58 protein-coding genes (2 of these 58 cut by a window edge) are annotated in these 55,234 nt (G+C 67.3%); 23 read left to right on the top strand and 35 right to left on the bottom strand.

Going from position 1 to position 55,234, the window contains the following annotated elements; translation table 11 throughout:
* Together GH815_RS01615 and GH815_RS01610 are read left to right on the top strand one after the other, a co-directional pair.
* Positions 1–1,192, top strand: partial view of a type I restriction endonuclease subunit R gene (locus tag GH815_RS01615; RefSeq protein WP_153746970.1) — the final stretch only. 1,802 nt of this gene lie to the left of the window's left edge; only the last 1,192 of its 2,994 coding nucleotides appear in the window; its start codon lies off the left edge, out of view; it ends in the stop codon at positions 1,190–1,192.
* Positions 1,193–1,375: 183 nt separating this feature from the next.
* Complete coding sequence (locus tag GH815_RS01610; RefSeq protein ID WP_153747006.1) at positions 1,376–2,245, top strand: DUF3800 domain-containing protein; 870 nt, start codon at positions 1,376–1,378, stop codon at positions 2,243–2,245.
* A gap of 446 nt (positions 2,246–2,691) precedes the next feature.
* Here GH815_RS01610 and GH815_RS01605 read toward each other — a convergent pair whose 3' ends face one another.
* Entirely contained in the window at positions 2,692–4,956 is a 2,265-nt protein-coding gene (locus GH815_RS01605; RefSeq protein WP_153746969.1) for an adenosylcobalamin-dependent ribonucleoside-diphosphate reductase, read from the bottom strand.
* Between the two features lie 109 nt (positions 4,957–5,065).
* Between GH815_RS01605 and GH815_RS01600 the strand changes: the two genes are divergently transcribed.
* Positions 5,066–5,500 (top strand): DUF1489 family protein, encoded by a 435-nt coding sequence (locus GH815_RS01600; RefSeq protein WP_153746968.1) that lies wholly within the window; start codon positions 5,066–5,068, stop codon positions 5,498–5,500.
* A gap of 10 nt (positions 5,501–5,510) precedes the next feature.
* Here the strand turns inward: GH815_RS01600 and hisG are convergent, their stop codons facing one another.
* Genes hisG through hisS form a run of 3 tightly spaced genes read right to left on the bottom strand, consistent with a single transcriptional unit; the run spans position 5,511 to position 8,953 of the window.
* Complete coding sequence (gene hisG / locus GH815_RS01595; RefSeq protein ID WP_153746967.1) at positions 5,511–6,209, bottom strand: ATP phosphoribosyltransferase; 699 nt, start codon at positions 6,207–6,209, stop codon at positions 5,511–5,513.
* Complete coding sequence (locus GH815_RS01590; protein ID WP_153746966.1) at positions 6,206–7,315, bottom strand: ATP phosphoribosyltransferase regulatory subunit; 1,110 nt, start codon at positions 7,313–7,315, stop codon at positions 6,206–6,208. The genes hisG and GH815_RS01590 overlap by 4 nt, the downstream gene beginning before the upstream one ends.
* A 3-nt stretch (positions 7,316–7,318) precedes the next feature.
* Positions 7,319–8,953 (bottom strand): histidine--tRNA ligase, encoded by a 1,635-nt coding sequence (gene hisS / locus GH815_RS01585; protein WP_153746965.1) that lies wholly within the window; start codon positions 8,951–8,953, stop codon positions 7,319–7,321.
* An 84-nt stretch (positions 8,954–9,037) separates the two neighbouring features.
* On the opposite strand from hisS, the gene GH815_RS01580 reads away from it, so the two are divergent.
* Positions 9,038–9,241 (top strand): SlyX family protein, encoded by a 204-nt coding sequence (locus GH815_RS01580; protein WP_153746964.1) that lies wholly within the window; start codon positions 9,038–9,040, stop codon positions 9,239–9,241.
* 16 nt (positions 9,242–9,257) lie between these two features.
* Here GH815_RS01580 and dnaE read toward each other — a convergent pair whose 3' ends face one another.
* The 6 genes from dnaE to GH815_RS01550 form a co-directional block, all read right to left on the bottom strand.
* Complete coding sequence (dnaE, locus tag GH815_RS01575) at positions 9,258–12,797, bottom strand: DNA polymerase III subunit alpha (protein WP_153746963.1); 3,540 nt, start codon at positions 12,795–12,797, stop codon at positions 9,258–9,260.
* A 174-nt stretch (positions 12,798–12,971) separates the two neighbouring features.
* Positions 12,972–13,334, bottom strand: coding sequence for a VOC family protein (locus GH815_RS01570; protein ID WP_153746962.1), 363 nt, complete (start codon positions 13,332–13,334; stop codon positions 12,972–12,974).
* A 95-nt stretch (positions 13,335–13,429) separates the two neighbouring features.
* Entirely contained in the window at positions 13,430–15,481 is a 2,052-nt protein-coding gene (locus GH815_RS01565; RefSeq protein ID WP_153746961.1) for a hypothetical protein, read from the bottom strand.
* Entirely contained in the window at positions 15,478–18,234 is a 2,757-nt protein-coding gene (locus GH815_RS01560) for a DUF4159 domain-containing protein (protein WP_153746960.1), read from the bottom strand. The genes GH815_RS01565 and GH815_RS01560 overlap by 4 nt, the downstream gene beginning before the upstream one ends.
* Entirely contained in the window at positions 18,234–19,109 is an 876-nt protein-coding gene (locus GH815_RS01555; protein WP_343030606.1) for a DUF58 domain-containing protein, read from the bottom strand. The genes GH815_RS01560 and GH815_RS01555 overlap by 1 nt, the downstream gene beginning before the upstream one ends.
* Positions 19,106–20,113 carry an AAA family ATPase gene (locus tag GH815_RS01550; protein ID WP_153746959.1) on the bottom strand — a complete coding sequence of 336 codons (1,008 nt, stop codon included), beginning with the start codon at positions 20,111–20,113 and terminating at the stop codon, positions 19,106–19,108. The genes GH815_RS01555 and GH815_RS01550 overlap by 4 nt, the downstream gene beginning before the upstream one ends.
* Before the next feature lie 83 nt (positions 20,114–20,196).
* Between GH815_RS01550 and GH815_RS01545 the strand changes: the two genes are divergently transcribed.
* The gene (locus tag GH815_RS01545) at positions 20,197–20,775 is read left to right on the top strand and encodes a DUF1285 domain-containing protein (protein ID WP_153747004.1); all 579 of its coding nucleotides are present in this window, start codon (positions 20,197–20,199) and stop codon (positions 20,773–20,775) included.
* Between the two features lie 39 nt (positions 20,776–20,814).
* Here GH815_RS01545 and polA read toward each other — a convergent pair whose 3' ends face one another.
* From polA to GH815_RS01530, 3 genes are all read right to left on the bottom strand, one after another.
* Positions 20,815–23,610: a DNA polymerase I gene (gene polA / locus GH815_RS01540; RefSeq protein ID WP_153746958.1), complete on the bottom strand. Its 2,796-nt coding sequence runs from the start codon at positions 23,608–23,610 to the stop codon at positions 20,815–20,817.
* A 62-nt stretch (positions 23,611–23,672) separates the two neighbouring features.
* Positions 23,673–24,443 (bottom strand): DsbA family protein, encoded by a 771-nt coding sequence (locus GH815_RS01535; RefSeq protein ID WP_153746957.1) that lies wholly within the window; start codon positions 24,441–24,443, stop codon positions 23,673–23,675.
* Positions 24,440–24,649, bottom strand: coding sequence for a zinc-finger domain-containing protein (locus tag GH815_RS01530; protein ID WP_153746956.1), 210 nt, complete (start codon positions 24,647–24,649; stop codon positions 24,440–24,442). The genes GH815_RS01535 and GH815_RS01530 overlap by 4 nt, the downstream gene beginning before the upstream one ends.
* A 96-nt stretch (positions 24,650–24,745) precedes the next feature.
* Between GH815_RS01530 and GH815_RS01525 the strand changes: the two genes are divergently transcribed.
* Complete coding sequence (locus GH815_RS01525) at positions 24,746–25,690, top strand: ABC transporter ATP-binding protein (protein ID WP_153746955.1); 945 nt, start codon at positions 24,746–24,748, stop codon at positions 25,688–25,690.
* Positions 25,687–26,232, top strand: a complete 546-nt coding sequence (locus tag GH815_RS01520) for an rRNA large subunit pseudouridine synthase E (RefSeq protein ID WP_343030605.1) — start codon at positions 25,687–25,689, stop codon at positions 26,230–26,232. The genes GH815_RS01525 and GH815_RS01520 overlap by 4 nt, the downstream gene beginning before the upstream one ends.
* Before the next feature lie 70 nt (positions 26,233–26,302).
* Here GH815_RS01520 and GH815_RS01515 read toward each other — a convergent pair whose 3' ends face one another.
* From GH815_RS01515 to GH815_RS01495, 5 genes are all read right to left on the bottom strand, one after another.
* Positions 26,303–27,412, bottom strand: coding sequence for an ABC transporter ATP-binding protein (locus tag GH815_RS01515; RefSeq protein ID WP_343030604.1), 1,110 nt, complete (start codon positions 27,410–27,412; stop codon positions 26,303–26,305).
* Positions 27,409–28,212, bottom strand: a complete 804-nt coding sequence (locus GH815_RS01510) for an ABC transporter permease (protein WP_153746954.1) — start codon at positions 28,210–28,212, stop codon at positions 27,409–27,411. The genes GH815_RS01515 and GH815_RS01510 overlap by 4 nt, the downstream gene beginning before the upstream one ends.
* A complete protein-coding gene (locus GH815_RS01505; RefSeq protein ID WP_153746953.1) occupies positions 28,209–29,096 on the bottom strand; it encodes an ABC transporter permease in 888 nt (295 codons plus the stop codon). The genes GH815_RS01510 and GH815_RS01505 overlap by 4 nt, the downstream gene beginning before the upstream one ends.
* Positions 29,097–29,286: 190 nt before the next feature.
* The gene (locus GH815_RS01500; protein ID WP_153746952.1) at positions 29,287–29,667 is read right to left on the bottom strand and encodes an HIT domain-containing protein; all 381 of its coding nucleotides are present in this window, start codon (positions 29,665–29,667) and stop codon (positions 29,287–29,289) included.
* A gap of 9 nt (positions 29,668–29,676) precedes the next feature.
* Complete coding sequence (locus tag GH815_RS01495) at positions 29,677–31,254, bottom strand: DUF5928 domain-containing protein (RefSeq protein ID WP_153746951.1); 1,578 nt, start codon at positions 31,252–31,254, stop codon at positions 29,677–29,679.
* Positions 31,255–31,386: 132 nt separating this feature from the next.
* On the opposite strand from GH815_RS01495, the gene GH815_RS01490 reads away from it, so the two are divergent.
* Positions 31,387–32,205 (top strand): sulfotransferase family protein, encoded by an 819-nt coding sequence (locus GH815_RS01490; RefSeq protein ID WP_153746950.1) that lies wholly within the window; start codon positions 31,387–31,389, stop codon positions 32,203–32,205.
* A gap of 12 nt (positions 32,206–32,217) precedes the next feature.
* On the opposite strand, the gene GH815_RS01485 is transcribed toward GH815_RS01490, so the two are convergent.
* The 3 genes from GH815_RS01485 to nth form a co-directional block, all read right to left on the bottom strand.
* Positions 32,218–33,462, bottom strand: coding sequence for a S8 family peptidase (locus GH815_RS01485; RefSeq protein WP_246176248.1), 1,245 nt, complete (start codon positions 33,460–33,462; stop codon positions 32,218–32,220).
* Positions 33,463–33,602: 140 nt separating this feature from the next.
* A complete protein-coding gene (locus tag GH815_RS01480; RefSeq protein ID WP_153746949.1) occupies positions 33,603–34,598 on the bottom strand; it encodes an adenosine kinase in 996 nt (331 codons plus the stop codon).
* Positions 34,595–35,239 carry an endonuclease III gene (nth, locus tag GH815_RS01475; RefSeq protein WP_153746948.1) on the bottom strand — a complete coding sequence of 215 codons (645 nt, stop codon included), beginning with the start codon at positions 35,237–35,239 and terminating at the stop codon, positions 34,595–34,597. Before nth ends, GH815_RS01480 begins: the two co-directional genes overlap by 4 nt.
* Before the next feature lie 94 nt (positions 35,240–35,333).
* Between nth and GH815_RS01470 the strand changes: the two genes are divergently transcribed.
* The 3 genes from GH815_RS01470 to GH815_RS01460 all read left to right on the top strand — a co-directional run bounded on the left by GH815_RS01470 (position 35,334) and on the right by GH815_RS01460 (position 37,830).
* Positions 35,334–36,182: a methylated-DNA--[protein]-cysteine S-methyltransferase gene (locus tag GH815_RS01470; RefSeq protein ID WP_246176246.1), complete on the top strand. Its 849-nt coding sequence runs from the start codon at positions 35,334–35,336 to the stop codon at positions 36,180–36,182.
* 109 nt (positions 36,183–36,291) lie between these two features.
* Complete coding sequence (locus GH815_RS01465) at positions 36,292–36,954, top strand: OmpA family protein (protein ID WP_153746946.1); 663 nt, start codon at positions 36,292–36,294, stop codon at positions 36,952–36,954.
* Positions 36,955–37,059: 105 nt separating this feature from the next.
* The gene (locus GH815_RS01460; RefSeq protein ID WP_153746945.1) at positions 37,060–37,830 is read left to right on the top strand and encodes a FadR/GntR family transcriptional regulator; all 771 of its coding nucleotides are present in this window, start codon (positions 37,060–37,062) and stop codon (positions 37,828–37,830) included.
* Positions 37,831–37,907: 77 nt separating this feature from the next.
* Here GH815_RS01460 and GH815_RS01455 read toward each other — a convergent pair whose 3' ends face one another.
* The 5 genes from GH815_RS01455 to GH815_RS01435 all read right to left on the bottom strand — a co-directional run bounded on the left by GH815_RS01455 (position 37,908) and on the right by GH815_RS01435 (position 40,449).
* Positions 37,908–38,468: a F0F1 ATP synthase subunit B gene (locus tag GH815_RS01455; protein ID WP_153746944.1), complete on the bottom strand. Its 561-nt coding sequence runs from the start codon at positions 38,466–38,468 to the stop codon at positions 37,908–37,910.
* A gap of 4 nt (positions 38,469–38,472) precedes the next feature.
* Complete coding sequence (locus GH815_RS01450) at positions 38,473–38,991, bottom strand: F0F1 ATP synthase subunit B' (protein ID WP_153746943.1); 519 nt, start codon at positions 38,989–38,991, stop codon at positions 38,473–38,475.
* A gap of 81 nt (positions 38,992–39,072) precedes the next feature.
* Positions 39,073–39,309, bottom strand: a complete 237-nt coding sequence (locus GH815_RS01445) for a F0F1 ATP synthase subunit C (RefSeq protein WP_074220027.1) — start codon at positions 39,307–39,309, stop codon at positions 39,073–39,075.
* Between the two features lie 43 nt (positions 39,310–39,352).
* Entirely contained in the window at positions 39,353–40,105 is a 753-nt protein-coding gene (locus GH815_RS01440; RefSeq protein ID WP_343030603.1) for a F0F1 ATP synthase subunit A, read from the bottom strand.
* 2 nt (positions 40,106–40,107) lie between these two features.
* Positions 40,108–40,449 carry an AtpZ/AtpI family protein gene (locus GH815_RS01435; RefSeq protein WP_343030602.1) on the bottom strand — a complete coding sequence of 114 codons (342 nt, stop codon included), beginning with the start codon at positions 40,447–40,449 and terminating at the stop codon, positions 40,108–40,110.
* A 197-nt stretch (positions 40,450–40,646) separates the two neighbouring features.
* Here GH815_RS01435 and GH815_RS01430 point away from each other — a divergent pair, with 197 nt between their 5' ends.
* Positions 40,647–41,018, top strand: a complete 372-nt coding sequence (locus GH815_RS01430) for an ArsR/SmtB family transcription factor (protein WP_153746941.1) — start codon at positions 40,647–40,649, stop codon at positions 41,016–41,018.
* 9 nt (positions 41,019–41,027) lie between these two features.
* On the opposite strand, the gene GH815_RS01425 is transcribed toward GH815_RS01430, so the two are convergent.
* Positions 41,028–41,921 (bottom strand): DMT family transporter, encoded by an 894-nt coding sequence (locus tag GH815_RS01425; RefSeq protein ID WP_153746940.1) that lies wholly within the window; start codon positions 41,919–41,921, stop codon positions 41,028–41,030.
* A complete protein-coding gene (locus GH815_RS01420; RefSeq protein ID WP_153746939.1) occupies positions 41,912–42,787 on the bottom strand; it encodes a LysR family transcriptional regulator in 876 nt (291 codons plus the stop codon). Before GH815_RS01420 ends, GH815_RS01425 begins: the two co-directional genes overlap by 10 nt.
* 98 nt (positions 42,788–42,885) lie before the next feature.
* On the opposite strand from GH815_RS01420, the gene GH815_RS01415 reads away from it, so the two are divergent.
* The 11 genes from GH815_RS01415 to GH815_RS01365 all read left to right on the top strand — a co-directional run bounded on the left by GH815_RS01415 (position 42,886) and on the right by GH815_RS01365 (position 50,114).
* A complete protein-coding gene (locus GH815_RS01415; protein ID WP_153746938.1) occupies positions 42,886–43,479 on the top strand; it encodes an FMN-dependent NADH-azoreductase in 594 nt (197 codons plus the stop codon).
* A gap of 247 nt (positions 43,480–43,726) precedes the next feature.
* Positions 43,727–45,217, top strand: coding sequence for a signal recognition particle protein (gene ffh / locus GH815_RS01410; RefSeq protein WP_153746937.1), 1,491 nt, complete (start codon positions 43,727–43,729; stop codon positions 45,215–45,217).
* Positions 45,218–45,306: 89 nt separating this feature from the next.
* Positions 45,307–45,630, top strand: coding sequence for a chorismate mutase (locus GH815_RS01405; RefSeq protein WP_153746936.1), 324 nt, complete (start codon positions 45,307–45,309; stop codon positions 45,628–45,630).
* 37 nt (positions 45,631–45,667) lie between these two features.
* On the top strand, positions 45,668–46,021 hold the full coding sequence (gene rpsP / locus GH815_RS01400; RefSeq protein WP_153746935.1) for a 30S ribosomal protein S16: 354 nt from the start codon (positions 45,668–45,670) through the stop codon (positions 46,019–46,021).
* Between the two features lie 3 nt (positions 46,022–46,024).
* Positions 46,025–46,675, top strand: coding sequence for a 5,6-dimethylbenzimidazole synthase (gene bluB / locus GH815_RS01395; RefSeq protein WP_153746934.1), 651 nt, complete (start codon positions 46,025–46,027; stop codon positions 46,673–46,675).
* Entirely contained in the window at positions 46,676–47,185 is a 510-nt protein-coding gene (rimM, locus tag GH815_RS01390; RefSeq protein WP_153746933.1) for a ribosome maturation factor RimM, read from the top strand.
* 29 nt (positions 47,186–47,214) lie between these two features.
* A complete protein-coding gene (locus GH815_RS01385; RefSeq protein ID WP_153746932.1) occupies positions 47,215–47,562 on the top strand; it encodes a hypothetical protein in 348 nt (115 codons plus the stop codon).
* 38 nt (positions 47,563–47,600) lie between these two features.
* Positions 47,601–48,431: a tRNA (guanosine(37)-N1)-methyltransferase TrmD gene (gene trmD / locus GH815_RS01380; protein WP_153746931.1), complete on the top strand. Its 831-nt coding sequence runs from the start codon at positions 47,601–47,603 to the stop codon at positions 48,429–48,431.
* A gap of 52 nt (positions 48,432–48,483) precedes the next feature.
* The gene (rplS, locus tag GH815_RS01375; RefSeq protein ID WP_132695612.1) at positions 48,484–48,861 is read left to right on the top strand and encodes a 50S ribosomal protein L19; all 378 of its coding nucleotides are present in this window, start codon (positions 48,484–48,486) and stop codon (positions 48,859–48,861) included.
* Positions 48,862–48,872: 11 nt separating this feature from the next.
* On the top strand, positions 48,873–49,094 hold the full coding sequence (rpmE, locus tag GH815_RS01370; protein WP_153746930.1) for a 50S ribosomal protein L31: 222 nt from the start codon (positions 48,873–48,875) through the stop codon (positions 49,092–49,094).
* Between the two features lie 210 nt (positions 49,095–49,304).
* Positions 49,305–50,114 carry a division plane positioning ATPase MipZ gene (locus GH815_RS01365; RefSeq protein ID WP_343030600.1) on the top strand — a complete coding sequence of 270 codons (810 nt, stop codon included), beginning with the start codon at positions 49,305–49,307 and terminating at the stop codon, positions 50,112–50,114.
* A 48-nt stretch (positions 50,115–50,162) separates the two neighbouring features.
* On the opposite strand, the gene GH815_RS01360 is transcribed toward GH815_RS01365, so the two are convergent.
* The 7 genes from GH815_RS01360 to GH815_RS01330 all read right to left on the bottom strand — a co-directional run.
* Positions 50,163–50,942 carry a succinate dehydrogenase iron-sulfur subunit gene (locus GH815_RS01360; protein WP_153746929.1) on the bottom strand — a complete coding sequence of 260 codons (780 nt, stop codon included), beginning with the start codon at positions 50,940–50,942 and terminating at the stop codon, positions 50,163–50,165.
* Between the two features lie 10 nt (positions 50,943–50,952).
* Positions 50,953–52,758 carry a succinate dehydrogenase flavoprotein subunit gene (gene sdhA, locus GH815_RS01355; protein WP_153746928.1) on the bottom strand — a complete coding sequence of 602 codons (1,806 nt, stop codon included), beginning with the start codon at positions 52,756–52,758 and terminating at the stop codon, positions 50,953–50,955.
* Positions 52,759–52,774: 16 nt separating this feature from the next.
* A complete protein-coding gene (locus GH815_RS01350) occupies positions 52,775–53,146 on the bottom strand; it encodes a succinate dehydrogenase, hydrophobic membrane anchor protein (protein ID WP_153746927.1) in 372 nt (123 codons plus the stop codon).
* Positions 53,147–53,156: 10 nt separating this feature from the next.
* Positions 53,157–53,540: a succinate dehydrogenase, cytochrome b556 subunit gene (gene sdhC, locus GH815_RS01345; protein ID WP_153746926.1), complete on the bottom strand. Its 384-nt coding sequence runs from the start codon at positions 53,538–53,540 to the stop codon at positions 53,157–53,159.
* 169 nt (positions 53,541–53,709) lie between these two features.
* On the bottom strand, positions 53,710–54,744 hold the full coding sequence (locus GH815_RS01340; RefSeq protein ID WP_153746925.1) for a MaoC family dehydratase: 1,035 nt from the start codon (positions 54,742–54,744) through the stop codon (positions 53,710–53,712).
* Between the two features lie 4 nt (positions 54,745–54,748).
* Complete coding sequence (locus GH815_RS01335) at positions 54,749–54,952, bottom strand: DUF1737 domain-containing protein (RefSeq protein WP_153746924.1); 204 nt, start codon at positions 54,950–54,952, stop codon at positions 54,749–54,751.
* Positions 54,952–55,234, bottom strand: partial view of an NnrU family protein gene (locus GH815_RS01330; RefSeq protein ID WP_153746923.1) — the final stretch only. Its footprint extends 287 nt past the window's final position; only the last 283 of its 570 coding nucleotides appear in the window; its start codon lies off the right edge, out of view; its stop codon occupies positions 54,952–54,954. Before GH815_RS01330 ends, GH815_RS01335 begins: the two co-directional genes overlap by 1 nt.

Below are 55,234 nucleotides of genomic sequence, written 5' to 3'. Positions count from 1 at the left end.
CGCCATCAACCGTTACATCCGGCGCGAAGGCTACGATGATCTGAAGGCCTTGGTTGCCTTCTCGGGCGAGATCGTGGTGGATGGCGCGAACCTGACCGAGCCCGGCATCAACGGCTTCGGTGAGACGGAACTCCCCGGCCGTTTCGACGGCGACGACTACAACGTCTTGGTGGTCGCGGAGAAGTACCAGACAGGCTTCGATCAACCGAAGCTCGTGGCGATGTATGTCGACCGGCACCTGTGCGGCATCCAGGCCGTCCAGACCCTGTCACGCCTGAACCGCACCTATCCCGGGAAGGAGCGGACCTACATCCTCGATTTCCGGAACGAGGTGGAGGACATCAAGGAGGCGTTCCGGCCCTATTACAACGCAACCGCGATGGAAGAGGTCTCCGACCCGCACCAGGTCTATGCACTGCTTGCCCGGATGCAGGAGATGCACATCCTCGACCAAGGCGAGATCGACCGGTTCGTGTCACGCTTCCTGCAAGCCAATCAGCGCGCCGATGAGCGTCCGGTGCTGGAAGGCATCGTCCGGCAGACAGTGGAGCGCTTCCGGACGGCCCTGACCGAGGAGCAGCAGGAAGAGTTCCGGCAACTGCTGGCGTCGTTCCTGCGGTTCTACGCCTTCATCTCGCAGGTCATCGCCCTCGAGGACAGCGACCTCGAGAAGATGTACCTATTTGGAAGCTGGCTGAAACGCCTGCTTCCGTCGCGCGAGGCGCCCCAGGGCGGCGATGTCACCGACGACATGCTGGAACTGCAGGCGTTCCGGCTTTCTGAGGGCGACGAGATCGATGCCTCGCTGGCGGCGACCGAAACGAAGCCGCTGTCACCGATCGACCGGTTCGGGGCGAACCCGTTCACCGACGAAGAACGCCGCACGCTGTCCGAGATCATCAGAGCGTTCAACGACCGGCACGCCACGAACTTCACCGAGGAGGATTACATCCGGTTCGAGGCGGTGAATGAAGCCATCCTCGACGATGAGGCCTGGGCAGAGATGCTGCGGAACAACCCGCCCGAAGTTGTCCGGCCGCGGTTTGGCGAGGAGTTCATGCGTCGGGCCATCCTGGCGTTCCAGCGCGACCGTCAGATGCAGAGCGCCTTCCTGCAGGACCGGGAAGGACGAGAGATGATCATGGGGCTGATGTTCGGGCGTGCGGTTAGAGGAGCGCGCCGTATTGCGTAATGACATGAGTCGGCCAGCCAAACCCGGAGTGTTCTGGCTCAAAGCGTCCGCGAAGCAAAGGGAGCGAGAACCGCTCCACAGCACCATGCTACATGTGGTGTTTTCATTCGACGAAGACTACCATATATTGCTTCCGCAAGCACAGACCCAGAGGTTCGCGTGAACAGCAAGTACGTTTTCTACATGGACGACTTCGGGACCCGAACGATCTGCAAGGGCGGTACCAACGCATCGTCACCGGCCCATGAACTGACCTTCGCGCTCGGGGGGGTTATCGTGGCATCGGAAAACGTTGATGCTGTCGCCGGCAATGTCAAAGCGTTTTGCGAGAAGTGGGATGTACCCTCGCTCCATGGAAACAAGATCCGATCAGGCAAAGGGAAGTTCGGCTTTCTTAAAACGGACGAGAAGAGAAGGGCGACATTTTTCTCGGAACTGGATCAGTTGGTCCTGGATGATCGGCTGATCGCTCACGCCTGTGTCATCTGCCGCCCTGGTTATCGGGACCGATACCTTGAAAAATACCCTGATAGCACCCGCTGGGCCATGAGTAAGACAGCTTTCGACATCTCCGTCGAGCGGGCGGCGAAGCTGGCGATGCGGGATGGTCGGAAGCTGGACGTGGTTTACGAACGCACCGGCGAGAAGGAGGATAAGCTGCTGGAGCGCTACTTCGCGGACCTCAAGGCCGCGGGAATGGGTTTTTGCGCTGAGAACTCTCGGCGGTATGGACCTTTGACAGGCGCACAGTTCATGGACCACCTCAATGTCATCTGGTCCGACGGCAAAGGAAACCCTTTGCTTCAGCTGGCGGATCTTGTCGTCCATCCAGTCAGCCAGATCACAAGTGGCAAGCAGAACCGCGCCTATAATCAACTCGTTGAGCGCAAGATGCTATTGGACTTTAAGCATGAAGACGAAGCCGTGGGGGTGAAGTATTCTTGTTATGATGGTGAGTATGGTGCTTGGAACGGCCCCCAGAAACACACAAGGGATCCCGAAGGATCCCCTGAGGCGGTCGGCGTAAAGCCTGACCCCGTGGCAGTGCCATAGCGTATGAAGTACACGGGGCCGGCGAAAAGGCAAGGTTTTTTTTGTCGCGGCCTTCGGCGCATACAGCTCCCCATGACCACGATTTTTTAACCTTATCAGTAATTTGCGGCTCAATCGAGTCGATCTTCTCTTGCGAGGAATCGCATATCTGAGCGCCACGGCCGGTGAGTGTCGGGCGCCAGCCAGGCACTCTCCGATCTTCGCGAGGCGCGCGACGTCGCGCGTGACGAGCTCGCCCGCCGTTCACCGACGGAGACGGCCGGACCCGCCCGTGGAACGCAATCGGAAGCATCGACGGGCCCCCGGCGGGCCCCTCCTGGTCCATCTCCGTCCGCATGTGGAACGAAAGGACAATTTTTGCGAGCATGGAGATTATGCCCGTTTTATGTCGTTTCCGACCAAAATGGACAATTTATCTGCACTTCCAGACCTAGTAGGATTCCGCGCTAACTGCACTTCGAATGCCCGCAATTCATGCAGGTCATGCAGCCCTCGACCATGCGCATCTCGTAGGCGCCGCAGGCCGGGCAGGCGGGGCCGCGGGGGGTGTCTCCGACCGCCATGGCCTGATAGCGGGGGTCGGATTTCAGGCCCATGCCCTCGCCCTCGATGAAGCCGATCGAGACCATGTGCCGCTCGATCACGCCCCCGATCGCCGCCAGGATCGAGGGGATATACTTGCCCTGCATCCAGGCCCCGCCGCGCGGGTCGAACACGGCCTTCAGTTCCTCGACCACGAAACTGACATCGCCGCCGCGCCGGAACACCGCCGAGATCATCCGGGTCAGCGCCACGGTCCAGGCGAAATGCTCCATGTTCTTCGAGTTGATGAACACCTCGAAGGGACGTCTGCGCCCGGCCATCACGATATCGTTGATGGTGATGTAGATCGCGTGTTCGCTGTCGGGCCATTTCAGCTTGTAGGTGCTGCCCTCCAGCGCCTGCGGCCGGTCGAGCGGGTCGGACAGATAGACCACATCCGCCCCGGTCTCGGCCTCGGGCCGTTTCTCGGAGCTTTCCGCAACCGTCAGGACCGACCCCGTCACCGCGTTGGGCCGGTAGGTGGTGCAGCCCTTGCAGCCGGTTTCATAGGCTTGCAGGTAGACATCCTTGAAGGCGTCGAAGCTGATATCCTCGGGGCAGTTGATCGTCTTCGAGATCGAGGAATCCACCCATTTCTGCGCGGCGGCCTGCATCCGGACATGCTCGGCCGGGCTCAGCGTCTGGGCATCCACGAAATAGTCGGGCAGCGGCGCATCCCCGAACTTCTCGCGCCAGAGGCGGACGGCGTGATCCACCACCTCCTCCTCGGTGCGCGAGCCGTCGCGTTGCAGCACCTTGCGGGTATAGGCATAGGCAAAGACAGGCTCGATCCCCGAGGACACGTTGCCGGCATAAAGGCTGATCGTTCCGGTGGGCGCGATCGAGGTCAGCAGCGCGTTGCGGATGCCATGTTCGGCGATGGCGGCGCGCACATCCTCGTCCATATGGGCCAGCGCGCCGCTGGCCAGGTACTTGTCGGCGTCGAACAGGGGAAACGCCCCCTTTTCCCGCGCCAATTGCACCGAGGCCAGATAGGCGGCGCGGGCGATGCGGTGCAACCAGCGCTCGGTCTGACGCGCCGCTTCCTCGGATCCGTAGCGCAGGCCCACCATCAGCAGCGCATCAGCGAGCCCCGTCACCCCCAGCCCGATCCGCCGCTTGGCGCGCGCCTCGGCCTCCTGCTGCGGCAGGGCGAAGCGGCTGACATCCACCACGTTGTCCATCATCCGCACGGCGGTCGCCACCAGTTCGTCCAGCGCGTCCTCGTCCAGTTCGGCCAGCGCCTCGAAGGGCTCGCGCACCAGCCGGGCAAGGTTGATCGAGCCCAGAAGGCAGGCGCCATAGGGCGGCAGGGGCTGCTCGCCGCAGGGATTGGTGGCGGCGATGCTCTCGCAATAGGCCAGGTTGTTCATCGCGTTGATGCGGTCGATGAAGATCACGCCCGGCTCGGCGAAATCATAGGTCGCCCGCATGATCCGGTTCCACAGGTCGCGCGCCTCGACGGTGTGATAGACCTTGCCGCCGAAATGCAGCTCCCACGGCTTGTCGTCCTTGACCGCCGCCATGAAGGCATCCGTCACCAGCACGCTGAGGTTGAAGTTGCGCAGCCTTGCGGGATCCTGCTTGGCGGTGATGAACGCCTCGATATCGGGATGGTCGCAGCGCATCGTCGCCATCATCGCGCCGCGGCGCGAGCCTGCCGACATGATCGTGCGGCACATCGCGTCCCAGACATCCATGAAGCTGAGCGGCCCCGAGGCATCCGCCGCCACCCCCAGCACATCGGCGCCGCGCGGGCGGATGGTCGAGAAATCGTAACCGATGCCGCCGCCCTGCTGCATCGTCAGCGCGGCTTCCTTGAGCATGTCGAAGATGCCCGCCATGGAATCGGGGATCGTGCCCATCACGAAGCAGTTGAACAGCGTCACCGACCGCCCGGTGCCCGCGCCCGCCGTGATCCGGCCCGCGGGCAGGAAGCGGAAATCCTCGAGCGCGGCGTAGAAGCGGTCTTCCCACAGCGCGGGTTCTGCCTCGGGCGCGGCCAGGGCCCGGGCGATGCGCCGCCAGGTATCCTCTACCGTCAGGTCCAGGGGCGCGCCATCCGCCCCCTTCAGGCGGTATTTCATGTCCCAGATCTGTTCGGCGATGGGGGCGGAGAAGCGGGTCATCTTTGGCGTCCTCGGGCGTTCGGGGCAGGCCCGTCAGAATAGGACCTCGGCTTGAACTCCGCAACAATTAGCCTAGGCTTGGGGCACATCAACAGAATCTGGGGACAGGATGGCCGCGGCCCATGTCAATCTGGTAAAGCTCTGCGTGGGCGCCGAGCGGGTCGAGGATCTGCTGGACTGGCAGCGCCAGCCCCGCGCGCTTGGGGCCGACGGGCTGCCGCGCCATGTCACGCGGATGTGGCCGAAACGCGCCGGTGAGGTTCTGGCGGGCGGCTCGCTTTACTGGGTGTTCAAGGGGGTGATCCTGGCGCGGCAGCGGGTGGTGCGGCTGGACCCGGTGACCGGGGCGGACGGGATCGCGCGCTGCGCCATCGTGCTGGACGCGCAGGTGATCCGCACCGAGGCCGCGCCGCGCCGACCGTTCCAGGGCTGGCGCTATCTCGACCCGCGCGAGACGCCGCGCGACCTGTCCACCGCCCGCGCGCATGAGGAGACCCTGCCGCCCGGACTGATGGCGGCGCTGGCCGAGATCGGGGTACGATAGGGCGCACGCCTCAGGCGTCGAGCCCCAGACGCGCGGCAAGCGCGCGAAAGCACTCATGCGCCGGCCCGTCCCAATTCGCCGCGCGCGCCTTGAACAGCGTCGCCTGGCTGCGGTGGATCAGCCCGTCGGACAGGATCTTCAGGTGGTTCGCGCGCAGCGTCTCGCCGGTCGAGGTGATGTCGGCGATCGCCTCGGCGGTCAGGTTCTTGACCGTGCCTTCCGTCGCGCCCTGGCTGTCGACAAGCTGGTAATCGGCCACGCCCGCCTCGCGCAGGAAATCGCGCACCAGCCGATGATACTTGGTCGCGATGCGCAGCCGGTGGCCATGCGCCGCCCGGAACGCCGCCGCCGCCGCGTCCAGGTCGTCCAGCGTGTCGACATCGACCCAGCAGCGCGGCACCGCGATCACCAGATCGGCAAAGCCGAAGCCCATCGGTTCCAGCGTCACGACCCGGCTTTCCCAATCCGCGATCCGCTCCTGCACCAGATCGGATCCGGTCACGCCCAGATGGATCCGCCCCGCCGCCAGCTCGCGCGGGATCTCGCCCGCGGACAGCAGCACCAGTTCCACCCCCGCGATGCCCTCGACCGCGCCGGAATACTCGCGCTCGGACCCGGTGCGGCGGATGTTCACCCCGTGGCCTGCGAACCAGTCAAAGGTCTTTTCCATCAGCCGCCCCTTGGACGGCACGCCAAGCTTCAGGCTCATTGCCCGCCCTCCCGCGTCAGGGCCAGCACCAGTTCGGGCCGGATCACGCCGCCCACCGCGGGCACCGCGCGGCCCTGGCCCAGGATGCGCGTCAGCGCGTCATAGCGCCCGCCCGAGGCGACGGGAGGCAGGTCGGGCCGGGTTTCGGCGTAGAAGCCGAAGACGAAGCCATCGTAATATTCCATCGTCGTGCGGCCATAGCTGGCCTCGAAATCCAGCAGATCGACGTCGATCCCCTGCCCCGCCAGCGCGTCAAGCCGCGCCTCGATCCGGTCGAGCGCGGGGGAGATGGCGGGCAGGTCCACCGCGATATCGCGCAGATGCGCCAGCGCGTTCACACAGGTTTCGCGGATCGACAGGATGTCGTCGAGAATTTCGGCCTCGCCCGCCGAGATCGGCGGCTCGGCGGCATCCTCCAGAAGCGTGGCCAGCCGCGCGGCCACATCGGCGCGCGCGCGCAGCCCGATTTCGGGCCCCGCCGCGTCCATCACCGCCTCGATGCCGCGGGCGCGCAGGTCGGCCAGAAGCCGCCTGCGCGCCTCGGGCACGGGCGCGCGGCCGCCGAACCGGTCCAGCAACGCGCGGAACCGGCGCGGGCGCCAGACATGGCGGCGCAGCGCGGCCTTGCGCTTGGGCGTGGTCGACAGCCCCCCGATGGCGGCCAGCAACAGCCCGATATCCCCCGTCGCGGCACGCAGGCCCAAGGGCGACAGCACCTCTGAAAACAGCGCGAAGACCTCGGCATCGGCCGCGGCGGGATCGTCGCCGCCGAACAGTTCATAGCCGACCTGGATATATTCGTTGGGCCGGTTCGGGTCGCGTTCCTGACGGCGGAACACCTCGCCGCAATAGGTATAGCGCGCGGGATCGCCGCCCGCCTTCATATGCATCTGCACCACCGGCACGGTGAAATCGGGGCGCAGCATCAACTCGCCCCGCGCCGCATCGGCGGTGACATAGGCGCGCGCGCGGATATCCTCGCCGTAAAGGTCCAGAAGCGTGCCCGCAGGTTGCAGGATCGCGGTCTGCACCGGCGCCGCCCCCGCATTGCGAAAGAAGGCATGCAGCCGCTCGGCCTGTGCCAGGATCTCGGCCTTGGTCGCCATCGCTCAGCCCCCGTTCCGGTCGAGGATGCGGCGCACCTCGGCCACCAGATCGGCCTCGGGCACCTCGACCTGGGCGGGCTGCGACTTCCATTCCTCAAGGCTGGCACTGGCGGCGATCTGTGCGCCCAGTACCAGATCCTTGATCTGCACGACGCCCCGCGCCGCCTCGTCCGAGCCCTGGATGATGGCAATGGGCGCGCCGCGCTTGTCGGCATATTTCAACTGGTTGCCGAAATTCCTGGGGTTGCCCAGATAGACCTCGGCGCGGATGTCTGCTGCGCGCAGCCTGCCCACCATCGCCTGATAGGCCGCCATCCGGTCGCGGTCCATCACGGTCACGATCACGGGGCCCTGCAACGCGCCGCCCGCCCGCCCCTTGGCCCGCAGCGCAGCCAGAAGCCGGTCGACACCGATGGAAACGCCGGTCGCAGGCACCTTCTGCCCGGTAAAGCGTTCCACGAGGCCATCATACCGCCCGCCCCCCGCGACCGAGCCGAACTGCCGCGGCCGGCCCTTTTCGTCGAGGATCTCGAAGGTCAACTCGGCCTCGAACACCGGGCCGGTGTAATAGCCGAGGCCGCGGACCACGGAGGGGTCGATGCGGATTCTGTCAGCGAAGTAGCCTTGCTGATAGCAAAGGTTGGCGATCTCCCTTAGCTCTCGAACGCCTTCTTTGCCCATATCCGATGATTTGACGAGTTGGCCCAGACGCTCCAAGACGAAGTCATTCCAAGCTTCATGGCTCTGCGCATCAAACCGACTTGCAGCAGGTTCGACAACTCCGCCTTCACTCGCTTTGGCAATATCCTTGAAAGCCTCAACCCCAAGCCCGGTTGACTGCCGCGAATGCTGAAGCAACTGCGCACGCACATGCTCGTTGGCCTCGACAAACCCCATCACCACCTCGGCCTGCTCGTCCGACAGCCCCGCGCCCTTGGTGAAATCCCCGCTCTCGTCCTCGCGCCCCTCGCCCAAGAGCGCGCGCACACCCTTCGGCCCCAGCCGGTCCAGCTTGTCGATGGCGCGCAGCACGATGCCGCGCTCGTGCTCGAAGCGGTCGGGGTCGGCGGGGTCGAGGATGCCTGCAACCTCCATCACGCCGTTCAGAACCTTGCGGTTGTTCACCCGCACGATGTAGTCGCCGCGCTCGATGCCCACGGCTTCCAGCGCGTCGGCCAGCATCGCGCAGATCTCGGCATCCGCGGCCACGCTCGCCGCGCCGACCGTATCGGCATCGCATTGATAGAACTGGCGGAAACGGCCCGGGCCGGGTTTCTCGTTGCGCCAGACCGGCCCCATCGCGTAGCGCCGATAGGGGGTGGGCAACTCGTTGCGGTATTGCGCGGCGACGCGGGCGAGCGGCGCGGTCAGGTCATAGCGCAGCGCCAGCCAGTCCCCGTCCTCCTCCTGCCAGCCGAAGACGCCGGCATTGGGGCGGTCGACATCGGGCAGGTACTTGCCCAGCGCGTCCAGCGTTTCGACCGCGGATGTTTCCAGCGGATCGAAGCCGTAGCGTTCATAGACCTTGCAGATGGTGTCGAGCATCGCCTTGCGCTCGGCAACCTCTGCGCCGAAATAGTCGCGAAAGCCCTTGGGCGTTTCGGCCCGGGGGCGCCGGGGTTTGGTATCCTTGGCCATGCGCGTCTCGCCGCCTGCCTCTCGCTGTCGCGGGGGGTCTAGCGGATGGGGGGCGGCGGGGCAAGGTGGCGCAGGAGGACAGGCATGGGCGAGTTGACGGCACTGGAAGAACGGATCGCGCTGCTGATCCGCGAGGTCGAGGATCTGTCCGACGAACTGGCCCGGCGCGGGCGCGAGATCGACCTGCTGCGCCGCCAGGTGGACATGCTGCTGGAGCGCGAGGCCGGGCGCGAGTTCGAGGCGGGCGGCACCGTGCCGCTGGCCGACCAGAAGCCGCCGCACTGGTAGGCGGGCGCCCTGGCCCTCAGACTTCCTCGACCAGCGCGACGCCGGGCAGCGATTTCAGCGCGCCCTTGACCGCGGGCGTCACCGGATAAAGCTCGCGCAGCCGCAGCCAGCAGTCGCAGCGCTGAACCTGCCCCTCGACCACCAGATCGAGGTTCAGCACCCGCAGCCGGATCGGCCCGCCCGCCCTGCCCCGCGGCACCGCACCAAGCTGGTCCAGAAGGCTGCGCACGGCTTTCGCGGCCTCGGCGGTCTCAAGCGTGATTTCCAGCCCCGCCGCGCCCGCATCGGCAATCGCGGCATCCATCGGCTGGATGCCGCGGATCGTGGGGTCGAACTGGCCCTCGCTGAACCGGCCCTCGAGCGTTGCCAGCACCTTGTCGGTGGTCTCGAACACCTTGCGCGCCGCCAGCAGGTCGGCCTCTTCGCGCGGGAACATGGCCACGCCCGCAAGCTGGCCGGTCGGATCGGACAGATCCATGCGGAAATAGCGCGTGCCCTTGGCGCTTTTCATCTCGCGCAGGCCCGAGACCAGCACCCCCACCTTGAGAACCGCCGCCCCGCTGCGCTCGGCCGTCTCGCGCGCCGCAACAAGGCTGAGCGCACCCTTGCGCTTGAGCGCGGCCATGTAGTCGTCCAGCGGATGGCCCGACAGGTAGAAACCCACCGCCTTGTGTTCCTCGGCCAGCCGCTCGGCGGGCAGCCAGTCGGCAACCGGGGCAAGCCGCGGCTCGGGCAGATCCTCGCCCGCCTCGCCGAACAGCGACACCTGCGCCGAGGCGCGCGCCTCATGCACTGCCGCCGACCAAGCGGACAGCGCGTCCAGACTGTCGAAGACGCGCCGCCGGTTCGGGTCAAGCTGGTCGAAGGCGCCCGCCCGGGCCAGCATTTCCAGCGGCCGCTTGCCGATGCGTTTCAGATCCACCCGCCGGGCAAAATCGAAGATCGTGGCAAAGGGCCGGTCGCCGCGCGCCTCGACGATCAGCCGCATCGCCTCGACGCCCACATTCTTGAGCGCGCCCAGCGCATAGACCAGTTGCCCGCCGCTGACCGCGAATGTCGCCTGCGCCCGGTTCACGCAGGGCGGCACGATGCCGATGCCCAGCCCCCGGCGCACTTCCTCGGCATAGATTGCCAGCTTGTCGGTCAGGTGGATATCGCAATTCATCACCCCGGCCATGAACTCGACCGGGTGATTGGCCTTGAGCCAGGCGGTCTGGTAGCTGACCACCGCATAGGCCGCCGCGTGCGACTTGTTGAAGCCGTAATTGGCGAACTTCTCCAGAAGGTCGAAGACCTCGCCGGCCTTTTTCGCGTCGACGCCATGGGTGGCCTTGGCGCCCTCGATGAACTTGGGCCGCTCCTTGGCCATTTCCTCGGCGATCTTCTTGCCCATCGCGCGGCGCAACAGATCCGCACCGCCCAGGGAATAGCCCGCCATCACCTGCGCGATCTGCATCACCTGTTCCTGGTAGACGATGATGCCCTGGGTTTCCGCCAGGATATGGTCGATCGTGGGATGGATCGATTCAAGCGGCCTGATCCCGTGCTTGACCTCGCAATAGGCGGGGATGTTCTCCATCGGGCCAGGGCGGTACAGCGCCACAAGCGCCACGATATCCTCGATGCAGGTGGGCTTCATCCGGCGCAGCGCATCCATCATGCCCGAGCTTTCCACCTGGAACACCGCGACCGTGCGGGCGCTGGCGTAAAGCTCGTAGGTCTTCGGATCGTCCAGAGGGATATGCCCGATATCGTTCTCGGCGCCGGGCTTGGGCTGGTAAAGCGGCGTGCCGTCCGCGCCCTCGTGCAGGGCGCGCCCGCCCGCGCGGATCAGGTCGATGGCATTCTGGATCACCGTCAGCGTCTTGAGCCCGAGGAAGTCGAACTTGACCAGCCCCGCCGCCTCGACCCATTTCATGTTGAACTGCGTCGCGGGCATGTCGGACCGCGGATCCTGGTAAAGCGGCACCAGCTCGTCCAGCGGCCGATCCCCGATCACCACCCCCGCCGCATGGGTCGAGGCATTGCGCAGCAGCCCCTCGACCTGCTGGCCATAGGTCAGAAGCCGGTCCACCACTTCCTCGGTCCGGGCCGCCTCGCGCAGGCGGGGCTCGTCGGCCAGTGCCTTCTCGATCGAGACGGGCTTTACCCCCTCGACCGGGATCAGCTTCGACAGCTTGTCGACCTGCCCATAGGGCATCTGCAACACGCGCCCGACATCGCGCACGGCCGCCTTGGACAAGAGCGCGCCGAAGGTGATGATCTGCGCCACCTTCTCGCGGCCATAGCGCTGCTGGACATAGGCGATCACCTCCTCGCGCCGGTCCATGCAGAAGTCGATGTCGAAGTCGGGCATCGAGACCCGCTCGGGGTTCAGGAAGCGTTCGAAGAGCAGGCTGTAGCGCAACGGATCCAGATCGGTGATCGTCAGCGCATAGGCCACAAGGCTGCCCGCCCCCGACCCGCGCCCCGGCCCGACCGGAATGCCCTGCGCCTTGGCCCATTTGATGAAATCGGCCACGATCAGGAAATAGCCGGGGAACCCCATCTGCTCGATGATGCCCAGCTCGAAATCGAGCCGCTTCTCGTAATCCTCGACCGGCGCGGCAGGCGGGATCACGGCCAGCCGCGCGGCCAGCCCCTCCTTTGCCTGACGGCGCAATTCCTCGACCTCGTCCTCGGCAAAGCGCGGCAGGATCGGCGCGCGCTTGGCCGCCCTGAAGGCACAACGGCGGGCGATCTCCACGGTATTCCCGATCGCTTCGGGCAGATCGGCAAACAGCGCCGCCATTTCATCGGGCGACTTGAAATGATGCTGCGGCGTCAGCCGGCGGCGCGGCTCGGCCTGATCGACATAGGCGCCATCCGCGATGCACAAGAGCGCGTCATGCGCCTCGTACATCTCGGGCTTGGGGAAATGCACGTCATTGGTCGCGACCAGCGGCAGATCCATCGCATAGGCGATCTCGACATGGCCGCGCTCGGTCGCCGCCTCGGCCTCGGTCAGCCGCCCGCCCTCGCCCGGATGGCGCTGCAACTCGACATAGAGCCGCCCCGGAAACGACGCCGCCAGCCGCGCCGCCAGCGCCTCGGCCTTGCCCCGCTGCCCGGCCCGCAGGAACCGCCCCAACGGGCCGTCCGGCCCGCCGGTCAGGCAGATCAGACCGGCCGCATGCGCCTCCAGTTCCTCTTGCGTGACCTGCGGAAGCTGCCCCGCCTTGCCCAGATACAGGCAGGAATTCAGCTTCATCAGATTGCCATAGCCCGCCTCGTTCTGCGCCAGCAGAACGACCGGCGCAGGCGGGCGCGGGCGCTCGCCGGGTGCGGCCGGATCATGGGCAAGGTCGATCTGGCAGCCCAGGATCGGCTGAATGCCCGCGCCCGCCGCCAGAACCGAAAATTCCAGCGCGCAGAACATGTTGTTGGTATCGGTGACGGCCACGGCGGGCATCCCCGCCGCCTTGCACAGATCGGGCAGCTTCTTCAGCCGCACCGCCCCCTCAAGCAGCGAATGCTCGGTATGCAGGCGAAGATGGATGAATCGCGGCGCAGCCATGGCCAGACCCTATCCCCCGCGCCGCCCGCCGAAAAGCCCGCCCTGCCCTTCTTCTTGGCCGAAATACCCCCGCGCGGAGCGCGCGCCCGGCCCTGCCGGGCGCCATGCCCAACCCCGGGCAAGCGGGGCGCAAGCCCCGTGCGGTCCCGGGGGCGGGAGCACCCCGCCGCCCGCTCAGACCGCGCCTTCCACCAGTTCGATCCGGTTGCCGAACGGATCGTCGACAAAGATCCGCCGCAGCCCCGACACCCGGCCGTCCCGGCGCAGGTCCAGCCCCGCCCGCTCCAGCCGCTCGGCCAGCGCATCCAGCTTGCGCACCATCAGCGCCGGATGCGCCTTGCGCGCGGGGCGAAAGCCGGGCTCGGCACCCAGATGGATCCGCAATTCGCCGCGCCGGAACCACAGCCCCTCGCCGCCAATTGTCTCCGGCCGCGCCTCCTCCTCAAGCCCCAGCAACCCGCCATAAAAGGCACGCGCGGCCGTTGTGCCGCCTTCGGGCATCGCAAGCTGGACATGGTGCAGGGCATGCGGGAACAAGACATCCTCCTCTGGCCTCCGATCCGGCCGGTCCTCGGCCCCGCCAATTCCAATTGCCGCGGGCCATCCTGCGGGGGAAACCTCTGGCCCCCACCCTAGCGGCGCCCCTCGCGCAGCCAGGCGCCAAGGCTGAGTGCGGCGGCCAGCAGCAGCATGACCCAGGCAGGCGCCAGCGGCGTGATGCGCAGATCGGCCGTCAGATAGGCGCCGCGCGGGGTGATCCCGATCCAGCCCCGGCCCGCGGCAAGCCGTCCCTCGCGCACGGTGCGGATGTCGGGCAGCCCGGCATGGATCGGCAGGATGCCGCCCCGCGTCGGCTCGACCGCCGGGGCCAGCGGCGCGCCGCTGGCGATCGTTTCCTCGAATTCGCGGGGCGCAGACGGTCCCAGCGCGATCACGGTTTCCAGTTCCGCATCCGACAGACGGTAAAGCCCGATCTCCGGCCCTTCATAGGTCGCCTGGAACCGGCCCGGTGCGGTTTCCTCAAGCTCCAGCGTCTCGGTCTCGCCATCGGGGCGGGTGATCTCGACGCTGCGCGGGCCTTCCGACAGCGAGCGGCGGGTGATCGCCATCCGCTGCCCCTCGGCACTGGCACCCAGCGATTCCTCCTCGAGATCCGGTTCCTTCATCATCCAGTGCGCCAGACGGCGCAGCAGTTCCAGTTGCGGCCCGCCGCCCTCGAAGCCGCGGCTCCACAGCCAGGCATGGTCGGACGCCATCAGCGCCACCCGCCCCTCGCCCACCCGGTCAAGCACCAGAAGCGGCCGGTTGCCGGGGCCGGACATCACCGATTGCCCGCTGGCCGCCTCGACCTCGATCAGCCGGAACCAGCGGCCCCACGGACCATCCGCCTCGGCCTCGAGCCCCTCGGTCACCGGATGGCGCTGGCCCAGATCGGTGATCGCGGGGCGATAGCCTTCCTCGATCACCCGGGCCGTGGGGGCGCCGGGCAGGATGTCGGCCAGCGGCGAGCGGTAAAGCGACTCGGCGCTGGCATAATCGGGACCGGCCGCGATCAGCACCGCGCCGCCCTTGCGCACATAGTCGCGCACGTTTTCCAGGTACAGCGCGGGCAGGATGCCCCGGCGCTTGTAGCGGTCGAAGATGATCAGGTCGAACTCGTCGATCTTGTCGACGAACAGCTCGCGCGTGGGAAAGGCGATCAGCGACAATTCGGAGACAGGAACGCCATCATGCTTGTCGGGCGGGCGCAGGATGGTGAAATGGACCAGATCCACTGAACTGTCCGATTTCAACAGGTTGCGCCATGTCCGCTCGCCCGCATGCGGCTCGCCAGAGACCAGCAGGACACGCAGCCGGTCGCGCACGCCATTGATCTGCACCACCGCCTCATTGTTGCGGTCGGTCAGTTCGCCCTCTTCGACCGCGACCGAGAACTGGATCACGTTCCGGCCCGCATGGTCCAGCACCAGCGGCACGTCGATATCGCGGTTCAGCGGCACCGTGTAGCTTTGCGCGGGCCCGCCATCGATGGACACCCGGACCTGCGTTGTCGGCCCCATCGTGGCGGGCACCGCGCCCTGATCCTCGATCCGCAGCGTCAGCGTGACCTGTTCGCCAAGGATCGCAAAGGCCGGGGCATTGCGCACCACCAGCCGCCGGTCCCAGTCGTCGCGCTGTCCGGTCAGCAGTGCATGCAGCGGCGCGGCCATGGGCGGCGCGCGGTCCAGATCATGCACCTGCCCGTCGGTCAACAGGATCGCCCCCGCCAGCCGGGCGCGCGGCACCTCGGCCAGCGCGGCTGCCAGCGCGGTCATCAGCAGCGTGCCCTCATTGCCCTCGCCATCGCCGACGCGGACGATGCGCAACTCGGTATTCTCCAGCGCCGCCACCTGCGCCTCGATCCGGGCGATGGCGCGCGCGGTCTGCTCGGGCCGGTCGGCAAGGCGCTGGCTGGCGCTTTCATCGACCACCAGAACCACGATATCCGACAGCGGATTACGTTCCTCGGTCTGAAGCGCGGGGTTGACCAGCGCCGCTAGGATCGCCGCCGACGCCAGCCCCCGCAGCCACCAGCCCGCCAGCCCGCGCCAGAGCGCGAAGCCGGTGATTGCGACGGCAAGGGCCGCCAGAAGCCAGACCAGCGGCCAGGGGATCAGCGGATCGAAGATCACGTTGCCTGTCATTGGCCCAGCCTGTCCAGCAGCGCGGGCACATGGACCTGGTCGGATTTGTAGTTGCCGGTCAGCACATGCATGATCAGGTTGATGCCGAAGCGATAGGCGATTTCCCGTTGCCGTTCGCCCGCATAGCCGCGGCCCACCGGGAACATCGCGCCGCCCTGCGCATCGACGGCCCAGGCCGCCGCCCAGTCATTGCCGCCGATCACCACCGGCGTCACCCCGTCATTCAGATCGCGAAACGGCATCCCCTCGGCCCGTTCGGCATCGGGCGGCGCGGCCTCGACCCAGACATCGCGGCTGATGTGGCGGCCGGGGAAATCCTGCAGCAGGTAGAAGGTGCGGGTCAGCACATGATCGGGGGGGACCGGCTCCAGCGGCGGCACGTCCAGCGGCCGGGCCAGTTGCTGAAGCCGACGCCCCTCGGGCGAGGCACCGCCGAAGCGCGCGACATCGGCATCGCGGGTGTCGAACAGGATCATGCCGCCGGTGCGCAGGTAGCGGTTGAGCCGCGCATAGGCCTCGGGCGAGGGCATCGGCTGGTTCGCCGTCACCGGCCAGTAGAGGAAAGGGAAGAACGACAATTCGTCGGTTTCCAGGTTCACCGCGATGGGCTCCGCCGGTTCGATCGAGGTGCGCTGGATCAGCTTCTGCGACAACCCCCAAAGCCCGGCACGCGCCACCTCGTCCACCCGCGCATCGCCGGTCAGCACATGGGCCAGCACCACCTCGGTCGTTGCCCTCAGCGCCAGATCATCCGCCTGCGCCTCGGCACCCCGGGGCAGCATCAGCGCCAGCAGCAGGACCGCAACAGCGCCCGAGCGTTGCCCCCTGAGCCGCCCCGACAGCCAGAGCGAAGCGAGAATATCGGCCGCCAGGATCGCCAGCGCCGCGGCCAGCACCCAGCCCTTCAGCAGCGTCTCGCGCGCCACGGTCAGCCCCTCGACCGGGATGCGGGCGGGCCAGCTTGCGGGCGTCAGGGCGGTGTCGGGGCCGATCACGTTCAGCGCAAGCCGACGATCCTCGCCTGCATAAAGTCCCGGCGGCAGGTCGGGGCCGGGCCCTGCCCCGGCCAGCCTTTCGCCGGGGATGCCGGGCAGGTTGCCCGCATCGCCCGCCTCGCCAAAGCCATCCAGCACGGTTTCCGCCACCCAGGTCGTGCCGCGCAACTCGGCGGCTTCGGGTCGGGCCGGGCGGGTCGAGACCGCAAGCCGTTCCAGCATCTGCACGAACAGCCCCGACAGCGGCAGCGTGGACCATTCCGCATTCGCGGTGACGTGGAACAGCACCACCTGCCCGTCTTCAAGCCGCTTGCGCGTGACCAGCGGCGTGCCATCGGCCAGCGCCGCGATTGCGCGCTCGGCCAGTTGCGGATCGGGCTGGGCCATGACCTGTGCGCTGACCTGCACATCCTCGGGAATCGCCAGCCCGAAGAAGGGCGAGGTTTCGGCAAAGGGACGCAGCGCCTTGGGCTCGCCCCAGCTCATCGCGCCGCCCACCGTGCGCCCGCCCGCGCGCAGCCGCACCGGCATCAGCGGGTCTTCGGCATCGCGCCCCATATCCGAGGCCGCCAGCCGCGACCCGGCAAAGCGCAGCAGCAGCCCGCCCCGCTCGACCCAATCCTGCAACGCCTCGGCCTCGGAGGCCGACAGCGTCGCGACATCGGCCAGCACGATCACGTCGGGGCTGGCAAGGATGATGTCGGCCAGCGCGCCGTCGATCAGATCGGCGGTCGGCTCCAGCGCCTTTTGCAGGTAGAACAGCGGCGAGAGCAGTTGCAGCCCCTCGCGGTCGTCGCGCCCCGCGATCAGCGCCACGCGGCGCCGTTTCAGGCTGTCATCGGTCAGGCTGACCGCCCCGGCAGAGCGCACCCCCTCGATGGCAAAGCGGCTGATCCGGTTGCGCAATTCGGGCGGCACGACCAGCTCGACCGTGACCTCGCCCTCGCCCGGTTCGAAACCGGCCGGCACCCGCGCCAGCACCCGTTCCACCCCCGCCGGATCGCGCCCCGTCGCGGCCAGCGTGATCTCGGACGCCTCGCCCGGCCCGGCGCGCAGCGCGGTCAGCCGGATCGCGCCATCCTCGAAGATCGCGGGCCGCAGCGCCAGAACCGGGCGCGGGCTTTCGAAGACCCGCAGCGTTCCCGCCGCCTCGAATCGGGCCATCAGGTCGCGCCGCCCCTCGTAATCCAGCCCGCCCGACATCCAGAACGTATCGAACCCGCCCTCCAGCGCCCCGGCCCAGTCGGCCAGGGCCGCCGGATCGGGCAGCCATGCCGCGGGCTTCAGCCCGGCCAGACGGCTGGCCCAGGCTTCGGCCGACTGGAACGGCAGCCCCGCCTCGGGCAGGGCCGTCGCCTGCACGACCGCCACGGGCCGCCCGTCGCGCCCGGCCTCGTCCAGCGCCGCGGCCACCCGGTCGATCCGGCGCGGCCAGTCGCGCGCATCGGCCCATGTGCCGTCGATGAAGACCAGAAGCGGCCCCTGTCCCGGCTGCCGCTCCTGCGGGTTCAGCACGGGGCCTGCAAAGCCCAGGATCAGCGCCGCGACCGCCAGCATCCGCAGCAGCAAGAGCCACCAGGGCGTCTTGTCGGTCTGGGTCTCGTCATCGGTCAGCCCCAGCAAGAGCGCCACACCGGGAAACCGCCGCCGGATCGGCGCGGGCGGCACCGCGCGCAGCAACAACCACAACGCAGGTAGCGCCAAGAGCGCCCAGAGGAGCGCGGGTGCGGTAAACCCGATGCCGCCCAGGGTCCACATCAATGCACCCGCTCCAGCGCGCGAAAGAGCCAGAGCAGCGAGCCCTGCGCCGACTCGCCGGTGTGATGGGTCGAGAAATGCCAGCCCGTCGCCCGGGCCAGATCGGCCAGCCGCGCCTTGCGCATCGCCAGCCGGTCCAGATAGCGCCCGCGCAGATCGCCCGCCTTGAGCGTTTCATGGCGCAGGCTGCCACCCATGCTTTCAAAGATCGTGCGGCCGTCGAAGGGAAAGGCTTCCTCGACAGGATCGAGGATCTGCAACATCGCGCCCTTCACGCCCTTGTCGGCGGCCTCGGTCAAGGCCCGCTCGACCGGCGCCGGATCGCCCAGGAAATCCGACAGGAACACCGCGCGCGAATGGGGCGGCATGCTGCGCGCCTCGGGGGCGCCGTAATCCGCCGCGGGGTCGGCCCCGCCCAGCGCCTCGGCAATGCGCAACAATTGCAGCGGCCCGCGCCGCGCAGGCAGGCCGGTGCCCGAAAGCCCCACCCGCTCGCCGCCGCGCGTCAGCAGCACCGCCACGGCCAGCGCCAGCACCCGCGCGCGTTCGGCCTTGGTCGGATGCGACTTCGCCCCCGAAAACCCCATCGAGGCCGACGCATCGACCCAGAGCAGCACGCTTTGCGCCGCCTGCCATTCGCGTTCGCGCACGAAATGCGCATCCGACCGGGCCGAGCGCCGCCAGTCGATCCGCCGCGCGCCGTCGCCCGCATGGGCCGGGCGGTATTGCCAGAACTCGTCACCCGTGCCTGCGCGCCTGCGCCCGTGTTCGCCCAGCAGCACGGCCTGGGCCAGATGCTCGGCATCGGCCAGCAGCGGCGGCAGCGCGGCTGCCAGCCCCTCGGCCCGGGCGCGGAGGGCGGCGGGATCGCTCACGCCGCGGCCTCGACCCGCAATGTCTCGCGCGCAACACTCTCGATCACCTCGGGCAGCCCCTCGCCGCGCGCCCGGGCCGCAAAGCTCAGCGCCATGCGATGCGTCAGCACGGGCGCGGCCATCTTGAGAACGTCATCGGCCGAGGGCGCCAGCCGCCCCTCCAGCAGCGCCTGCGCCCGCACGGTCAGCATCAGCGCCTGCGCCGCCCGCGGCCCCGGCCCCCAGGCCACGGTGTCGCGCACGATCTGCGGCGCCTCGGGCTCGCCCGGACGGCAGGCGCGCACCAGATCGAGGATCAGTTCCACCACCGCCTCGCCCACCGGCATCCGGCGCACCAGTTTCTGCGCGGCGATCAACTGCTCGGCGCTGAACACCTCATGCGCGGCATCTTCCTCGACGCCGGTGGTCGCGATCAGGATGTCATGCTCGGTCTTGCGGTCGGGATAGGGTACGTCGATCTGCACGAGGAAACGGTCAAGCTGCGCCTCGGGCAGCGGATAGGTGCCTTCCTGCTCGATCGGGTTCTGGGTGGCGAGCACATGGAAGGGCGGCTTGAGCGGATGCGCCGCCCCCGCGATGGTGACCGATTTTTCCTGCATCGCCTGCAACAGCGCCGATTGCGTGCGGGGGCTGGCGCGGTTGATCTCGTCGGCCATCAGAAGCTGGCAGAAGATCGGCCCCTCGATGAAGCGGAACGCGCGGGAACCGTCCTCGCCGGTGTCCAGCACTTCCGAGCCCAGAATGTCGGCCGGCATCAGGTCGGGCGTGAACTGGATGCGCGCGCCCTGCAAGCCCATCACCGTCGAGAGCGTATCGACAAGCCGCGTCTTGCCCAGCCCCGGCAAGCCGATCAGCAACCCATGCCCGCCACACAAAAGCGCGGACAGCGTCAGGTCCACCACCCGCTCCTGCCCGATGAAGCGCCGGGTGATGCTGTCCTTGGCCTCGGCCAGCCGCGCGCCCAGCGCCTCGATCTCGGCCACGAGTGCGGTCTCGTCGGACATGACATTCCTCCCTGCGATCCTATATGGGTCAGTATCGCCACATATCGCCCGCGTCACAAATGGCAAAAACCGAAGCGCCACAAATGATCGTGAAACCGGATGCCGACAGGCTGGCCGAAACGGCGCGTGCCGCCGCGTGCGAGGGCAAACTCCCCCCGGTCGACAAGTGGAACCCGCCCTTCTGCGGCGATATCGACATGCGCATCGCGCGCGACGGCACCTGGTTCTACATGGGCACGCCGATCGGCCGGGCGCCCCTGGTGCGGCTGTTTTCGACCATCCTGAAACGCGAGGACGGGCGGTACTTCCTGGTCACGCCGGTCGAGAAGGTGGGGATCACGGTCGAGGATGCCCCCTTCATCGCAGTGGATTTCGAGCGTGCGGGCGAGGGCGCGGCGCAGATCCTGACCTTTGTCACCAATGTCGGCGACCGCGTGGCCGCAGGCGCCGATCACCCGATCCGCGTGCTGCGCGACGCCGCGACGGGCGAGCCTGCGCCCTATGTTCATGTCCGCGGCGGGCTGGAGGCGCGGATCGACCGCAAGAGCTTTTACCGGCTGGTCGAGATCGGCACGGTTGAACCGCAGGACGGGCAGGACTGGTTCGGGCTGCGCTCGGGCGGGGCGTTCTTCCCCGTGATCCCGGCGGCCGAGTTGCCCTGAACCATGCGTTGGGGGGTGCGGGGCGCCCGGCGGCTGCCGTCAATGCGCCGCGGCCCAGTTCGCGCCTTGCCCGGCATCGACCACAAGCGGCACGTCAAGCTTCACCGCAGGCATCGCTGCCCCTTCCATCACCGCGCGCACCCGGCCGATCAGGTCGTCCGCCGCGCCCGCCTCCACCTCGAACACAAGCTCGTCATGCACCTGCAACAGCATCCGCGCAGGCAGACCGCCCAGCGCGGCGGGCATCCGGATCATCGCCCGGCGGATGATGTCGGCTGCCGTGCCCTGGATCGGCGCGTTGATCGCGGCGCGCTGGGCAAAGCCTGCCTGCGGCCCCTTGGCGCCGATCTCGGGCGTGTGGATCCTGCGCCCGAACAGGGTCTGGACGTATCCGTTCGCCTTGGCGAAGGCCACCGTGGCCTCCATATAGGCCCTGATCCCCGGAAACCGCTCGAAATAGCGGTCGATGAAGCCCTGCGCTTCACCGCGCGGGATGCGCAATTGCCGGGCAAGGCCAAAGCCAGAGATGCCGTAGATCACGCCGAAATTGATCGCCTTGGCGCGGCGCCGGATCTCGGGCGTCATCCGGTCGAGCGGCACGTCGAACATTTCGGAGGCGGTCATGGCGTGGATGTCGTGACCGTCGCGAAACGCCTGTTTCAGCGCGTCGATGCCTGCGACATGGGCAAGGATGCGCAGCTCGATCTGGCTGTAATCGAGGCTGACCAGAACCTTGCCCGCATCGGCCACGAACGCCTCGCGGATGCGCCGCCCGTCTTCGGAGCGGACGGGGATGTTCTGAAGGTTCGGATCGGTCGAGGCCAGCCGCCCCGTCACCGCGCCCGTGATGACATAGGATGTATGCACCCGGCCGGTTTCGGGATGGATATGGTCCTGCAACGCATCCGTATAGGTCGATTTCAGCTTGGCGATCTGGCGCCAGTCCAGCACGCGGGCGGGCAGGTCGTGGCCCTCGGCGGCCAGATCCTCCAGCACATCCGCCCCGGTGCCATAGGCGCCGGTCTTGCCCTTCTTGCCGCCCGAAAGGCTCATCTTGTCAAACAGGATTTCGCCCAGTTGCTTTGGGCTGCCGACATTGAACCTTTCGCCTGCCAGTTCATGGATCTCGGCCTCCAGCCCCGCCATCTTCTGGGCAAAGGCGTTCGACATGCGCGAAAGCGTGTCGCGGTCGACCTTGATGCCGGTCATCTCCATCTCGGCCAGCACCGCGACCAGCGGGCGTTCCAGCGTCTCGTAGACGGTCGTCACCTTTGCCCGGTGCAATTGCGGCTTGAACAGCTGCGCGAGGCGCAGGGTGATGTCGGCATCCTCGGCGGCATATTTCACTGCCTCGTCGATCGGCACCCGGTCGAAGGTGATCTGCGCCTTGCCCGTGCCCAGCAGCGACTTGATCGGGATCGGGCTGTGGTCGAGATAGCGTTCGGACAGCGCATCCATGCCATGCCCGTGCAGCCCGGCATGCATCGCGTAGGACATCAGCATCGTGTCGTCGATGGGCGCGACCGTGATGCCATGGCGGGCCAGAACCTTGGCGTCGTATTTCATGTTCTGGCCGATCTTCATCACGGCGGGGTCTTCGAGCAGCGGCTTGAGCAGCGCCAGCGCCTCGGACAGCGGCATCTGCCCCTCGGCCAGCGCATCCGCGCCGAACAGGTCGCCCCCGCCGGTCTTGTGGCCGAGCGGGATGTAACAGGCCCGCCCCGGCTCGACCGCCAGCGAGATGCCGACCAGATCGCAGCGCATCTCGTCCAGCCCCGTGGTCTCGGTATCGACCGCGACCCAGCCCCGCGCCTGCGCCGCCTCGATCCAGCCCCGCAGCGCCGCCGCGTCGCGCACGCATTCATAGGTTTCGGGGGTGAAGGGCAGCCGCGCGGGGGCCTCGGCCGCGGCCGGGGCGGGGTCGGCGGCGGCGGGTGCATCGACCCCCAGCGCCTCGGCGATGCGCCGGGTCAGCGTGCGGAATTCCATCTGGTTCAGGAAGGCCAGAAGGCTGGCGGGATCGGGCCTGCGCACCTCCAGATCGTCCAGCGTCACCTCCAGCGGCATCGCCTGATCCAGCGTCACCAGCCGCTTGGACAATTCGATCTGCGCGCGATGCTCGATCAGCGTCTGGCGCCGCTTGGGCTGGGGGATCTCGTCCGCGCGGTCCAGCAGCGTTTCCAGATCGCCGAATTCCTGGATCAAAAGCGCGGCGGTCTTGATCCCGATGCCGGGCGCGCCGGGGATGTTGTCGACCGAATCGCCCGCCAGCGCCTGCACATCCACGACACGGTCGGGGCGGACGCCGAATTTCTCCTCGACCTCCTCGACCCCGATACGCTTGCCCTTCATCGCGTCCAGCATCTCGACGCCATTGCCGACAAGCTGCATCAGGTCCTTGTCCGAACTGATGATCGTCACCCGCCCCCCGGCCTCGACCGCCCTACGGGTCAGGGTAGCGATGATGTCGTCGGCCTCGAACCCCTCCTGTTCCAGACAGGCGATGTTGAAGGCGCGCGTCGCCTCGCGGGTCAGGGGGATCTGCGGGCGCAGATCTTCGGGCATCTCGTCCCGGTTGGCCTTGTAAAGATCGTAAAGATCGTTGCGGAAGGTGTGGCTGCCCTTGTCGAACACCACGGCCACATGGGTCGGCGCATCGGGGCCGGAATTGTCCTCCACATATTTGTGGATCATGTTGCAGAAGCCCGAGACCGCGCCCACCGGCAGCCCGTCGGATTTCCGCGTCAGCGGCGGCAGCGCGTGAAAGGCGCGAAAGATGAAGGCCGAGCCGTCGATCAGGTGCAGATGGCAGCCCTTGCCGAATGTCGTGCCCATGTCCTTGTCCCCCTTGGCCGTGCGATCCGGTCTTGCCACGATGGCGCGCGCTTCGCCAGCCTTCAGGCACAGGGCGCGGTGGCGGCCTCGGCGGCTTCGAGCGCGATCAGCCGGTCCAGATCGGCCCCCTCGATCCGGCCCAGAACGGCGGTGCGGCCCACCACCAGCGCGGGCGTGCCGTAAAAGCCGAACAGATCCGCCAGCCCCCGGCTGAGCGCCAGTTGACGGTCGATCCCGGGTGCCGTCATCTCGGTGCGCAGCCGCGCGCCATCCAGCCCCATCGCATCGGCCAGCCGGCCCAGCGCCTCGGGCGTGGGCACCAGCCGCCCGGCCGCGATCCGCGCGTGAAAGGCAGGCCCCGCGCCCTGTTCGGCCGCCGCCAGAACCGCGCGCGCCGCCAGAACCGACGCCTCGCCCAAGAGCGGCAGTTCATGCCAGGCGAGCCGGATCGAGGGCGCCGCCCCCCCGGCGCGTTCGCGCAGCAGGGGCGTCATCACCCGGCACCAGGCGCAGCGCACATCGGTGAAATAGGCCACCGGCACCGCCCCCGCGCCGAGCGCGCCCCCAAACAGCGCCGCACAGGGATCGCCCACCGGCAGCCGCGGCGCGGTATCGGGATCAAGCCCGATCAGCAGCGGCGAACCCGCCGAAACCGCGCCCTGCTCAAGCCGCCGGAACCCCGGCAGGCCCGCAATCGGCGCGAAATCGAAGCCGGGCGGAAAGGCCCGCCGCCACAGCCCGGGCCCCGAGGCGATGGCCCCATAGGCCAGCGCGATGCCCCCCAGCCATAACAGGTTGCGCCGCAGCCGCCCGCGCGGGTCGGGCGCGCTCATCCCAGCCGGTCGGCAAAGCTTTCATGCACGAAGCGCTTGTCGCAATAGCCGCAATCGACAAAGCCCGTCTCGTGCGGGATCACCAGCCAGACGCGCGGATGGCCCAGCGCGGGGCCGCAGCCATCGCAGGCCACGCGCCACTGGCGCACGATCTCGGTCTCGGGGGCGTCGATCGCGCGCGGGTCGCGGGAGGCATTTGTGGTCATCTCTGGGCTCCGCTCGTTGCCGGGGCGACGGGGTCGCGTTAGGTCAGGGGGCATGATAGCGATGCCCCCGTGACGGGCAAGCGGCAGAGGCGCGAGATGGGCGAAAACGCGATCGAGATCGAAGGGCTGACCAAGACCTATGCCGCCAGCGGCAGCCAGCCCCCGAAACAGGCGCTGAAAGGGGTCGATCTGGCCATTCCGGCGGGCGCGATCTTTGGCCTGCTGGGGCCGAACGGCGCGGGCAAGTCCACGCTGATCAACATTCTGGCGGGGCTCGTGCTGAAAAGCTCGGGCAAGGTGCGGATCTGGGGCTTCGATCAGGATGTGAACCCGCGCCAGTCGCGCGCCGCCATCGGGGTCATGCCGCAGGAGTTGAACATAGACCCGTTCTTTACCCCCCGCGCCGCGCTGGAGGTGCAGGCGGGGCTTTACGGCGTGCCGAAATCGCAGCGCATCACCGACCGCATCCTCAAGGCCATCGGGCTGGAGGACAAGGCCGATGCCTATGCGCGCAACCTGTCCGGGGGGATGCGGCGGCGGCTGTTGCTGGGCAAGGCGCTGGTCCATCGACCGCAGGTGCTGGTGCTGGACGAGCCGACCGCGGGCGTCGATATCGAACTGCGCCAGATGCTGTGGACCAATATCCGCCGCCTGAACGAGGAACAGGGCACCACGATCATCCTGACCACGCATTACCTGGAAGAAGCCGAACAGATGTGCGGCGAGATCGCGATCATCAATCATGGCGAGGTGATCGCCCGGGATTCGACCGCGGCCCTGATCGGACGGATGGATGCCAAGACGCTGGTGATCCACCCCGAAGACCCTGTCGGCACCCCGCCCGCCATGCCGCCCGGGGTCGAGACCTGCACCCGCCGCGACGGCGCGCTGTGCTTTACCTATCGGCGCAGCCAGATCGCCACCGGCGCCGTGATCGAGGCGGTGCGCAGCGCGGGCATCACCATCCGCGACATCGCGACCGAGGAACCGAATCTCGAGGACGTGTTCGTGGAACTGACCTCCTCCAGGGGCGCTGCGTGAGCCGGGTGATCCTGTTCAACAAGCCCTGGGGGGTGCTGTCGCAATTCACCGACGAAGGCGGCGGCGGACGACCGACGCTGGCGGGGTTCATCAAGATCCCTGGCGTCTATCCCGCCGGGCGGCTCGACCGCGACAGCGAGGGGCTGCTGGTGCTGACCGATGACGGGCAGTTGCAGGCCCGCATCGCCGATCCGCGCAACAAGATGGCCAAGACCTATCTGGTGCAGGTCGAGGGGGTTCCCTCTGACGCCGCGCTTGAGGCGCTGCGCCAAGGCGTGACGCTGAAGGACGGCCCGACCCGGCCCGCCGGGGTGCGCCGGATCGAGGGCGACCCGCCCGGGCTGTGGCCGCGCACGCCGCCGGTGCGGTTCCGCAAGTCGGTGCCCGATTGCTGGATCGAACTGACCATCACCGAGGGCCGCAACCGGCAGGTGCGCCGGATGACGGCCGCGGTGGGCCACCCTACCCTGCGGCTGATCCGCTGGCGGATCGGCGAATGGACGCTGGCGGGGCTGGACAGCGGGGCGTGGCGCGCGGCCTGAGGCCGGAAAGGGGGGCGCTGCCCCCCGTCCTTGCGGACTCCCCCCGGGATATTTCCGGCCAGAAGAAGGCTCAGGCGAACAGCACCAGCGAGCGCGCGTCCCAGGCGACGCGGGCCTCGGTGCCGCGTTCCAGAACGGGGCGACCGACGAGATTCTTCATCGAGATGGTCATCGGCCGCTCGACCCCGTCAAGGCGGACCTCGTAATAGGTCATGTCGCCGTAATAGGAGAGATCCTCGACCACGCCGGTCGCCACGCGCCGGTCGGTGGTTTCGCCGGGATAGAGGATCGACATGGTTTCGGGGCGGATGCCGACGCTCTGGGTCTGGCCGGGATGCCAGCCGCCGGGCAGCTGGTCGGGGCCGATCACGGCGCGGCCGAGCCCGGCGGCCTCGACCTCGATATGGGTTTCGTCGGCGACGGTGGCGCGGGCGGGCAGGAAGTTCATCACCCCGATGAACTCGCCTACCTTGCGGCTGACCGGGCGGCGATAGAGCATCTGCGGCGTGTCGAGCTGCGCGATCTGGCCCTCGAACATCACCGCGATGCGGTCGGACATGATCAGCGCCTCTTCCTGGTCATGGGTGACGAGGATGAAGGTGATGCCGACCTGGCGTTGCAGTCGGCGCAACTCTCCCTGCATCTGGTCGCGCATCTTCTTGTCGAGCGCCGAGAGCGGCTCGTCGAGCAGCAGGACCGTGGGTTCGAGGATCAGCGCGCGCGCAAGCGCGACCCGCTGGCGCTGGCCGCCCGACAGCGCATGCGCCGCGCGTCCGCCATAGCCCGAGAGTCCCACCATGGCGAGCGCGGCCTCGACCCTGGCGGCCTTGTCGGTCTTCGACAGCCGCGTACGGCGCAGGCCGAAGCCCACATTCTCGGCCACGCTGAGATGGGGAAAGATCGCGTAGGACTGGAACACCATGTTGGTGGGCCGCTTGTTCGCGGGCACCCCGGCCATGTCCTGCCCGTCGATGAAAAGCCGCCCTGCGGACAGATCCTCGAAGCCTGCGATGGTGCGCAGCAGCGTGGTCTTGCCGCAGCCCGAGGGGCCGAGCAGCGAGAAGAACTCGCCCTGCCGGATCTCGGCGCTGATGCCGCGCAGCGCATGGTAGTCGCCGTAATACTTCTCGACCGCCTCCAGCGTGATGATCGGCCGGGCGGTGGCGCGCGTGTCTTTCACAGGAATCCTCCGGCGTCTTTCTGCCCGGTGCGCGCGGCGCCCCGGCGGCGGGCATATTCGGCAATCGCCAGCAACAGCACCGAGGCCAGCACCAGAAGCGTGCCCAGCGCCATGATCACCGGCAGCCGCTGCGGAAAGCGCAACTGTCCCCAGAGATAGACGGGCAGCGTCGGTTCGGTCCCGGTCAGGAAGAAGGCGATGATGAACTCGTCAAGCGAGATGGTGAAGGCGATCAGCAGCGACGAGATGATGCCCGGCATCACCAGCGGCAGCGTGACCAGCCGGAAGCTGGACAGCCGCGTTTCGCCCAGATCGACCGCCGCCTCCTCGAGCGACAGGTCGAGCCCCTGGAAGGCCGAGTTCAGGATCGCGATGGAAAACGGCGTCGCGATCAGCACATGGCCCAGGATCACCGTCCAGGCGCCCAGCGACAGCCCCAGTTGCAGCAGCACCACCAGAAGCGAGACCGCGACGATGATCTCGGGCAGCACGAGCGGCAGCATGATGAGCCCCATCACCCCCTTCTTGCCGGGAAAGGCAAAGCGGGTGGCGGCGCGCGCGGCCAGAACGCCCAGACAGGTGGCCAGGATCGCGGTGCTGACCGCGATCTTGAGGCTGTTCAGCACGGCGGCATGCAACGCCGGGATTTCGGTCAGTTGCTCGAACCAGCCCCAGGTGAATCCGCGCAGCGGGAAGGCGATCACCGTGCCGTCATTGAAGGCAAAGACCGGCAGAAGCGCGATCGGCGCATAGAGGAAGGCGAGATAGAGGATCGCGTAGACGCGCAGCGGGCGTTTCATTGCCGGCCTCGCAGGAAACGGCGGTTGAGGAAGACGAAGACCAGCGCCACCGCCGACACCATCGCCATGGTCAGCACCGCCAGCGCCGCGCCCATCGGCGCATTGTTCAGCCGCAGGAACTGGGTCTGGATCATGTTGGCGATCATCCGGCCGTCCGGCCCGCCCACCAGCATCGGCGTGACGTAATCGCCGATGGTCGGGATGAACACGATCAGCACCGCCGCCACCACGCCGGGCATCGCAAGCGGCAGCGTCACCCGCCAGAAGGTCGAGAGGTACCCCTCGCCCAGATCGCGGCTGGCCTCGTGCAGCGAGCGGTCGATCTTTTCCAGCGCCACGAAGATCGGCAGGATCGCGAAGGGCGCATAGGCATGGGCAAGCGTGATGACCACCGCATTCGCGTTGTAGAGGATGAAGGTCAGCGGTTCGTCGATGATACCAAGGCCCAGAAGCGTGGTGTTGAACACCCCGTTATAGCCCAGGATCACCTTCCACAGGAAAACCCGGATCAGGTACGAGGTCCAGAACGGGATGGTGATGAGGAAGATCCACATCGCCTTGCGTTCGGGCGGGACATAGAACGAGACGTAATAGGCGATGGGAAAGGCGGTCAGCACCGTCGCCGCCGTCACCGCCGCCGAGATCATCAGCGAGCGCAGCAACAACTGGCGATAAAGCGGATCGGACAGCGCCTCGCGGTAGTTCTTGAGCGTCAGCGTGGTGTCGATGGTCAGGTAATCCTGCGACCAGAAGCTGAACAGCACGATCGCGCCCAGCGGCACGGCCAGCAGCAACAGCGCATAGGCCAAAGGCGTCGCCACCAGCAGGTAGCCCTGCGCCGCCTCGCTCCGGCCGATCCGCGGCCCCCTGATCCTGTCGCTCATCCGTTGCGCGCGCCTCCAGATTCGCGGCGATCATGTGTAGGGTTGCTGTCCTGCGCAAGCCCCGCACGGGCCATGGCGGACGAAAAATCGGGCGCCTGCCCGAAAAGGCGGCGGAACGGGCGCGGCCCGCGCCGCACCCGCCATGCAGACGGGTCGGCAAGGGCCGCCCTCTGGTCAGCCGGGGGCCGGATCAGGCCGGGGCCAGCATCCGGCCCAGATCGCGCCCGCCCAGGATATGCACATGCATGTGCGGCACCTCCTGGATGGCGTCGCGGCCGGAATTGGCGATCAGCCGGTAGCCTGCGCCCCCCTCGCCAGGCTGCAAGCCCTTTGCCCGGCAGATCTCGCCCAGGACGCGGGTGAAATCGGCGATCTCGGCGGCCGAGGCGTCCTGTGCGAAATGGTCGAAGCAGACATAGGGCCCCTTGGGGATCACCAGCACATGCACCGGGGCCTGCGGCGCGATGTCGTTGAAGGCCAGCGTGTAGGTGGTTTCCATCACCGTGTCGTTCGGGATCTCGCCGCGCAGGATTCTGGCGAACACGTTCTGATCGTCATAGACATAGGGCATGGGGGTTCCTCAATCGGCGAAAAGCTGGTCGGTCCTGGCGATCTTGCCTGCCGCTTCGTAAGGGATCGAGAGGAACTGCGCCAGAGCGGCCGTGTTTTCGGCGGGCGCGCGGCGCTGGTCGATGCGCAGAAGACCGGCAAAGCCCGCCCCGTCCAGCCGGTCGCTTTCAAAGGCGATGTCGCGCCGGATCGTCGGCAGCAGCCGGTCCAGCGCCTCGGCCGGGGTCTGCTCGCCCGCCAGACCGACGCGCCGCGCATGCCCGGCCAGATCGGCATCGCTGAAATCGCAGCGGATTTCCAGCACCCCCACGCGGGCGCGGTCGGTGTGGAAATCGCGCATCGCCTCGATGCCCGAGGTGTCTAGGCAGATCGCCAGCCGGTCGGTGCCGAAATGGTCGAACAGCATCCGCACCAGAGCGCGGCGGTGGCGGTTGCGCTTTTCAAGGCTTTCCCCGATGCCGCCCAGATCGGGCAGGCCCGCCGCCTGTTCGTCGAACAGGTAGCCGACCCCCGGCACGTCCGCGACCTCGGCCATGCGCGCGACCAGCCGCCGGGCCAGATGCCATTTCTTGCTGGTCACGATCAGCAATTCGCGCCCGCTGCCCAGGCTTGCCTCGGTTTCCCAGATGCGCGGCGCGAAGCGGCGCCCGACCCTTCCCCGGCCGGTCAGGAATTCATGCAGCCGCCGCCCCTCGTCCGAGATCGGAAAGCGCAGGCCGGTCGCGGCGTAAAGCGTGCCCAACCGCGCCTTGAGCGCCTGCGCCTCGGGCGAGATCTTGCGCGCGAACAGGTAATCCTGCGCCAGCAACAGGTCGTAATGGTCGTTGTAAAAGCTCACCGGCATCCCGTAATCGGTGAACATCAGGAAGGTTGGCGATCTGGTGCTGATCTCGGCCTCGGGCACCAGATGGCGCACCAGCGTCTGGAAAAAGCTTTCGTCGGGGATCCATGTGCCGCGAAAGAATCGCACCACGTCGGGCCGGGCGCGGATGAAATCCAGCACCACCTCGACCGTGCGGCGACGCAGGCACCACCACTGGCTGCCGATCATCACCCGCAGATCGGCCGGGATCGCGCGCCTGAGCCCCAGCCGCCGCTGAACCGCAAGCGCGGCATGGAACAGCCGCCTGTGGCGGCGCTCGTTGAACGGATGGCGATAGATCAGCCGTTCTTCCCGTATCCCGGTGCGGATCCAGTCCGAGCGGAAGAAATCGAAGCTTTCGATATGGTCGGCGTCGCGCGCATCGAGAAAGGCATGGGCATGTTCGGCCGTCTTGATCGGCATGCAATCGCCCGACAGCATGTAGAAATGGCTGGCACGCGGGAATGCCGCCAGCGCCGCGCGCAACGCTTCCAGCGTCGCCGCGACCAGAGACCACGCGCCCCAGCCGCATTTCACCCGCCGACGCGCGAACACGACCCCCGGATCGCCCGCCAGCGCCGCCCTTATCGCCGCGAACTCGGCCGCGGGCGCGCGCCCGTCATAGTGGATCGCGACGTAATCGCCTGCCGCGCACAGCCGCCGGGCCTGGGCAATGACCTCGTCTGGTGCCTTGTGGCACAGAAGGATAAAGGCGATTCTCGCCATCGCGTGCGGCCCAGCTCCGGTTTTTCGCGTGCGCCGACCATGCCCCGGTCTTCGTTGAAAATTTGTTATGAGTCTTTCGCCTAGAACGGGTCAGAGGCGGCGCAGGTTCCCGCCATCGCAGCGGAGGCGAGGATGGGCTTTCCCGGCACCTGGATGACGACCAGCGAAAGCATGGTCTACCGCGTCGTGCCGAAATGCGCCTGCTCGACCATCGGCCAGATCCTCTATTACTCGGATCATGGGCATTTCTTCGACGGCGACATCCATGATGCCACCGAAGGGCTGCACAAATGGGCGCAAGAGGACAGCCAGGGCCCGATCGACCGTGTGGTGCGTGCCCGCAGAGCGCCCGCCTTTACCTGCGTGCGCAATCCCTATTCCCGCATCCTGTCGTCGTTCTTCGACAAGATCTGCGGCATCCAGCGCAATGGCAACCGCTATCGCGGCAAGCTGGTGCCGATGCTGGTCCAGAAGTACGGCATAGATGTCGGCGGCGCGGATGGCAGCGCCGAATTCGACCAGATCGCCAGCTTCCGCCGCTTTCTGCTGTTCGCCCGCGACACCATCCGCTGGCGAAAACCGATGGAGCCCGACATCCACTGGTCGGCCATGTCGGGCCATATCTCGACCTTCATCCTGGGCGGCGGGCGCTATGACCGCATCTTCTTCACCGAACGTTTCGACGAGGGGATGCAGGCCGTGCTGGACGCCGCCGCCCCCCCGCACCGGGTGGACCTCGCCGCCATTCCCCGGTTCAACGAATCCGCATCCCACGGGCCAAAGCGTGCCCACCCGGTCGAGGCCTATTTCGACGACCTCGCCATGCATCTGATGCACGAGATCTATCGCCGCGACTTCGAACTCTTTCGCTACGATTTCGCCAATCCCGCCAACCGGATGCCGCTGGGCGAGATCGACCTTGACGAGGTGCATGCCAAGCTGGGCGACTGATCCCGGCTGCCTTCAGCCGATCGGCGACAGCGGCGCCTGCGCCAGCCCCTGCCCGCGATCGGCCACCTGAACCCCCGGCGCGATCCCCGCCACCGTGGCCGAGGACAACAGCCGCATCGTCACCGTCCCGGCATTGGCGGGCAGCGCACCCGCGCGCGTCGCCTCCCACCACAGCGCGGCCAGCCCTGCCACATGCGGACAGGCCATCGAGGTGCCCGACAGCGCGACCAGCCCGCCCCCCGTCCGTGCCGACAGCACGCCCACGCCCGGCGCGGCAATATCCGGATTGGTGTTCGAGAAATCGGCAATCCGCAGCCCCGCCGCGCCCTGCTGGAACGCGCCCACCGCGATGCAGCCTTCGGCCACCGCCGGCACCGAGGCGCCGACCTCGTAATTGGGATGGATCTCGCGCCGGCTTTCATTGCCGCTGGCCGCGATCCCCACCGTTCCGCCATCGAACACCGCCTGCTGGCGGATCATGTTCATCAGCGCATTGAACATCGCCAGATTGGTGCGGAACCCTTCCAGCGCGATCCAGGTGGCCAGATCGGCGGGGAAATCCTCCTGTTCGATCAGAAACTTGACCAGGCCCGGAAAATCGAAGCCCAGCGACATCGAGATCACCTGAACCCGTTCCTCCGACGCCCGCTTGAGCGCGCTGAACATCATCTCGGACGTGCCCGAGCCTGACGCACTCAGCACCTTGCCGATGAACGCCTCGCCGACCCCACGCGCCACGCCGATGCGCTGGCCGTTCACGTCGCGGCCAAAGATCGTGCCCGCGCAATGGGTGCCATGGCCGTTCGCATCGCCATCGCCCTCGCCGGTGAAATCCTGCTGGACCAGCAGCATCCCGGAAAAGGCCGGGTGGGTCGCGTCGATGCCGGTATCCAGCACCGCCACCTTGACGCCTGCGCCGGTAAAGGGCGAGGCATCGGCGCGCACCGCCTTGATGCCCCAGGTGTCGGTCGCGGCGGCATTGGCGGGATTGTCCTTCGGCGCGATCAGCGCCGTCGGGATCGAGCGCACGACCCCCACCACATCGCCCTGGCGCAGCGCGTCCTTGGCCTCGTGCGCGGTCAGATCGGCCATGTCCAGTTCGGGGCCGGGCGGCAGCATCGCCCCCAGCCGCGGCCCGGCCGCCTCGCCCAGCATGCCGGCCATTCCCGGTGCCTCGACGAATGCCTCGCCCGTCACGCGCTTGCGCAGATCGGCATTGCGGTCGCGCAGGATCACGTATCGCGACAGATCTCCCATGGCCTTTCCCCCCTATGGTTCAACGCTCACCGGCACGGGGGCAGGAAACGGAACGCACTGGGAAACCACAGCAAGGCCCCTCACCGGCCCGGGCGCCAGTCTACGCCCGGATCACGGTTTTCCGAAGCGGAAAGAAGGGCTCAGACCAGCCCGTGCTGACGGAACAGCGCCGACAGATCGGCCTCGGGGCGCGCGCCGATATGGCTGATGATCTCGCTCGCCGCAACACAGCCCATCCGCCCGCAACGTTCCAGATCATGGCCATGGGTCAGCCCCCACAGGAACGCCGCCGCGAACAGATCGCCCGCCCCGGTCGCATCCACCACCTGCGTCGGCACCGCGGGCACATGCCAGTGCTGCCCCTCGGCCAGGATATGCGCACCATTCTCGCTGTCGGTGCAGGCCACGATGTCGATCTCGGCAGCGGCCCGGCTCAGCGCCTCGGAAAAGTCGTCGGTCTCGTACATCGACAGGATCTCGGCCCGGTTCGCGAACAGCAGGTCCACATCCTCGCGGATCATCCGCCGGAACGCATCGCGATGGCGTTCCACGCAGAACGGATCGGACAGCGTCAGCGACACCCGCCCCCGCGCCGACTTGGCCGCGCCGATGGCCTTGGCAAATGCCTCATGGCTTTCCGGCCCATCGAAGCGATAACCCTCAAGATAGATCCATTCGGCCCCGGCCATCTGGCGTTCGTCGATATCGGCTGGTGTCAGATGCTCGGTGACGCCCAGATAGGTGTTCATCGACCGCTCGCCATCGGGTGTCACCAGCACGATGCAGCGCCCGGTTTCGCCCTCGGTGTCCCCGGGCGCGGGGCGGGTCGTGTAATGCGCCCCCTGCGCGCGCAGATCATGGGCAAAGATCGCACCCAACTGGTCGTCCTTGACCTTGCCGACATAGGCCGTCCGCCCGCCAAGCTGGGCGATGCCCGCAATCGTGTTCGCCGCCGACCCGCCCGAGATCTCCTGCGCCGGACCCACCCGGCCATAGAGATCGACCGCGCGCTGCATGTCGATCAGCTGCATGATCCCCTTCTCGATGCCGTTATCGGCCAGAAACGCGTCTTCGGCATGGGCCAGGATGTCGACCAGCGCATTGCCGATGCCGACGACGTGATAGGGTTTGGTCATAAGGTCTTGTCCTCGTATGGGCAGAGATCGCGGATCAGGCAATTGGCGCAGACAGGCTTGCGCGCCTTGCAGACGTAACGGCCATGCAGGATCAGCCAGTGATGGGCATGGCGCTGGAATTCGGCGGGAACATTGTCCTCGATGGCGCGCTCGACCGCCTCGACACTCTTTCCGGGCGCGATGCGGGTGCGGTTGCCGACGCGAAAGATATGGGTGTCCACCGCCTGCGCGGGCAGCCCCCACCACATGTTCAGCACCACATTCGCCGTCTTGCGCCCCACGCCGGGCAGCGCCTGCAACGCCGCGCGCGAGGACGGCACCGCGCCGCCATATTCCTCGACAAGGATGCGCGACAGCGCGATCACGTTCTTCGCCTTGTTGCGGTAAAGCCCGATCGTGCGGATATGCCCGATCAGCCCCTCTTCGCCCAAAGCCAGCATCTTTTCGGGCGTGTCCACCACCGCGAACAGCCCCCGCGTGGCCCGGTTCACCCCCACATCGGTCGCCTGCGCCGACAGCGCCACGGCGACCAGCAGCGTATAGGCGTTGACATGCTCAAGCTCGCCCTTCGGCTCGGGCTCGGCGGCCTGAAAGCGGGCAAAGATCTCGCGGATCGTTCTGTAATCGAGCGGCTGCGCCATGCCATCCCTATGCCCGCAAGGCCGCGCCCAGGCAACGGCGATTTCGCGCATGTTTCGGGTCGCGCCCCTGCCGCGCGGCGCCTATCCTCGACCCATGCAGGATACCACCGACAGTTACCATTACCAGATCATCCGCCGCGCCATCGACCGGATCGACGCGGCGGGCGGGCATGCGCTGCCGCTTGACCGGCTGGCGGCCGAGATGGACATGAGCCCCGCGCATTTCCAGCGCGTCTTCTCGCGCTGGGCCGGGGTCTCGCCCAAGCGGTACCAGCAATACCTGACGCTCGACCATGCCCGCACCCTGATGCGCGAGCGGTTCACCACGCTGGCGACGGCGGATGCGCTGGGCCTGTCGGGCGCGGGGCGGCTGCACGACCTGTTCCTGACATGGGAGGCGATGAGCCCCGGTGTCTATGCGCGCGCCGGGGCGGGGCTGACGATCCGCCACGGCCTGTTCGCAACGTCGTTCGGCCCGGCGCTGGCCATGGCCACCGATCGCGGCCTGTGCGGGCTGGCCTTCACCGACGAAACCGGCCCCGCCGCCGCCCATGCCGACCTGACCGCCCGCTGGCCCGCCGCGCATTTCGTCGAAGACCCCGACGCCATCGCGCCGCTTGTCGCCGCTGCCTTCGGCACGGGCGGCACGGCCCTGCACCTGATCGGCGCCCCGTTCCAGATCAAGGTCTGGGAGGCGCTTCTGGCGATCCCCTCGGGCCAGGTCACCACCTATGCGGAAATCGCCCGCGCCATCGGCAGCCCGCGCGCCGCGCGCGCGGTGGGCACGGCGGTCGGGCGCAATCCGGTCGCCTTCCTGATCCCCTGCCACCGCGTCCTGCGCGCAGGTGGCGGGCTGGGCGGCTATCACTGGGGGCTGCCGGTCAAGCGCGCGATGCTGGCCTGGGAAGGGGCCCGCGCCGAGGCGGCAGGCACAGAGCCGTGATCGGCAACTTGCCGCCCAGCCCCTGCATGCCCTCGCATCGAGGCGCCGGATTCACTATATTCGGGCGCGATGTCCGGATCAGCCGGGCCTGAAGCAAGAGGCAGAACCGATGCGAGCGAAGACCCCCCTTATAGTGGCCGCGGCCGGCGCGCTGGCGCTGGCGGCCTGCACGCCGACCACCACCGATACCGGCGATCCCCGCCAGCGCACCAAGGAAGGCGCGCTGATCGGTGCGGGCCTTGGCGCGGTCACCGGCATGATCGTCACCGATGGCGGCAAGCGCGACGCGCGCGATGCGCTGGTGGGTGCCGCGGTCGGCGCGGCGGCCGGTGCGGCGATCGGCAGCGGGCTTGACCGGCAGGCGGCCGATCTGCGCCGCGACATGGGCAATGACCGGATCAACGTGGTCAATACCGGCTCGCAGCTTGTCGTGACCATGCCGCAGGACATCCTGTTTGCCATCGACAGCGCCGCGGTCCGGCCCGACCTGCGCGAGGATCTGCGGGGGCTGGCGCGCAACCTGAACCAGTATCCCAACAGCACCGTGGACATCATCGGCCATACCGACAACACCGGCTCGGCCGCCCACAACCAGGATCTGTCGTCCCGCCGGGCGGGTGCCGTCGCGGCGGTGCTGACCGGGTCGGGCGTCGATCCGCGGCGCATCCGCGCCTTTGGCCGGGGCGAGGAACAGCCGATCGCGTCGAACCTGACGCCCGAAGGCCGGGCACAGAACCGCAGGGTCGAGATCATCATCCGCCCGACCAACTGACCAATGCCGCCCCCGCTGGCCTGTCCGGCGGGGGCGATGCGCATTTGCCGTTGCCGCTCCCCGCAAGGCGGTCATATCTTCTGACCGATTTCAGGGAGTCCGGCCATGCCCTTCCAGAAGGTTCACCCCGAGAAGCTGTCGGGCGCCGTCGTGCGCCAGATCGAGCTTCTGATCCTGCGCGGCATCCTGCGCCCGGGCGAACGGCTGCCCTCGGAACGCGATCTGGCCGAGCGGCTGGGCGTCTCGCGCCCCTCGCTGCGCGAAGCCATCGCCGAGTTGCAGGATCGCGGGCTGCTGGTCAGCCGCCCCGGCGCGGGTCTGTTCGTGGCCGAAGTGCTGGGCGCCGCCTTCCCCGAGGCGCTGGTGCAGCTTTTCGCCCGCCATGACGAGGCGCTGTTCGACTACATCGCCTTTCGCCGCGACATCGAGGCGATGGCGGCCGAACGCGCCGCCCGTCGCGGCTCGGACACCGATCTGGCGGTGATCGACGCGATCTTTCGCCGGATGGAGGCCGCGCATGAAAAGCGCAACCCCGCCGACGAAGCCCGGCTGGATGCCGAGTTCCACATCGCCATCATCGAGGCCAGCCACAACCTGGTCATGCTGCATGTGATGCGCGCCATGTTCGATCTGTTGCGCGCAGGCGTGTTCTACAACCGCCAGATCATGTTCAGCCAGCGCACCACGCGGGCGATGCTGCTGGATCAGCACCGCGCGATCAACGCGGCGTTGCAGGCCCGCGACGCGCCGGGCGCCCGCGCCGCGGTGGAACGGCATCTTAGCTATGTCGAAACCGCGCTGTCCGACCACCTGCAATCCGAGCGCAACGAGGCCATTGCCCGGCAACGGCTGGAACAGGTGGCTGGCCGCGGCTGACGACCCCGACGCCGGGTGCAGAACGGAAAACGGCCCGGCAATCGCTTGCCGGGCCGTTTCCTGTTCTGTCGGACCGCTCAGTGCAACGTCAGCTTGGCCTGCACATCGCCGATAGCGGCGTCAACCAGCCGGTCATTGGTGGCATCGGTCATCTGACGGGCCACCACCTCGCGCGCAGCGGCCACGGCCACGGCGATCGCCCGGTCGCGCACCTCGCGCACGGCACCGGCCTTGGCCGACTCGATCTGTTCATCGGCGGCGGCAAGACGGCGCTCGATCGTGGCCTTCAGGTCGTCCTTGGCCTTGGCGGCGGCCGCCTCGGCCTCGGTGCGGGCGGTCGCAATGATGCGCTCGGCCTGCTCCTGAACCTCTTTCTGCTTGCGCTCATACGAGGCCAGAACCGACTGGGCCTCCTCGCGCAGGGCGCGCGCCTCGTCCAGATCGTTCTGGATGTTGGCGGCACGCTTGTCGAGCATCCCCGCCAGCTTGCCCGGCACCTTGAGGTAGACCAGCACGCCGACAAAGGCGAGGAACGACACCAGCACCACGAAATCGGTGTTGTAGAACGAGAAGAACGGACCCGATGCGGCGAAGGCGGGGCTGGCCGCAAGGCTGACAGCAACTGCGAGTTTCTTCATCACCCTACCCCTTCAGCTTGGACGCGACAGCCGTATCCACGGCGGCCCCATCGGCCTGAAAGCCCAGCGCAGAGACCAGTTCCGCAGCCGTCGCCCTGGCCACCAGCGTCACGCTTTCCATCGCATTCTCGCGGATCTCGGCGATCTGCTTCTCGGCCTCGGCGGCACGCGCCGCGATCTCGGCATCGGCACGGGCGGTGGCGGCATCGAGGTCCGCCTTGATCTCGGCACGGGTCTCGGCGACGATGCGCTGCGCTTCGGCACGGGCATCGGCCAGCGCCTTTTCATAGGCGCGCTCGGCCTCCTGCGCCTTGAGCTTCAGCTCTTCGGCCGCGGTGATGTCGTTCGAGATCGTGCCCTGCCGCTCGGCCAGCACGGCCGCGATGCGCGGCAGCGCGATGCGCGACAGCACGAAATAGATCACGACCAGAGTCACCACCAGCCAGAAGATCTGGTTGGGGAAGGTCGAAAAGTCGAGTTGCGGCATGCCGACCGGTTCGGCCGCGTTCGTATCAGTTGCCATGTCGTCCCCCTGGACCCCGGGATTACACCGGGCGGGCGCTGTTCAAGCCCCCACCCGGCCGTAAGGATCGGTTCGGGGAGATTAGACGGCGAACATCAGCAGAAGCGCGACGAGGAACGAGAAGATCCCCAGCGCTTCGGCGAACGCGATACCGATGAACATGGTCGCGGTCTGCGAGGCAGCCGCCGACGGGTTGCGCAGCGCACCCGAGATGTAGTTGCCGACAACGTGGCCCACACCGACCGCGGCGCCGCCCATGCCGGTGCATGCCAGACCCGCACCGATATAGGCGCCCATTTGAACGATATCGCCTTCCATGTCGATTTCTCCTTACGTTGGAATTGGCAGATTTCGGATTGCGTCAGTGGTGCGGATGCAGCGCATCGCGCAGGTAGACGCAGGTGAGGATCGCGAAGACATAGGCCTGGATGAAGGACACCAGAACCTCCAGCGCATAGACCGCGGTGATGGCGGCCAGCGGAAAGATCGCGCCGACGCCCAGCACGCCCGCGAAGCCCGCGAACACCTTGATCACCGCGTGCCCGGCCATCATGTTGCCGGCAAGACGAATGGAATGGCTGACGGGCCGGACGAAGTAGGAAATCACCTCGATCAGCGCCAGGATCGGCCGCAGCGCCAGCGGCGCGGCACTGATCCAGAACAGGCTGAGAAAGCCGACGCCGTTCTTGACCACGCCCAGGATCGTCACGAAGAAGAACACCGCCAGCGCCATGGTCGCCGTCACCGCGATATGAGATGTCGTGGTGAACGCCATCGGGATCAGGCCCAGGAAGTTCGCGAAGACGATGAAGATGAACAGCGTCATGATATAGGGGAAATATTTCACCCCGTCCTTGCCCGCGACATCCTCGACCATCTTGTAGACGAAGCCATAGGCAAGCTCGGCGACCGACTGCACCCGGCTTGGCACCAGCGCGCGCCCGCGCGTGCCGATCACCAGTAGAAGCACCACGCAGACCACCGCAAGCGCCATCCACAGCGTCACGTTGGTGGGCGTGTACCAGTGGATCGCATCGCCGCCGAACAGCGGCTTGACGATGAACTGGTCCATCGGGTGGATCTGCAGGCCGCCGGTCGCTTGGTCGCTTGCCACGTTCAATCCCTCTTGTCGTCCTTGGCAGCCTGCTCGGCCACCTGTTGCCTCTGAATCTCGGCCGCCGAGCGCATCATCACACGCACCCCGGCGGCAAAGCCCAGCAATATGAACAGCACCAGGAAGATCGGCAGCGTCCCCAGCCACAGGTCCACCGCATACCCGATGCCGAAGCCGATCCCCAGACCGGCGACAAGCTCGATCACCATCCGCCAGGCCAGTTGCGCCTGGGAATAATGCTCGTCCTGGTGGCGCTTGCCGGACTCGGCGGCCTCGACCTTCTTCAGGGCACGGATCCGGTCTTCGAGCCGCTTTAGCCGCTCTCTTTCCGCCGGATCAATCACCCTGAGCGCCCCCTCGGACAGTCGCGGCGAACCTAGAGAGGGGGCGACCCCGAGTCAAGCGCCCATCTTCCCGCATAAGCCATTGTTTTCATATAGCTTCATCAAACGCTGCACCGCCGCATCCCCGGCCTTTCGACCGACCTGCATATTCAACCTTGCGGTTGACGTTCCACCCGGCCGCGCCCAAAGCTGGGCGGATGGACCACCGGCTCGACATCGTTTTCGCCGCCCTCGCCGACCCGACGCGGCGCGCGATCCTCGCCATGCTGCTTGAGGACGACATGGCCGTGACCGATGTCGCCGAGCCCTTCGAGATGTCGCTGGCCGCGATCTCGAAACATCTGGTCATCCTGACCCGCGCGGGGCTGATCAGCCAGGAAAAGCGCGGGCGGGTGAAATGGTGCAAGCTCGAACCCGACGCGCTGCGCGATGCCTCGGTCTGGATGCAGGGCTTCGGCCAGTTCGACCCCGTGGATCTGGATGCGTTCGAGCGGTTTCTTCGGACGGAACTCGATGACGGGGCGACGGCGCAACACACTCCCGACGACGCCTGCCGCGACGGCATCTGACGGGCCGCCCTACCCGTCCTCCTTCAAGAGCAGGACCAGCGCCAGCACCGTCAGGGCGATGCCCCCCAGCACCAGCCCCCGGGGCGCGGCATTGCCCAGCGCGATCTCCCAGCCGATCACCCAGCAAGGCGTCAGATAGGTATAGGCCATCACCTTGGCCGAGGGCAGCCGCATCGCTGCGTATTGCAGGATCACGAAACTCATCGCGCTGGCAAAGATCGCCAGGTACAGCACCACCCACCAGACCCGCGCGGGCAGCGCCGCCCAGTCGGTCGCGCGAATCGACGGCAACCCGTAGATCAGCAGCAGCACCAGCGCCGCCATCATCATCCCGAAGGTAAAGACAAGCGCGGGCTCGCCGCGGTTGAACCTGCGCACCAGCGGCGTATAGGCGGCATGGGCCAGCGCGGCGACGAAGAACACCGCCTCGCCCCGGCCAAGGTCGAACGCGATCAGCGCCGCCGGATCGCCGCGAAAGATCACCCATAGCGCGCCCGCCGCCCCCACCGCCAGCGCCAGCGCCATCCGGCCCGTGGTCAGCTGGCGCAGGAACAGCCAGCCGAAGCCCGCCGCCATGACCGGCGTCAGCGTGAAGATCGCCGCTGTCGCAACCGGATCGGCGGTCTTGAGCGCCTCGAACATCAGGACGAAATAGGCGCCGAACAGCCCGCCCAGGATCAGGAACCGCCAGGGCGCGCGAAAGGCATGCGCCGCCAGCCCCGGCCCCAGCGCCGCCGCCGCCCCGATCAGCGCCCCCGCGATCGCGAAACGCAGCGCAGTCAGCGCGGCGGGGTCGATATCGTTGGCGATCAGCTTGCCGAAGCTGAACGAGCCCGCCACCAGCCCCGAGAAGACCAGCATCGCCAGATGCCCGCGCAGCGCCTCGGCCCGCGTCAGGGCCATGATCGCGCGGCCTCCTTCAATTGCGCGGTCAGTGCCTGAACCTTGGGCGTGCGGTGCAGATCGACATGGGTGACCAGCCATAGCGTCACCTCCCAGTCGGGCCGGGGCGGGCGCATCTCGACCAGATCGGGCAGGCCGCGCGCCTGCCAGATTGGCACGAAACCGATGCCCGCCCCGGCCTCGACCGCCTCGACCGCGCCGCGCATGTCGCCTACGCGAAAGGTGATGCGCTCGGCCGGGACATGCGCCCGCAGCCAGCGGTAGAACGGCGCGCGATGGCCCTCGTCGGTGGGGCCGACGAAGCGATGGGCCGACAGATCCTCGCCCAGCGGGCCATGCGCCGCCACATAATCGGGCGAGGCATAAAGCCCGCTGCGCTGGACATAAAGCGTCTGCACGATGTTGTCCGGCTCGTCCGGCCGGGCGCCTGCGCGCACCGCCACATGCGCCTCGCCATATTCCAGCCGGTAAAGCCGCGGATCGGCCATCAGCCGCACCGACAGATCGGGATGATCGGCCTGGAACGCGGCCAGCACCGGCACCAGAAGCGGCGTCAGCGAGTCGACCGAGGTCACGGCCAGATCGCCGGTCATCGCCGCGCCCTGCCCGCGCAGCCGCCCGGCCAACTGGCTGAACTGCTCGGCGGTCACCTGGGCGACCTGCAACAGTTCCTCGCCCGCCTCGGTCGGCGTGTAGCCGCGGGCGTGGCGCTGGAACAGCTTCACCCCCAGCCGGTTCTCCAGCGCATCGACATGGCGGATGACGGTCGCGTGATGCACCCCCAGCGCCTCGGCCGCACCGCTGACGGTGCCCAGCCGGGCAACATGATAGGCGGTGCGGATTTCGTCCCAATTGTCGAGATCCATATGTGCGCCACCTCACAGACCTTGTTGATTTTGAGCAATTGTGTTCGCCAGCGCAAGGGCCATCTTGCCCTCCACAATCCCACTCCAACGGAGCCCCCATGTCCAACACCCTCCTACGCATCGACAGTTCGGCCCGCCGCGAAGGCTCGGTCTCGCGCGAGTTGACCGACCGTGTCGTTGCGCGCCTTGCCGGTGACGACACCCGCATCCTGACCCGCGATCTGGCCGAGGGCCTGCCGCTGCTGACGGCCGACTGGATCGGCGCGAATTTCACCCCCGAGGCCGACCGGACCGAAGCGCAGCGCGCCGAACTGGCGCTGTCCGACAGCCTGATCGCGGAACTGAAGGCCGCCGATACCATCGTGATCGGCCTGCCGGTCTACAATTTCGGACTGCCCGCCGCGCTCAAGGCCTGGATCGACCTGGTGGCCCGCGCAGGCGTCACCTTCCGCTACACCGAGGCCGGGCCCGAAGGGCTGCTGGGGGCCAAGCGGGTGATCGTGGCCGCCGCCTCGGGCGGGACCGCCTTCGGCTCGGATATCGACTTTGCCACCCGCTACCTTACCCATGTTCTGGGCTTCCTCGGGCTGACCGATGTGACCGTGCTGGGCGCCGACCGGCTGGCGCTGGATCCCGAGGCCGCCCTTGCCGCCGCCCAGGCGGCGGTCGACCGACTGCCCCGCGCGGCCTGACACAGGCCCGGCCTGCCCCCTCGCACGGGCAGGCCGGACTTGACTCCCGCCCCCATCCATGGCTTAAGCCAGCCCGATATCCGGAACGGTTCACGCCTTCCGGTCCCGGCCATGTCCCGGGATCGCCCCCCGTCAGCGAGGTTTCGCCCACGGGGGCGTCACTCGTTTGGCGCTTCGTCGCGCTGACATTTCAGGCGTCCCCGCCCATATCGGGGGCAGGTGCAACGGTCGACGGAGGGCCCGGCCCATGTTCGAAAGTCTATCAGACCGCCTGTCCGGCGTGTTCGACCGCCTGACCAAGCAGGGCGCGCTGAGCGAGGACGACGTCAAGACCGCGCTGCGCGAGGTGCGCGTGGCGCTTCTGGAGGCCGACGTTTCGCTGCCCGTCGCGCGCAGCTTCGTCAAGTCGGTGCAGGACAAGGCCACCGGGCAGGAGGTGACACGCTCGGTCACGCCCGGCCAGCAGGTGGTCAAGATCGTCCATGACGAACTGGTGCGCGTGCTGACCGGCGAGGGCGAACCGGGATATCTGAAAATCGACAACCCGCCCGCGCCGATCCTGATGGTCGGGCTTCAGGGCGGCGGCAAGACCACGACCACCGCCAAGCTGGCAAAACGCCTCAAGGAGGTGAACGGCAAGCGGGTGCTGATGGCCTCGCTCGACGTGAACCGCCCGGCGGCGATGGAACAGCTTGCCATCCTCGGCGCACAGATCGGCGTCGACACCCTGCCCATCGTGCCCGGCCAGAAGCCGGTCGACATCGCGAAACGCGCCAAGCAGCAGGCCGCGATGGGCGGCTATGACGTCTACATGCTGGACACCGCCGGCCGGCTTTCCATCGACGAGGCGCTGATGGCCGAGGTCGAGGCCGTGCGCGACGTCGCGACCCCGCGCGAGACGCTTCTGGTGGTCGATGGCCTGACCGGTCAGGACGCCGTTCACACCGCCGAGAATTTCGACGGCCGCATCGGCATCACCGGTGTCATCCTGACCCGGATGGATGGCGACGGCCGCGGCGGTGCGGCGCTGTCGATGCGCGCGGTCACCGGCAAGCCGATCAAGTATGTGGGCCTTGGCGAAAAGCTGGACGCGCTTGAGGAATTCCACCCCGAACGCATCGCGGGCCGCATCCTCGGCATGGGCGATATCGTGTCGCTGGTGGAAAAGGCGCAAGCCACCATCGAGGCCGAACAGGCCGAGCGGATGATGAAGCGCTTCCAGAAGGGTCAGTTCAACATGAACGACCTGAAGATGCAGCTTGAACAGATGCTCAAGATGGGCGGGATGGAGGGCATCATGGGGATGATGCCCGGCATGGGCAAGATGTCCAAGCAGATGGCCGATGCGGGCTTCGACGATTCGATCCTGCGCCGCCAGATCGCGCTGATAAATTCCATGACCAAGGTCGAGCGGGCCAATCCCCAGATCCTTCAGGCCAGCCGCAAGCGCCGCATCGCGGCCGGTGCCGGAATCGACGTGCCGGAGCTGAACAAGCTTCTCAAGATGCACCGCCAGATGTCTGACATGATGAAGAAACTTGGCCAGAAGGGCGGTCGCGCCATGCTGAAACGCGCGATGGCCGGGATGATGGGCAAGGGCGGGTTGCCCGGTCTGGGCGCGGACATGGATCCCAAGGCGCTGGAAGAAGCCGCGCGCCGGATGGGCGGCGGGCTGCCGGGCGGAATGGGCGGCCTGGATCTGCCGCCGGGCCTGTCGGGGCTGGGCAAGAAGAAATAGATGCGGCGCGTTCCGGCATATCCCCAGCGGGCGGCGGCCTGCGACCCGGCGCTGAGCGCGCCGCGGGCCGGGGGACTGGCCCTTGCCCGATGCAATCTCGCCGAAAGGAGTGGCTTGTGACCGACGACACCGCCCGCGCCGCCGCACTTCTGCGCGAGCACCGAGCCAGCATCGACCGGCTGGACGCGATCCTTGTCTACACGCTGGGCGAGCGGTTCAAGCACACCCAGGCGGTGGGCCAGCTCAAGGCGCAGCACGGCCTGCCCCCCTCGGACCCCACCCGCGAGGAAACCCAGATTGCCCGGCTCGAACAGCTCGCCCGCGAGGCCGATCTCGACCCGGAATTTGCCAAGAAATTCCTGAACTTCATCATTCAGGAAGTCATCCGACACCATATCGAACACCAGAAATAGGCACCCCTGCCGAACGCCAGATACAGGAGAAACTGACATGGCACTGAAACTTCGTCTCGCCCGCGGCGGCTCGAAAAAGCGTCCCTTCTACAGCATCGTCGTGGCCGACAGCCGCGCCCCGCGCGATGGCCGCTTCATCGAGAAGCTGGGCATCTACAACCCGCTTCTGGCCAAGGACAACGAACAGCGTGTCCGCATGGATCTGGACCGCGTGAAGCATTGGCTCGGCCAGGGCGCCCAGCCGACCGACCGGATCGCCCGGATGCTGGAAACCGCGGGCGTCGTTGCAAAAACCGAGCGCAGCAACCCCAAGAAGGCCGTGCCGGGCGCCAAGGCCAAGGCCCGCGCCGAGGAAAAGGCCGCCAAGGCCGCCGAGGCAGGCGCAGAGTAAGCGATGGCTGCCACGGCTCCGCAGCCCGACCGGTTCGCGCCCGCCTTTCGCGACGAGCTTTCCCGGCTCATGCGGTGGCGGCGCGACGTGCGGCACTTTCGCCCCGATCCGGTGGACGAGGCGCTTCTGGACCGCTGCCTTGATGCGTTCCGGCTGGCGCCTTCGGTGGGCCTGTCGGAGCCGTGGCGCATCCTGCGGCTGGACAGCGACGCGGCCCGCCAGGCCGCGCGCGCCAATTTCGAGGCCGCGAATGCCGCCGCCCTTGCGGGCTATGACGGCGAGAAGGCCGCGCTTTATCCGCGGCTGAAACTGTCGGGGATGGACCGCGCGCCGGTGCAACTGGCCGTCTTCTGCGACGAGGCCACGCCCCAGGGCGCGGGGCTTGGCGCGGCAACCATGCCCGAGATGCGGCGCTATTCGGTGGTGGCCGCGATCTCGATGTTCTGGCTTGCGGCCCGGGCCGAGGGGCTGGGCGTCGGCTGGGTGTCGGTGCTGGATCCTGATCGGCTTTGCCGCGATCTGGCGGTGCCCGCCGACTGGTCGCTGGTGGCCTATCTCTGCATCGGCTGGCCCGAGGTCGAGCGCGACCATCCCGAACTGGAAGAAGTCGGCTGGGAGCGGCGCGCCGAAGCGCTGCATGTCGAGGGGCGCTAGATGGCCGAAACCCGTGTCTGCGTGGGCGTGATCGGCGGCTCCTTCGGGGTGCGGGGCGAGGTGCGGCTGAAAAGCTTCTGCGCCGAGCCTGACTCGATCGCCGATTACGGCCCGCTTTTCACCGAGGATGGCAAGCGGTCCTTTGCGGTAACGCTGACCCGCGCCGTCAAGGGCGGGTTCGCCGCCCGGCTGACCGGCATCGCCACCAAGGAACAGGCCGACGGGCTGAAGGGCGTGCGGCTGTTCGCCGACCGCGCCGCCCTGCCCGCCCTGCCCGATGACGAATTCTACCATGCCGACCTGATCGGGATCGAGGTGCTGGATACCGGCGGCAAGGTTCTGGGCCGGGTGCGGGCGGTGCATGACCATGGCGCGGGGGATCTGCTGGAGATCCACGGGCCCGGGCTGAGTGCGACCGTGCTGTTGCCCTTTACCGCGGCCTGCGTGCCGACGGTCGATCTTGCGGCGGGGCGTCTCATTGCGGATCCGCCCGAAGGTCTGTTCCCCTGAGCGCCGAACAACAAGGAACGAGGATCCCCATGTCCCCTGCGAACATCTTTTACGCGATCATCCTGGCCGGCGGCTTTCTGGCCGGGCAATCGGAGAACCCGGTCTGGGTCATCCTGGTGATCGCCGCGCTGGCCACCGTCGCGCGCGTCCTTGACCCCGAGGCCGCCGCCGCCCGCGCCGCGCAGGGCAAGACGCTGGCCAAGGCGCTGCCCATGCTGGTCTTCAACCAGATCATCTGGGTCAACCTCGTCTTCCTGATCGGCTTCGGGATCGTCTGGGCCCTTGGCGCCCCGGTTGTCGCGCTGCCGCTCTGGCTGCCGATCCTTGTTTCGGCGGTGGGGCTTGTCGGCGCGGCCGTGATGTCGCGCAAGGGCTGAGGCTTTCGCCCCGCCCGGTTTCCGGCTAGAGACCGCCCATGACGGACGCACCGAAATCCCATGGGCGGCTCTCGATCTCGGCCAGCCTGCAACCGCGCGACCTGATGGACGAGCGGCCGCGCCTGAAAGGCGCCTGGACCGCGCGCATCATCACCCTGTTCCCCGAAGCCTTTCCCGGTGTGCTGGGCCTGTCGCTGACCGGCCGGGCGCTGGATATGGGGCTCTGGGCGCTGGAAACGGTCGATCTGCGCCCCTTCGGCGAGGGCAGGCACCGCAATGTCGATGACAACCCGGCAGGCGGCGGCGCGGGCATGGTGCTGCGCCCCGACGTGATGGGCGCCGCGCTGGATCAGGCCGCGCTGGGCACGCCCGCCGACCGCAGCCGCTGGCCGGTCGTCTATCTGTCGCCGCGCGGCGCCCCGTTTTGCCAGGCGATGGCGCAACGCTTCGCGCAGGCCGAGGGGATCACGCTGATCTGCGGCCGGTTCGAGGGGCTGGACGAGCGGGTGATCGAGGAATACGCCGTCGAGGAGGTCAGCCTGGGGGATTTCGTCCTGACAGGCGGCGAGATCGCTGCACAGGCCTTGATCGACGCGAGTGTCCGCCTTATACCCCGCGTACTCGGGAATCAGGCATCCACGGAGGAGGAATCCTTTTCCGAGGGTCTGCTTGAACATCCGCAGTATACACGGCCCGCCGTCTGGAAAGGCCGCGCGATCCCCGACATTCTCCTGTCGGGCCATCACGCGAAGATCGCCGCCTGGCGCCGGGCCGAGGCCGAAAGGCTGACCAAGGAACGCCGCCCCGACCTCTGGCGGGCCTATCGTGCACGGCACGGCAGGGACCCGGATGGAGACGCAGAGCTCTAGGGGCTGCATCACCTTCGCGGAACGAACCGCGAGCAGAGATGGAGACGCTGCGATGAACCTGATCGCACAGCTCGAGGCGGAACAGATCGCCGCCCTCGACAAGAAGATCCCCGACTTCAAGCCGGGCGACACGATCCGCGTGGGCTACAAGGTGACCGAGGGCACCCGTTCGCGCGTCCAGAACTACGAAGGCGTGTGCATCGCCCGCAACAACGGCAAGGGCATTGCCGGCTCGTTCACCGTGCGCAAGATCTCGTTCGGCGAGGGTGTCGAGCGGGTGTTCCCCCTCTACTCGACCAATATCGACTCGATCGAGGTGGTCCGCCGCGGCCGTGTGCGCCGCGCCAAGCTGTATTACCTGCGCGCGCGCCGGGGCAAATCCGCCCGGATCGCCGAGGACAGCACCTACAAGCCCAAGACCGAGGCGTGAGGAGAGCGACCATGCGCAAGGACATCCATCCCGACTACCACGTGATCGACGTCAAGATGACCGACGGCACCGTGGTCCAGATGAAATCGACCTATGGCAAGGCGGGTGATACGCTCGCGCTTGACATCGACCCGTCGGTGCACCCCGCCTGGACCGGCGGCAGCTCGCGCCTGATGGACACCGGCGGCCGCGTGTCGAAGTTCAAGAAGAAATACGAAGGTCTGGGCTTCTGAGCCGAAACCCGTCCGGATTTCAGGGACACGCCGCCCCCACGGGGCGGCGTTCTCGTTCCGGGTGGCTGCAACCGGGATGTGGCGCGCGGGCCAGAGGCCGGGCCTGTGTCGGCTTGTCGTCAACTCCGGCTTTCGCTGGCGCGAGACACAACATATGGTTGTCAGCGACTCTCTCGCCCATAGGCATACAGATCGCAGGGGGAAGGTGACGTGGCGCATATCATCGTCGTCGGCAACGAAAAGGGCGGGGCGGGCAAGTCCACCGTGTCGATGCATGTGGCAACCGCGCTGGCGCGGCTGGGCCATCGGGTCGGCACGCTGGATCTGGACCTGCGCCAGCGCAGTTTCGGCCGCTACATGGAGAACCGCACCGCCTATCTGGAGCGCAGCGGCATCGACCTGCCGACGCCCGAATACCGCGACCTGCCCGACATCGCGCCCGACCAGATGGACGCGGGCGAGAACCTGCATGATCGCCGCATCGCCGAGGCGATTGCCGGGATGGAGCAGGACAAGGATTTCATCCTGATCGACTGCCCCGGCTCGCACACGCGGCTGAGCCAGGTCGCGCATACGCTGGCCGACACGCTGATCACGCCCCTGAATGACAGCTTCATAGATTTCGACCTGCTGGCCCGGCATGACGGCGCGACGGGCCGGATCCTCGGCCCCTCGATCTATTCGGAAATGGTCTGGAACGCGCGGCAGTTGCGGGCGCAGGCGGGGCTGAAGCCGATCGACTGGGTGGTGCTGCGCAACCGGCTGGGCGCCCAGCAGATGCACAACAAGCGCAAGATGGGCGATGCGCTGGTCAACCTGTCGCGCCGCATCGGCTTCCGCGTGGCGCCCGGCTTCTCGGAGCGGGTGATCTTTCGCGAACTGTTCCCCAGCGGGCTGACGCTGCTGGATCTGCGCGATACCGGCGTCACGGGGATGAACATCTCGAACATCGCAGCACGGCAGGAATTGCGCGATCTGATGGTCGAGCTGCGCCTGCCGGGGGTCGAGGTCAGCTTCTGACTGCAAGGGCAGGCGCATCCGCCCCTGCCCTGCCGTGGCATGCGCGCGTCAGATCGCGCGTTCGACCATCATCTTCTTGATCTCGGCAATCGCCTTGGCCGGGTTCAGGCCCTTGGGGCAGGTCTTGGTGCAGTTCATGATCGTGTGGCAGCGATAGAGCTTGAACGGATCCTCAAGCTGGTCCAGCCGATCGCCCGTCGCCTCGTCACGCGAGTCGATGATCCAGCGATAGGCATGCAGCAGCGCGGCCGGGCCCAGATACTTGTCGCCGTTCCACCAATAGGACGGACAGGCCGTCGAGCAGCTTGCGCACATGATGCATTCGTAAAGCCCGTCCAGCTTCCTGCGATCCTCGGGCGACTGGCGCCATTCCTTGACCGGCTCGTTGGTCTCGGTTTCCAGCCAGGGCATGACCGAGGCGTGCTGGGCGTAGAAATGCGTCAGGTCGGGCACCAGATCCTTGACCACCGGCATATGCGGCAGCGGATAGATCTTCACGACGCCGCGGATCTCGTCCATGCCGCGGGTGCAGGCCAGCGTATTGGTGCCGTCGATATTCATCGCACAAGAGCCGCAAATCCCCTCGCGGCAGGAGCGGCGGAAGGTTAGCGTCGGGTCGATCTCGTTCTTGATCTTGATCAGCGCGTCCAGAACCATCGGCCCGCACGTGTCGAGATCGACGAAATAGCTGTCCACCCGGGGCGTCTCGCCGCTGTCGGGATCCCAGCGATAGATGCGGAATTCGCGGACATTGGTGGCACCCGCCGGTTTCGGCCAGGTCTTGCCGGTGCGGATCACCGAGTTCTTGGGGAGCGTCAGTTCAACCATCTCCGTCTCCTCAATAGACCCGCGCCTTGGGCGCAATCTTCTTCGGGTCGATGCCGCCTTCGTCGGGGCTGGTCAGCGGTTCCAGCTTGACCGGGCGATAGGCCAGACGCACGGACGGCCCCTCGACCCAGGACAGCGTGTGCTTGCGCCAGGTCTCGTCATTGCGGTCGGGGTAATCCTCGTGGGCATGGGCGCCGCGGCTTTCCTTGCGCGCCTCGGCGCTGACGACGGTGGCCAGCGCGTTGGGCATCAGGTTGGTCAGCTCCAGCGTCTCCATAAGGTCCGAGTTCCAGATCAGCGAACGGTCGGTCACCTTGATGTCGTCCATCTTGGCGGCGACGCGGGCCATGTTGGCGCAGCCTTCGGACAGCGATTTCGAGGTGCGGAAGACCGCCGCATCGGCCTGCATGGTCTTCTGCATCTCGAGCCGCAGATCGGCGGTCGGCACGCTGCCCTTGGCATGGCGCAACCCGTCGAAACGGCCAAGGGCGCTGTCGATCGACGCCTTGTTCGGCGCGGGCACCGCCGTTTTCGGATCGACCACATCCTTGGCCCGGATCGCCGCGGCGCGGCCGAACACCACCAGGTCGATCAGCGAGTTCGAGCCCAGCCGGTTCGCCCCATGCACCGAGGCACAGCCCGCCTCGCCCACCGCCATCAGGCCGGGCGCCACGCGGTCGGGATGGTCGGGCGTCGGGTCCAGCACCTCGCCCCAATAGTTCGTGGGGATGCCGCCCATGTTGTAATGCACGGTCGGCAGCACCGGGATCGGTTCGCGCGTCACGTCCACACCAGCAAAGATCTTGGCGCTTTCGGAAATGCCGGGCAGCCGTTCGGCCAGAACCTCGGGCGGCAGGTGGGACAGGTTCAGGTGGATGTGGTCCTTGTTCGGGCCGACGCCCCTGCCCTCGCGGATCTCGATGGTCATGCAGCGGCTGACCACATCGCGCGAGGCCAGATCCTTGTAGGTCGGCGCATAGCGTTCCATGAACCGCTCGCCTTCCGAATTGGTCAGATAGCCGCCCTCGCCGCGCGCGCCCTCGGTGATCAGGCAGCCAGCGCCATAGATGCCGGTGGGATGGAACTGCACGAATTCCATGTCCTGAAGCGGCAGCCCGGCCCGCGCCACCATACCGCCGCCATCGCCGGTGCAGGTATGCGCCGAGGTCGCGCTGAAATAGGCCCGGCCATAGCCGCCCGTGGCCAGAACCGTCATCTTGGCGGCGAAGACATGGATCGTGCCGTCATCGAGCTTCCACGCCACGACGCCCTGACACACGCCATCCTCGGACATGATCAGGTCGATGGCGAAATACTCGATGAAGAATTCCGCCTTCTGTTTCAGCGACTGGCCATAGAGCGTGTGCAGGATCGCATGGCCGGTGCGGTCGGCCGCGGCACAGGTGCGCTGCACCGGCGGGCCTTCGCCGAATTCGGTGGTGTGCCCGCCAAAGGGGCGCTGGTAGATCCGGCCCTTTTCGGTGCGCGAGAACGGCACGCCGTAATGTTCCAGTTCATAGACCGCCTTGGGTGCCTCGCGCGCGAGGTATTCCATGGCATCCGTATCGCCCAGCCAGTCGGACCCCTTGACCGTGTCATACATGTGCCATTGCCAATGGTCCGGCCCCATGTTGCCAAGGCTGGCAGCGATGCCGCCCTGGGCTGCCACCGTATGCGAGCGGGTCGGAAAGACCTTGGTGATGCAGGCCGTGCGCAAGCCCTGTTCGGCCATGCCCAGCGTCGCGCGCAGCCCCGCGCCACCGGCGCCGACCACCACAACGTCATATTCATGCGTCTCGTATTCGTAAGCGGCCATCTTGGTCCCTCGAAACTTACAGAGCGATGCGGATGATCGCGTAAAGACCGGCCGCCATGGCCGAATAGGTGATGCAGATCATCGCGATCAGCAGCACGGTGCGGCGGATGCCGCGGGTATAGTCCTCGATCGCGGTCTGGGCGCCCTTGCGGAAATGGAAAAGGCCCACGAACAGCGTCAGCAGCGCAACCAGCGCCGGGAAGGGGCGCGAGAAGGTGGCCACCACATCTGCGTGGCTGCCGCCCAGCGCCCGGCCGAAGATCAGCACGAAGGCCGGGATAAGGCCCGCCAGCGCGACGCCGGTCACGATCAGGATCCAGTGATGTTCGGTTCCGGTCTTGGCGGCGCCAAGGCCCAGCGCGCGCTTGCGGTCGGTCAGATAACGCATGTCTTCCCCCTCAGACGACCAGAACGGTCAGCACGGTCAGCACCGCCGAACCGCCGATCACGGCCCAGCCCAGCATCTCGGCCGTCTTCAGTTCCAGCCCCCGCCCGGTATCCCAGATCAGGTGCCGGATGCCCGCCAGCGTGTGATACCACAGCGCCCAGAGCGACAGGAACAGCACCAGATTGCCGAACCACGAGGTCAGCACCCAATCGGCACGGGCAAAGGCCTCGGGGCCCTTGGCCGCGGCCAGAAACCACCACACGATCAGGATCGTCGCCACGATCAGCGCATTGCCGGTCACCCGGGTCAGGATCGAGGTGACGGACGTGATCTGCGGGCGGTAGATCTGGATATGCGGCGAAAGCGGCCGGTTACCGCGGTTGAAATGAGCCATGGCGTGCCTCTCGTCCTGGGCGCAGCTATCGCCCGATCTGATAACGGTTTCTGCGCCCTTGTCACGGCTTGCGCCGGGATCGGGGCGGAATTTTTTGTCGCTCCGGGGAAAAAACCGGGCTTTGTGATCACATGCCGCAGCACTGTGATCACAACCCGGCAGCCGACCCTCAGATCGGGATCAACGCCCAGTAGTCGAGGTCGAGCAGGACATCGGGCAGGTATTTCCCGTCCTCACCGCGCAACGCGCCCGGAACGCCGCCCGACTTGACCGCGACCAGCCGCAGCCGCAGCGCGCCGACCCCGGGGGCGGCCGTCTCGGCCTTGTCCAGCACCTGGGACCAGGCGCGAACGGTGTCGCCGGCAAAGCAGGGATTGGCATGGGCGCCCGCGTTCAGACCCACGATCATCTGCGCATTGGCCAGACCGTTGAAGGACAAGGTCCGCGCCAGGCTTATGACATGGCCACCATAGATCAGCCGCCGCCCATCCTCGCGCACGGTCGCGTCGAAATGCACCTTGGCGGTGTTCTGCCACAGCCGCGTGGCCAGCATGTGTTCGGCCTCCTCGACCGTCACGCCGTCCACATGGTCGATGATCTCGCCCACCGCGTAATCGCCCCAGCGATGCGGGTCGCCCGCCAGTGTGAAATCGTAATCCGTGAAATCCAGCCCCTCGGGCAGCACCAGATCATTCGGCGCAACCGAATCCGCCAGCACCGGCACCACGGTTTCGGGCGCGGGTGCTGCGGCATCGCGCTTGCGCACCATCACCCAACGGACATAGTCCATCACCAGTTCGCCGCGCTGGTTCAGCCCCCGCGTGCGCACCCAGACCACACCCGACTTGCCGTTCGAGTTTTCCTTGAGCCCGATCACCTCGGATTCCGAACGCAGCGTGTCGCCGGGCCAGACCGGCCGGTGCCAGCGCCCCTCGGCATAGCCCAGATTGGCGATGGCGTTCAGGCTGATATCGGGCACGGTCTTGCCAAAGACGGTATGGAACGCGATCAGGTCGTCCATCGGCGCGGCGGGCAGCCCGCAGGATTGCGCAAAGGCATCCGAGGAATAAAGCGCGTGCCGCGCCGGATAAAGCGCATGATACAGCGCCCGCTCGCCGCCCGACAGGGTGCGCGGCACGGCATGCGCGATCACCTGACCGACGTGATAATCCTCGAAGAAACGCCCCGGGTTGGTCTTGACCATGACCTTACAACTCTCCCAGCTTCACGTCCGGGGCGTAGAGCCCCGGCACATCCTTCACCACGGCTTGCGCGCAGCGCATCCTGCCCGTCGCCGGGTCATGCGCATAGGCGGGCGAGCCGTACAGTTCCCAGCCCTTGGACAGCGCCTCTGTCACCTTGTGGCAGAAGGCGGCGGTATCCTCTTCGGTCAGCAGACGATAGGCCCGCATCAGGCCGCGCCCGGCACCGGCAGGGGCCAGGCGCCCAGCCAGTTATGCACCCACAGGATCACCAGGTAGAGCAGGATCGAGATCAACCCCAGCTTGATGTCACCCCCCAGGCTGCCGCCGCGCCAGGTCGTGACCGGCTCCTTCGCGTTGATCAGCACCACCTCGGCAATCGCCCAGACCAGCAGACCGCCGAACAGCACGATGGACGCCAGATCGCCGTTCACCAGCAGATGCGCCACCGACCAAGTCATCACGCCGTAAAGCATCGGGTGGCGGAACAAT

Source organism: Rhodovulum strictum (assembly GCF_009649175.1).
Classification (GTDB): Bacteria; Pseudomonadota; Alphaproteobacteria; order Rhodobacterales; family Rhodobacteraceae; genus Rhodovulum; species Rhodovulum strictum.
This window is presented reverse-complemented; position numbering and strand designations above follow the sequence as displayed.

Excerpts from the sequence above, each read along its gene's own strand:
- GH815_RS01610 (WP_153747006.1), top strand. The coding sequence starts at position 1,376 with ATGGACGACTTCGGGACCCGAACGATCTGCAAGGGCGGTACCAACGCA.
- GH815_RS01605 (WP_153746969.1), bottom strand. The coding sequence starts at position 4,956 with ATGACCCGCTTCTCCGCCCCCATCGCCGAACAGATCTGGGACATGAAA.
- GH815_RS01600 (WP_153746968.1), top strand. The coding sequence starts at position 5,066 with ATGGCCGCGGCCCATGTCAATCTGGTAAAGCTCTGCGTGGGCGCCGAG.
- hisG (WP_153746967.1), bottom strand. The coding sequence starts at position 6,209 with ATGAGCCTGAAGCTTGGCGTGCCGTCCAAGGGGCGGCTGATGGAAAAG.
- GH815_RS01590 (WP_153746966.1), bottom strand. The coding sequence starts at position 7,315 with ATGGCGACCAAGGCCGAGATCCTGGCACAGGCCGAGCGGCTGCATGCC.
- hisS (WP_153746965.1), bottom strand. The coding sequence starts at position 8,953 with ATGGCCAAGGATACCAAACCCCGGCGCCCCCGGGCCGAAACGCCCAAG.
- GH815_RS01580 (WP_153746964.1), top strand. The coding sequence starts at position 9,038 with ATGGGCGAGTTGACGGCACTGGAAGAACGGATCGCGCTGCTGATCCGC.
- dnaE (WP_153746963.1), bottom strand. The coding sequence starts at position 12,797 with ATGGCTGCGCCGCGATTCATCCATCTTCGCCTGCATACCGAGCATTCG.
- GH815_RS01565 (WP_153746961.1), bottom strand. The coding sequence starts at position 15,481 with ATGACAGGCAACGTGATCTTCGATCCGCTGATCCCCTGGCCGCTGGTC.
- GH815_RS01560 (WP_153746960.1), bottom strand. The coding sequence starts at position 18,234 with ATGTGGACCCTGGGCGGCATCGGGTTTACCGCACCCGCGCTCCTCTGG.
- GH815_RS01550 (WP_153746959.1), bottom strand. The coding sequence starts at position 20,113 with ATGTCCGACGAGACCGCACTCGTGGCCGAGATCGAGGCGCTGGGCGCG.
- GH815_RS01545 (WP_153747004.1), top strand. The coding sequence starts at position 20,197 with ATGATCGTGAAACCGGATGCCGACAGGCTGGCCGAAACGGCGCGTGCC.
- polA (WP_153746958.1), bottom strand. The coding sequence starts at position 23,610 with ATGGGCACGACATTCGGCAAGGGCTGCCATCTGCACCTGATCGACGGC.
- GH815_RS01535 (WP_153746957.1), bottom strand. The coding sequence starts at position 24,443 with ATGAGCGCGCCCGACCCGCGCGGGCGGCTGCGGCGCAACCTGTTATGG.
- GH815_RS01530 (WP_153746956.1), bottom strand. The coding sequence starts at position 24,649 with ATGACCACAAATGCCTCCCGCGACCCGCGCGCGATCGACGCCCCCGAG.
- GH815_RS01525 (WP_153746955.1), top strand. The coding sequence starts at position 24,746 with ATGGGCGAAAACGCGATCGAGATCGAAGGGCTGACCAAGACCTATGCC.
- GH815_RS01510 (WP_153746954.1), bottom strand. The coding sequence starts at position 28,212 with ATGAAACGCCCGCTGCGCGTCTACGCGATCCTCTATCTCGCCTTCCTC.
- GH815_RS01505 (WP_153746953.1), bottom strand. The coding sequence starts at position 29,096 with ATGAGCGACAGGATCAGGGGGCCGCGGATCGGCCGGAGCGAGGCGGCG.
- GH815_RS01500 (WP_153746952.1), bottom strand. The coding sequence starts at position 29,667 with ATGCCCTATGTCTATGACGATCAGAACGTGTTCGCCAGAATCCTGCGC.
- GH815_RS01495 (WP_153746951.1), bottom strand. The coding sequence starts at position 31,254 with ATGGCGAGAATCGCCTTTATCCTTCTGTGCCACAAGGCACCAGACGAG.
- GH815_RS01490 (WP_153746950.1), top strand. The coding sequence starts at position 31,387 with ATGGGCTTTCCCGGCACCTGGATGACGACCAGCGAAAGCATGGTCTAC.
- GH815_RS01485 (WP_246176248.1), bottom strand. The coding sequence starts at position 33,462 with ATGGGAGATCTGTCGCGATACGTGATCCTGCGCGACCGCAATGCCGAT.
- GH815_RS01480 (WP_153746949.1), bottom strand. The coding sequence starts at position 34,598 with ATGACCAAACCCTATCACGTCGTCGGCATCGGCAATGCGCTGGTCGAC.
- nth (WP_153746948.1), bottom strand. The coding sequence starts at position 35,239 with ATGGCGCAGCCGCTCGATTACAGAACGATCCGCGAGATCTTTGCCCGC.
- GH815_RS01470 (WP_246176246.1), top strand. The coding sequence starts at position 35,334 with ATGCAGGATACCACCGACAGTTACCATTACCAGATCATCCGCCGCGCC.
- GH815_RS01465 (WP_153746946.1), top strand. The coding sequence starts at position 36,292 with ATGCGAGCGAAGACCCCCCTTATAGTGGCCGCGGCCGGCGCGCTGGCG.
- GH815_RS01460 (WP_153746945.1), top strand. The coding sequence starts at position 37,060 with ATGCCCTTCCAGAAGGTTCACCCCGAGAAGCTGTCGGGCGCCGTCGTG.
- GH815_RS01455 (WP_153746944.1), bottom strand. The coding sequence starts at position 38,468 with ATGAAGAAACTCGCAGTTGCTGTCAGCCTTGCGGCCAGCCCCGCCTTC.
- GH815_RS01450 (WP_153746943.1), bottom strand. The coding sequence starts at position 38,991 with ATGGCAACTGATACGAACGCGGCCGAACCGGTCGGCATGCCGCAACTC.
- GH815_RS01445 (WP_074220027.1), bottom strand. The coding sequence starts at position 39,309 with ATGGAAGGCGATATCGTTCAAATGGGCGCCTATATCGGTGCGGGTCTG.
- GH815_RS01430 (WP_153746941.1), top strand. The coding sequence starts at position 40,647 with ATGGACCACCGGCTCGACATCGTTTTCGCCGCCCTCGCCGACCCGACG.
- GH815_RS01425 (WP_153746940.1), bottom strand. The coding sequence starts at position 41,921 with ATGGCCCTGACGCGGGCCGAGGCGCTGCGCGGGCATCTGGCGATGCTG.
- GH815_RS01420 (WP_153746939.1), bottom strand. The coding sequence starts at position 42,787 with ATGGATCTCGACAATTGGGACGAAATCCGCACCGCCTATCATGTTGCC.
- GH815_RS01415 (WP_153746938.1), top strand. The coding sequence starts at position 42,886 with ATGTCCAACACCCTCCTACGCATCGACAGTTCGGCCCGCCGCGAAGGC.
- ffh (WP_153746937.1), top strand. The coding sequence starts at position 43,727 with ATGTTCGAAAGTCTATCAGACCGCCTGTCCGGCGTGTTCGACCGCCTG.
- GH815_RS01405 (WP_153746936.1), top strand. The coding sequence starts at position 45,307 with ATGCAATCTCGCCGAAAGGAGTGGCTTGTGACCGACGACACCGCCCGC.
- rpsP (WP_153746935.1), top strand. The coding sequence starts at position 45,668 with ATGGCACTGAAACTTCGTCTCGCCCGCGGCGGCTCGAAAAAGCGTCCC.
- bluB (WP_153746934.1), top strand. The coding sequence starts at position 46,025 with ATGGCTGCCACGGCTCCGCAGCCCGACCGGTTCGCGCCCGCCTTTCGC.
- rimM (WP_153746933.1), top strand. The coding sequence starts at position 46,676 with ATGGCCGAAACCCGTGTCTGCGTGGGCGTGATCGGCGGCTCCTTCGGG.
- GH815_RS01385 (WP_153746932.1), top strand. The coding sequence starts at position 47,215 with ATGTCCCCTGCGAACATCTTTTACGCGATCATCCTGGCCGGCGGCTTT.
- trmD (WP_153746931.1), top strand. The coding sequence starts at position 47,601 with ATGACGGACGCACCGAAATCCCATGGGCGGCTCTCGATCTCGGCCAGC.
- rplS (WP_132695612.1), top strand. The coding sequence starts at position 48,484 with ATGAACCTGATCGCACAGCTCGAGGCGGAACAGATCGCCGCCCTCGAC.
- rpmE (WP_153746930.1), top strand. The coding sequence starts at position 48,873 with ATGCGCAAGGACATCCATCCCGACTACCACGTGATCGACGTCAAGATG.
- GH815_RS01360 (WP_153746929.1), bottom strand. The coding sequence starts at position 50,942 with ATGGTTGAACTGACGCTCCCCAAGAACTCGGTGATCCGCACCGGCAAG.
- sdhA (WP_153746928.1), bottom strand. The coding sequence starts at position 52,758 with ATGGCCGCTTACGAATACGAGACGCATGAATATGACGTTGTGGTGGTC.
- GH815_RS01350 (WP_153746927.1), bottom strand. The coding sequence starts at position 53,146 with ATGCGTTATCTGACCGACCGCAAGCGCGCGCTGGGCCTTGGCGCCGCC.
- sdhC (WP_153746926.1), bottom strand. The coding sequence starts at position 53,540 with ATGGCTCATTTCAACCGCGGTAACCGGCCGCTTTCGCCGCATATCCAG.
- GH815_RS01340 (WP_153746925.1), bottom strand. The coding sequence starts at position 54,744 with ATGGTCAAGACCAACCCGGGGCGTTTCTTCGAGGATTATCACGTCGGT.
- GH815_RS01335 (WP_153746924.1), bottom strand. The coding sequence starts at position 54,952 with ATGCGGGCCTATCGTCTGCTGACCGAAGAGGATACCGCCGCCTTCTGC.